Annotated in this window: 49 protein-coding genes, 1 pseudogene and 1 CRISPR repeat array (2 of these 51 cut by a window edge); of the genes and pseudogenes, 31 read left to right on the top strand and 19 right to left on the bottom strand. The window is 65.1% G+C overall.

Annotated features, from left to right (window positions below; all coding sequences use genetic code 11):
* The 6 genes from csb2 (U5S82_12475) to cas2 form a co-directional block, all read left to right on the top strand.
* Nucleotides 1-598, top strand: partial view of a type I-U CRISPR-associated protein Csb2 gene (gene csb2 / locus U5S82_12475; protein MDZ7752458.1) — the 3' end only. 1,100 nt of this gene lie to the left of the window's left edge; only the last 598 of its 1,698 coding nucleotides appear in the window; its start codon lies beyond the left edge, outside the window; the stop codon is at nt 596-598.
* Nucleotides 595-3,531 (top strand): type I-U CRISPR-associated helicase/endonuclease Cas3, encoded by a 2,937-nt coding sequence (gene cas3u, locus U5S82_12470; GenBank protein ID MDZ7752457.1) that lies wholly within the window; start codon nt 595-597, stop codon nt 3,529-3,531. Before csb2 (U5S82_12475) ends, cas3u begins: the two co-directional genes overlap by 4 nt.
* Complete coding sequence (locus U5S82_12465; GenBank protein MDZ7752456.1) at nt 3,528-4,466, top strand: hypothetical protein; 939 nt, start codon at nt 3,528-3,530, stop codon at nt 4,464-4,466. Before cas3u ends, U5S82_12465 begins: the two co-directional genes overlap by 4 nt.
* Before the next feature lie 85 nt (nt 4,467-4,551).
* Complete coding sequence (csb2, locus tag U5S82_12460) at nt 4,552-5,412, top strand: type I-U CRISPR-associated protein Csb2 (protein ID MDZ7752455.1); 861 nt, start codon at nt 4,552-4,554, stop codon at nt 5,410-5,412.
* Nucleotides 5,413-5,704: 292 nt separating this feature from the next.
* Nucleotides 5,705-7,414 carry a CRISPR-associated endonuclease Cas1 gene (gene cas1, locus U5S82_12455; protein MDZ7752454.1) on the top strand — a complete coding sequence of 570 codons (1,710 nt, stop codon included), beginning with the start codon at nt 5,705-5,707 and terminating at the stop codon, nt 7,412-7,414.
* Between the two features lie 6 nt (nt 7,415-7,420).
* Entirely contained in the window at nt 7,421-7,711 is a 291-nt protein-coding gene (gene cas2, locus U5S82_12450) for a CRISPR-associated endonuclease Cas2 (GenBank protein MDZ7752453.1), read from the top strand.
* A 225-nt stretch (nt 7,712-7,936) separates the two neighbouring features.
* Nucleotides 7,937-11,087: direct repeats of the CRISPR family, unit length 36 nt; unit sequence GTTATCCGCGGCATTCAGCCGCGGCCTCATTGAAGC.
* A gap of 570 nt (nt 11,088-11,657) precedes the next feature.
* Here cas2 and U5S82_12445 read toward each other — a convergent pair.
* Nucleotides 11,658-13,211: a Fic family protein gene (locus tag U5S82_12445; GenBank protein MDZ7752452.1), complete on the bottom strand. Its 1,554-nt coding sequence runs from the start codon at nt 13,209-13,211 to the stop codon at nt 11,658-11,660.
* 139 nt (nt 13,212-13,350) lie between these two features.
* On the opposite strand from U5S82_12445, the gene U5S82_12440 reads away from it, so the two are divergent.
* Complete coding sequence (locus U5S82_12440) at nt 13,351-13,485, top strand: hypothetical protein (GenBank protein ID MDZ7752451.1); 135 nt, start codon at nt 13,351-13,353, stop codon at nt 13,483-13,485.
* Between the two features lie 886 nt (nt 13,486-14,371).
* Here the strand turns inward: U5S82_12440 and mazF are convergent.
* From mazF to U5S82_12405, 7 genes and pseudogenes are all read right to left on the bottom strand, one after another.
* On the bottom strand, nt 14,372-14,725 hold the full coding sequence (mazF, locus tag U5S82_12435; protein ID MDZ7752450.1) for an endoribonuclease MazF: 354 nt from the start codon (nt 14,723-14,725) through the stop codon (nt 14,372-14,374).
* A complete protein-coding gene (locus U5S82_12430; protein ID MDZ7752449.1) occupies nt 14,725-14,973 on the bottom strand; it encodes an AbrB/MazE/SpoVT family DNA-binding domain-containing protein in 249 nt (82 codons plus the stop codon). The genes mazF and U5S82_12430 overlap by 1 nt, the downstream gene beginning before the upstream one ends.
* Nucleotides 14,974-15,056: 83 nt before the next feature.
* Nucleotides 15,057-15,230, bottom strand: a pseudogene (locus U5S82_12425) (site-specific integrase).
* Nucleotides 15,231-15,719: 489 nt separating this feature from the next.
* Nucleotides 15,720-15,908 carry a DUF2892 domain-containing protein gene (locus U5S82_12420; protein MDZ7752448.1) on the bottom strand — a complete coding sequence of 63 codons (189 nt, stop codon included), beginning with the start codon at nt 15,906-15,908 and terminating at the stop codon, nt 15,720-15,722.
* Between the two features lie 70 nt (nt 15,909-15,978).
* Nucleotides 15,979-16,635 carry a Crp/Fnr family transcriptional regulator gene (locus U5S82_12415; protein MDZ7752447.1) on the bottom strand — a complete coding sequence of 219 codons (657 nt, stop codon included), beginning with the start codon at nt 16,633-16,635 and terminating at the stop codon, nt 15,979-15,981.
* A 263-nt stretch (nt 16,636-16,898) separates the two neighbouring features.
* Nucleotides 16,899-17,312 (bottom strand): putative toxin-antitoxin system toxin component, PIN family, encoded by a 414-nt coding sequence (locus tag U5S82_12410; GenBank protein MDZ7752446.1) that lies wholly within the window; start codon nt 17,310-17,312, stop codon nt 16,899-16,901.
* Nucleotides 17,296-17,601 (bottom strand): type II toxin-antitoxin system prevent-host-death family antitoxin, encoded by a 306-nt coding sequence (locus U5S82_12405; protein MDZ7752445.1) that lies wholly within the window; start codon nt 17,599-17,601, stop codon nt 17,296-17,298. The genes U5S82_12410 and U5S82_12405 overlap by 17 nt, the downstream gene beginning before the upstream one ends.
* 200 nt (nt 17,602-17,801) lie before the next feature.
* On the opposite strand from U5S82_12405, the gene U5S82_12400 reads away from it, so the two are divergent.
* Complete coding sequence (locus U5S82_12400; protein ID MDZ7752444.1) at nt 17,802-19,109, top strand: NAD(P)/FAD-dependent oxidoreductase; 1,308 nt, start codon at nt 17,802-17,804, stop codon at nt 19,107-19,109.
* 110 nt (nt 19,110-19,219) lie between these two features.
* Here the strand turns inward: U5S82_12400 and U5S82_12395 are convergent, their stop codons facing one another.
* Entirely contained in the window at nt 19,220-19,843 is a 624-nt protein-coding gene (locus U5S82_12395) for an endonuclease (GenBank protein ID MDZ7752443.1), read from the bottom strand.
* A 510-nt stretch (nt 19,844-20,353) separates the two neighbouring features.
* On the opposite strand from U5S82_12395, the gene U5S82_12390 reads away from it, so the two are divergent.
* From U5S82_12390 to U5S82_12350, 9 genes are all read left to right on the top strand, one after another.
* The gene (locus tag U5S82_12390; protein ID MDZ7752442.1) at nt 20,354-21,349 is read left to right on the top strand and encodes an IS110 family transposase; all 996 of its coding nucleotides are present in this window, start codon (nt 20,354-20,356) and stop codon (nt 21,347-21,349) included.
* Nucleotides 21,350-21,515: 166 nt separating this feature from the next.
* Entirely contained in the window at nt 21,516-21,677 is a 162-nt protein-coding gene (locus U5S82_12385; protein ID MDZ7752441.1) for a 2OG-Fe(II) oxygenase, read from the top strand.
* Nucleotides 21,674-22,324: a DNA oxidative demethylase AlkB gene (gene alkB / locus U5S82_12380; protein MDZ7752440.1), complete on the top strand. Its 651-nt coding sequence runs from the start codon at nt 21,674-21,676 to the stop codon at nt 22,322-22,324. The genes U5S82_12385 and alkB overlap by 4 nt, the downstream gene beginning before the upstream one ends.
* A 158-nt stretch (nt 22,325-22,482) precedes the next feature.
* On the top strand, nt 22,483-24,426 hold the full coding sequence (locus tag U5S82_12375; protein MDZ7752439.1) for a bifunctional metallophosphatase/5'-nucleotidase: 1,944 nt from the start codon (nt 22,483-22,485) through the stop codon (nt 24,424-24,426).
* Nucleotides 24,427-24,694: 268 nt separating this feature from the next.
* Complete coding sequence (locus U5S82_12370; protein MDZ7752438.1) at nt 24,695-26,536, top strand: carbamoyltransferase; 1,842 nt, start codon at nt 24,695-24,697, stop codon at nt 26,534-26,536.
* A gap of 20 nt (nt 26,537-26,556) precedes the next feature.
* Nucleotides 26,557-26,970: an SxtJ family membrane protein gene (locus tag U5S82_12365; protein MDZ7752437.1), complete on the top strand. Its 414-nt coding sequence runs from the start codon at nt 26,557-26,559 to the stop codon at nt 26,968-26,970.
* Nucleotides 26,970-27,122 (top strand): DUF5989 family protein, encoded by a 153-nt coding sequence (locus U5S82_12360; GenBank protein MDZ7752436.1) that lies wholly within the window; start codon nt 26,970-26,972, stop codon nt 27,120-27,122. The genes U5S82_12365 and U5S82_12360 overlap by 1 nt, the downstream gene beginning before the upstream one ends.
* Before the next feature lie 193 nt (nt 27,123-27,315).
* Complete coding sequence (locus tag U5S82_12355) at nt 27,316-27,867, top strand: sigma-70 family RNA polymerase sigma factor (GenBank protein MDZ7752435.1); 552 nt, start codon at nt 27,316-27,318, stop codon at nt 27,865-27,867.
* 7 nt (nt 27,868-27,874) lie between these two features.
* Nucleotides 27,875-28,291 (top strand): response regulator, encoded by a 417-nt coding sequence (locus U5S82_12350; protein MDZ7752434.1) that lies wholly within the window; start codon nt 27,875-27,877, stop codon nt 28,289-28,291.
* 36 nt (nt 28,292-28,327) lie between these two features.
* Here the strand turns inward: U5S82_12350 and U5S82_12345 are convergent, their stop codons facing one another.
* Nucleotides 28,328-29,170 carry a transglutaminase-like domain-containing protein gene (locus tag U5S82_12345; protein MDZ7752433.1) on the bottom strand — a complete coding sequence of 281 codons (843 nt, stop codon included), beginning with the start codon at nt 29,168-29,170 and terminating at the stop codon, nt 28,328-28,330.
* 135 nt (nt 29,171-29,305) lie between these two features.
* Between U5S82_12345 and rmuC the strand changes: the two genes are divergently transcribed.
* Nucleotides 29,306-30,745: a DNA recombination protein RmuC gene (gene rmuC / locus U5S82_12340; protein MDZ7752432.1), complete on the top strand. Its 1,440-nt coding sequence runs from the start codon at nt 29,306-29,308 to the stop codon at nt 30,743-30,745.
* 59 nt (nt 30,746-30,804) lie between these two features.
* On the opposite strand, the gene U5S82_12335 is transcribed toward rmuC, so the two are convergent.
* Complete coding sequence (locus U5S82_12335; GenBank protein ID MDZ7752431.1) at nt 30,805-32,208, bottom strand: DegQ family serine endoprotease; 1,404 nt, start codon at nt 32,206-32,208, stop codon at nt 30,805-30,807.
* Between the two features lie 95 nt (nt 32,209-32,303).
* Nucleotides 32,304-33,251, bottom strand: a complete 948-nt coding sequence (locus tag U5S82_12330) for a DnaJ C-terminal domain-containing protein (GenBank protein MDZ7752430.1) — start codon at nt 33,249-33,251, stop codon at nt 32,304-32,306.
* A 217-nt stretch (nt 33,252-33,468) separates the two neighbouring features.
* Here U5S82_12330 and U5S82_12325 point away from each other — a divergent pair, with 217 nt between their 5' ends.
* On the top strand, nt 33,469-33,834 hold the full coding sequence (locus tag U5S82_12325; protein ID MDZ7752429.1) for a sulfur globule family protein: 366 nt from the start codon (nt 33,469-33,471) through the stop codon (nt 33,832-33,834).
* Between the two features lie 349 nt (nt 33,835-34,183).
* On the opposite strand, the gene U5S82_12320 is transcribed toward U5S82_12325, so the two are convergent.
* Nucleotides 34,184-35,056 (bottom strand): NAD(P)-dependent oxidoreductase, encoded by an 873-nt coding sequence (locus U5S82_12320; GenBank protein MDZ7752428.1) that lies wholly within the window; start codon nt 35,054-35,056, stop codon nt 34,184-34,186.
* Between the two features lie 238 nt (nt 35,057-35,294).
* On the opposite strand from U5S82_12320, the gene U5S82_12315 reads away from it, so the two are divergent.
* The 4 genes from U5S82_12315 (at nt 35,295) to U5S82_12300 (ending at nt 40,067) form a co-directional block, all read left to right on the top strand.
* Entirely contained in the window at nt 35,295-35,549 is a 255-nt protein-coding gene (locus U5S82_12315) for a DUF4212 domain-containing protein (protein MDZ7752427.1), read from the top strand.
* Nucleotides 35,550-35,559: 10 nt separating this feature from the next.
* Nucleotides 35,560-37,341, top strand: a complete 1,782-nt coding sequence (locus tag U5S82_12310) for a sodium:solute symporter family protein (GenBank protein ID MDZ7752426.1) — start codon at nt 35,560-35,562, stop codon at nt 37,339-37,341.
* A gap of 165 nt (nt 37,342-37,506) precedes the next feature.
* Nucleotides 37,507-39,375 carry a putative nucleotidyltransferase substrate binding domain-containing protein gene (locus tag U5S82_12305; GenBank protein MDZ7752425.1) on the top strand — a complete coding sequence of 623 codons (1,869 nt, stop codon included), beginning with the start codon at nt 37,507-37,509 and terminating at the stop codon, nt 39,373-39,375.
* Between the two features lie 2 nt (nt 39,376-39,377).
* Entirely contained in the window at nt 39,378-40,067 is a 690-nt protein-coding gene (locus U5S82_12300; GenBank protein MDZ7752424.1) for an exonuclease domain-containing protein, read from the top strand.
* 329 nt (nt 40,068-40,396) lie between these two features.
* Here U5S82_12300 and U5S82_12295 read toward each other — a convergent pair whose 3' ends face one another.
* A complete protein-coding gene (locus tag U5S82_12295; GenBank protein ID MDZ7752423.1) occupies nt 40,397-40,840 on the bottom strand; it encodes a CYTH domain-containing protein in 444 nt (147 codons plus the stop codon).
* 73 nt (nt 40,841-40,913) lie between these two features.
* Here U5S82_12295 and xseA point away from each other — a divergent pair, with 73 nt between their 5' ends.
* Nucleotides 40,914-42,278: an exodeoxyribonuclease VII large subunit gene (gene xseA / locus U5S82_12290; protein ID MDZ7752422.1), complete on the top strand. Its 1,365-nt coding sequence runs from the start codon at nt 40,914-40,916 to the stop codon at nt 42,276-42,278.
* Nucleotides 42,279-42,802: 524 nt separating this feature from the next.
* Here the strand turns inward: xseA and U5S82_12285 are convergent.
* Genes U5S82_12285 through pyrC form a run of 4 tightly spaced genes read right to left on the bottom strand, consistent with a single transcriptional unit; the run spans nt 42,803 to nt 46,207 of the window.
* The gene (locus tag U5S82_12285; protein MDZ7752421.1) at nt 42,803-43,570 is read right to left on the bottom strand and encodes a YdcF family protein; all 768 of its coding nucleotides are present in this window, start codon (nt 43,568-43,570) and stop codon (nt 42,803-42,805) included.
* Between the two features lie 21 nt (nt 43,571-43,591).
* On the bottom strand, nt 43,592-44,533 hold the full coding sequence (lipA, locus tag U5S82_12280; GenBank protein ID MDZ7752420.1) for a lipoyl synthase: 942 nt from the start codon (nt 44,531-44,533) through the stop codon (nt 43,592-43,594).
* The gene (gene rnt, locus U5S82_12275) at nt 44,530-45,177 is read right to left on the bottom strand and encodes a ribonuclease T (GenBank protein MDZ7752419.1); all 648 of its coding nucleotides are present in this window, start codon (nt 45,175-45,177) and stop codon (nt 44,530-44,532) included. The genes lipA and rnt overlap by 4 nt, the downstream gene beginning before the upstream one ends.
* A complete protein-coding gene (pyrC, locus tag U5S82_12270) occupies nt 45,161-46,207 on the bottom strand; it encodes a dihydroorotase (protein MDZ7752418.1) in 1,047 nt (348 codons plus the stop codon). Before pyrC ends, rnt begins: the two co-directional genes overlap by 17 nt.
* A gap of 211 nt (nt 46,208-46,418) precedes the next feature.
* Between pyrC and U5S82_12265 the strand changes: the two genes are divergently transcribed.
* The 7 genes from U5S82_12265 (at nt 46,419) to U5S82_12235 (ending at nt 57,286) form a co-directional block, all read left to right on the top strand.
* Entirely contained in the window at nt 46,419-46,742 is a 324-nt protein-coding gene (locus tag U5S82_12265) for a sulfur globule family protein (protein MDZ7752417.1), read from the top strand.
* Nucleotides 46,743-46,922: 180 nt separating this feature from the next.
* The gene (locus U5S82_12260; protein ID MDZ7752416.1) at nt 46,923-47,504 is read left to right on the top strand and encodes a hypothetical protein; all 582 of its coding nucleotides are present in this window, start codon (nt 46,923-46,925) and stop codon (nt 47,502-47,504) included.
* Between the two features lie 472 nt (nt 47,505-47,976).
* Nucleotides 47,977-50,634 carry a pyruvate dehydrogenase (acetyl-transferring), homodimeric type gene (gene aceE, locus U5S82_12255; protein ID MDZ7752415.1) on the top strand — a complete coding sequence of 886 codons (2,658 nt, stop codon included), beginning with the start codon at nt 47,977-47,979 and terminating at the stop codon, nt 50,632-50,634.
* 30 nt (nt 50,635-50,664) lie between these two features.
* The gene (locus tag U5S82_12250) at nt 50,665-52,029 is read left to right on the top strand and encodes a dihydrolipoyllysine-residue acetyltransferase (GenBank protein ID MDZ7752414.1); all 1,365 of its coding nucleotides are present in this window, start codon (nt 50,665-50,667) and stop codon (nt 52,027-52,029) included.
* A 166-nt stretch (nt 52,030-52,195) separates the two neighbouring features.
* Nucleotides 52,196-53,956 (top strand): dihydrolipoyl dehydrogenase, encoded by a 1,761-nt coding sequence (lpdA, locus tag U5S82_12245; GenBank protein ID MDZ7752413.1) that lies wholly within the window; start codon nt 52,196-52,198, stop codon nt 53,954-53,956.
* A gap of 20 nt (nt 53,957-53,976) precedes the next feature.
* Nucleotides 53,977-54,765, top strand: a complete 789-nt coding sequence (locus U5S82_12240; protein MDZ7752412.1) for an alpha/beta fold hydrolase — start codon at nt 53,977-53,979, stop codon at nt 54,763-54,765.
* Between the two features lie 130 nt (nt 54,766-54,895).
* Nucleotides 54,896-57,286, top strand: coding sequence for a cyclic nucleotide-binding domain-containing protein (locus U5S82_12235; GenBank protein ID MDZ7752411.1), 2,391 nt, complete (start codon nt 54,896-54,898; stop codon nt 57,284-57,286).
* 26 nt (nt 57,287-57,312) lie between these two features.
* Here U5S82_12235 and U5S82_12230 read toward each other — a convergent pair whose 3' ends face one another.
* Nucleotides 57,313-57,348 carry the 3' end of a phosphate-starvation-inducible PsiE family protein gene (locus tag U5S82_12230; GenBank protein MDZ7752410.1) on the bottom strand. Its footprint extends 387 nt past the window's final position, so only the last 36 of its 423 coding nucleotides appear in the window; its start codon lies beyond the right edge, outside the window; its stop codon occupies nt 57,313-57,315.

Genomic DNA, 57,348 nt, shown 5'->3' with positions numbered 1-57,348 from the left:
GGATGGCCTGCTCCGCGGTGTAGCAATCATACTGCCGCGCCATCTCGGGCTGGAGGAAAAGAAAGCCACCTACCAGGCCCTGCGTGATTGGGAGGAGACCGCACGTGCCGACGCGGACGAAAGTGATGCACCGTTGCTGCATTTGCGACTTGGCACGCTCGGAATAATCGCGTTGCGGCGAGTAGATTACTTTTCACACCTCCAGGCGTTGCGTCCGGATACCTGGTGCCGCCGCTCCCGGAAGTGGGCATCTGTGAGCCCTGTCGCGTTGGACCGCAATCCTGGCGACCTACGAAGCCGCGATCCAGATAAACAATCAAGTGCCGTTCGTGCCGCCGAGCAAAGTGTCCGCGAGGCCTGCGGCCGCATTGGGCTACCGGACCCCGTCCGAGTGGACGTGTTGCCGTTCGCCCCGTGGGCAGGTGTGTACAAAGCGAAGCATTTCGCACCCTTCCCTCGGGGCGTGGGGAAGACCTTGCGCGTACTCACACATGTGTACGTGGAATTCCCAGAGCCAGTGCGTGGGCCGGTGATCCTCGGTGCAGGCCGCTTTCTCGGCCTTGGCCTTTGCAAACCGCTGGCGAGCGATGACGAATGACAGACTTACACCATCAAGATTTTGACACCTTCTTTCGGGCGGTTTATGGCTACCCGCCATTCCCGTGGCAGTCCAGACTAGCCCGTCAAGTGCTTGACGAGGGGCGGTTTCCCGACCGTCTTGATCTGCCAACCGGCAGTGGCAAGACAGCGGCAATCGATGTCGCCGTATTCGCTCTGGCGGCGGACCTCGCGGCCGGCCGACAACGCCTGCCTTGCCGAATCGCCTTCGTAGTGGATCGGCGCACCGTGGCGGATCAATCCTTCGCGCGGGCGATCAAGCTCGCTAACGTACTCGCTGACAGCAAACCGGATTCAGTCGTCCGGCGCGTGGCTGATCAGTTGATCCGCCTCGCGGGCACCCACGAGCCGCTACACGTTGCCCTGTTGCGTGGCGCCGTCCAGCGCGACGACACTTGGGCAGCCAACCCTGCACAACCGACCGTGTTGATTTCTACCGTCGATCAAGTCGGTTCACGCTTGTTCTTCCGAGGCTATGGTGTCAGCGAGGGAATGCGTCCGGTACATGCCGGACTGCTGGGTAACGACATATTGTTTATGCTGGACGAGGTGCACCTGGCACGCCCGTTCTGCGATACGCTGCGAATGCTGGAGCGCTATCACGCCGACCGGATAGGCTCCCGACTACCAAGGCGCTTCCAGTTGGTAGAGCTATCCGCAACGCACCACGAGGACGGTGCGAAGCCGTTCAGGCTGGATGCCGCCGACCTAAACAATGGGGTCCTTCGCCGCCGCCTCGTAGCGCGAAAGCCGACCAACCTTAAGATGGTCAAGGTCAGCGGCGGCGAGTCGCGCCGGCTGACTGTTCTGGCCGAGCAAATGGCTGCCGCCGCGGTGGACGCCATTCAGCCGGGCAATGCCGTTGGCGTGGTCGTAAACCGAGTGCAAGCTGCCCGACTCATTTACGCCGACCTCACGGCACGCGGTCTGGCTGCGAACACTTGGCTGTTGACGAGCCGCATGCGCCCGTTGGATCGCCAAGAATTGGAGAAAAAGCTCCAAGCCCGACTTACAACTGGTCGCAGCCGCGACGCCACCCTGGACGCCGTGGTGCTGGTCTCCACCCAATGCATTGAGGCAGGCGCCGACTTCGACTTCGATATTCTTCTCACCGAGTGCGCCAGCCTCGACGCCCTGCGCCAACGCTTCGGGCGCCTGAACCGGGCCGGCGACCTGGACAACGCCGCGGGCACCATATTCGCACGGAGCGATATCGACGGGGACGACCCGATCTACGGAACAGCCGCAGCCGCGACTTGGAACTACCTTTGCTCTCTTCAGCAGGTCGACTTTGGCTCCGAGGGGCTGACGCTGCCTAAGCGCAACGATCTGGTGCGGCTTCTGACCCCCGTAACTACTTCCCCTATTCTGTTGCCCGCGCACTTGGACGCTTGGAGCCAGACTGCACCAGTCCCCTATCCCGACCCAGACGTCGCCCTCTGGCTACACGGCCCCCGGGAATCGTCGGCCGAAGTAAGGGTCGTTTGGCGAGCAGATCTGGAAGAAACAGAGTTGGAAGTCGCAGCACGCGAGAACGCCAATGGAGAAAAGGATACACCGATCTCCAGGGCGCTCGCAGAGCGCCTCGACGCCTGCCCGCCTCTAACGTCGGAGAGTCTAGCCGTCCCCGTATGGGCTGCGAAGGGGTGGCTGCTCGGTACCGATCCGGATTCCGATGCGGCTCTTGCGGACGTAGAGAGGCACACACCCGAAGCGACGAAAGCCGAGCAGCCTCATGGGCGCCCTGCACTGGTTATACGCAACGGAGAAGCCCAGGCAATCCGTTCGACAGTAATCAAAGCCTGGGATACCGTGATCGTTCCGATTGATTACGGCGGAATCCGTTCCGGCAACTGGGATCCCGGTGCAGCGGAGCCGGTTACAGACCTCGCAGACGCCGCTCACTTGCAGCAACGCGGACGCGCTGTACTCCGTCTGGACAGTCGGCTCTGGCCAGGCAGCGAACCGCCTGTTCCCATAGAGGGTGACGCGGAGCAGGACACCGACGATCGGGGGCAAATCCGGCGTTTCCTTGCCGAACACGCCGGCAACGTGGTAGCGGAAACCGGAATCCGGGACATCCGCGCCGATGCGATTCGCATATTGCTCGAAGAATTGGCGCAACGCGACGGTCCGCGACTAATCCGCGTCAAAGGCCACCAAATCGGAGACAGCTGGGTGTTAATCTCACGCCGGATTATTAAATCGGCGAACCCCGTGACGGGACTTGTCAGTCCTGACTTGGCATTGGATGGCGACGAGCTGTCCCTCATCGGCAAGGCCGCCCCGCTACGCAAACATCTTGCCGGCGTCGGCCGACTAGCCGAGGGATTTGCGCGTCGTTGCGGCCTACCGGAGCCCTTGGTGCAGGATCTGCGCCTCGCTGGCCAGTTGCACGACCTCGGCAAGCACGACTCGCGCTTCCAATGCCTGCTACACGGTGGGAGCGAATACCGCGCCCTGACCGCACCTGAGGCGCTGGCCAAATCAGCCGTGAGCGGTCGTAATCGCCGCCAGGAGGCCGAAGCCCGACGCCGCGCAGATTACCCCGTCGGCACCCGGCATGAACTGATCTCCCTCGCGTTGTTGCAGGACGCCGAACACGTGCGCGCCAAGGCAAATGACTGGGACCTAGTGCTGTACTTGGTCGCGTCACATCACGGCCACTGCCGACCCTTGGCGCCCGTGGAGCCTGAGTCGGTTGGCGAACCAGTTCAAATCAAAATTGAATTGGACGGGGCCGCACTCAGTGCGTCGACTGACCATGGCCTCGCCGCCCTTGACTCGGGGGTTAGCGACCGCTTCTTCATCCTGACTGAGCGTTACGGAAGCCACGGACTGGCCTGGGTTGAAGCCATCCTGCGTCTCGCTGACCACCGACGCAGCGAGCAGGAGGAAAGAGGAAACCTATGAACACATTGGTATTGCCTGGACTGGACGGAACCAACCCGTTAGGGTTTCTGGCTGCAATGGGCGCGCTGCGAGTTTTGAGTGAACAGTCTGGCGAAGCCCCGCGGTTAACTTGGCGGCAAGACGGAACCTGGATACCGCAATTGTGCAGTTTGCTCAACCGTGAAGAGCTTCTGGATTTCCTGGAAGCTGATGCAACTATTTGCTGGCCCCACGATGCAACATTAGACCTGCGGTATCCGAAGCACAAGGACAAACCTGAAAGGCTCGCGTGGGACCTGAAACCACCACCGCCCCGCTTCCGTGCCTACCTCCAGCAGCTGCTTGATGAAGACTCAGCCAAGGGAAGACGAGCGGCGCAGTACGCCGCAGCGTTCGCGGCCGAGGGTGTAGTCGATAACAACGGGGCCACAAAGCCTTTTCCATTGCATTTCACTGCCGGGCAACAGGAATTTCTTCACATGGCAGCAACTCTCGCTGGATATGACGGAAAGGGAGTTACCAGGGAGGACCTTGCAGAAGCGCTGTTTGGACCGTGGACCTACTCCCGGCCGATGCCAGTGCTCGGATGGGACTCGACCGTGACTCGGGACTACGCCCTCCGTGCCAGCAATCCTTCGACCGACAAGAAGCTCGGCGTACCCGGTGCCGATTGGCTCGCTTTTCGCGGCTTGGCCGTACTACGCAGCTTCGCTGTGGGTACAAGGCTGGTAACCACTGGCTGTTATGGCGGTTGGAAAAACGGTGGCTTCCGCTGGCCCCTATGGACGCGGGATTGCACCATACGCACTGCCGAGGTTCTGATGAACCTGCCGGGCTTGCCCGATATGAGGGCGCGCGAGCGAGTGGCTCGTGGCATTGGCTGCGTCCTGCAATCGCGTATCCACCGCTCCGATCAGGGAGGCTATGGCAATTTCGCACCAAGCGAAGTCTTATAGTGAATCCAGCATACCGGCTCTGACAAACATCGGATAAGAATCAATCGCAGAAGCGGCGTCTCCAACCATTACGCACAAATAAGAGATGAATACCACTCAGCCAAGCGATGACGGCCATACCAATATTCCAGGATGCGAGCCTTGTGTGAGTATCCTCCTCATGAGTGGCCACCGGGCCGATTGCCTGCAGCTACCAAGCAGGTCCCCGCCTGATTGGACGAACCACAAGGCAGCCTTTCCTATGTTCACCACCGCCCGCTTCTTGTTGGTCGGAAAGCCGCTGCCGCGCGTAGAGGACAGTCTCCGTATCGGTGAGTTGCTGCGCTGGGCTGTGATGAGTGCCTTCGGTAAGGACGAGGCCGGGCGCTACTCTGCACCTCCCATCTTTTCCGGCCACGATCTGCCCCAAGGCAATCGGCATCAACACGCATTCTATCTGCCCTATGACAGCAGCGGCCATGGCTACCTGAATCGTGCGGTGATCCACGTTCCGGCTGGGTTCTCTGGAGACCAACGCCTCATCATCGGGAGGTTGCGTAAGATCTGGCAGCGGGACGGTGGTAAATGGCGCTTGATCCTGGAAGGTATTGGTGGAGTTGGGGTCGGTGGTTCCCTGGTAGAGCCAAGCCGAGAATGGACCTCGGTTACGCCCTATCTGCACCCCTGGCACGCCAAGAACGGCTTCACCGTAGAGGACCAGATTCGGCGAGAATGCGGGGAGCGAGGGTTCCCCAAACCCCTACGAATCGAGCGCCTGCCGTCAATCTCTATTGGTGGCCGTGACCGCTACCCGCTTCACTTCCACCGCATCCGCGCCCGACGTGGCCTCAGCCAACCCGATCGACACGGCAGCTTCTGGCAGATCGAGTTTTCAGAACCAATAGGCGGCCCGCTCGCACTCGGCTTCGGCTGTCACTTTGGCTTGGGAATGTTTGTACCGCAATGAACACGCCAGGAGCGAAGCCGATATTCCGTTTGGACAGCTCTTGTCGTGTATTAGAACGGCATTACACCCCAGGGAAAATTCCTCACGGCTCGTCGCATCGCCCATTCAGAGCACTTTCTTGTTTCGTGCCATGCGTCCTTTCCAGCGCCACGACACGAAGAGCATCCGGGCCATACCCGGCGGCGATTGTCGAGCTTCGCCGGTCACGGCCGCGCGAGCAGCCGTTAGCGCGATGGCGATGACCCGAGTAACCTCTGCACGGGTGAACGCGGGCTAACGGAATACGTCCACCATGACCGACCAGCAACCTGAACTGCCCTTCAGCTTCCCGGAGTTGTCCGAAGACCTGCCGCTGCTGCCGGCGCGCATGGTCAACGAGTACGAATACTGCCCGCGCCTGGCCTATCTGGAATGGGTCCAGGGGGAATGGGCGGACTCCGCCGATACGGTGGAAGGGCGATACCGGCATCGCCGGGTGGACAAGCCTGGCGGCAAGCTGCCGGACCCTGGGGAGGCCGAGGAATACGAGACCTTCCATGCCAAGTCCATTACCCTGTCCTCCCGCAAGATCGGGCTCATCGCCAAGCTGGACCTGGTGGAGGGCGAGGGGGAAGAAGTGGTACCCGTGGACTACAAGCGGGGCAAGCGCCCCCACGTCGCCAAGGGTGCCTACGAACCCGAGCGGGTGCAGCTTTGCGTGCAGGGCCTCATTCTCGAGGAGCATGGTTACCATTGCGACCATGGCATCCTCTACTTCGTCGAGTCGAAGGAACGGGTAACCGTCGAATTCGACGAGGAGTTGCGCAATCGTACCCGCTCGGCCGTCAACGGATTGCGTCTGGTGGCTGTCGGAGGGCGCATGCCGGTGCCCTTGGAAGACAGCCCCAAGTGTCCGCGTTGCTCGCTGGTGGGGATCTGCCTGCCGGACGAGGTCAACTATCTGCGGCGAACCGAAACACCCCCTCGCCCCCTTGCCGTGGGGCGGGACGAGGCCCTGCCACTGTATGTCCAGGCCAACAAGGCGGCGGTGCGCAAGAAGGGTGAGACCCTGGAAGTCTCCGTCGATGACAAACCGGCGGCTCATGTGCGATTGATCGACATCTCCCAGGTGGTCCTCATGGGCAACGTCTATCTCACGACGCCCACCCTCCACGAGCTCATGCGCAGGGATATCCCCGTCACCTGGCACAGCTATGGCGGCTGGTTCCTCGGCCACTCCATCGGCAACGGTCACAAAAACGTGGAGTTGCGCACCGCTCAGTATCGGGAGAGCTTCGACGAGAAAGTCTGCCTGCATCTGGCGAAGGGCTGGGTACGGGCTAAGATCCAGAACAGCCGCACCCTGCTGCGCCGCAACTGGCGCCTCGACGAGAAGCCGGAACGGCTGCTCAGAGACCTCAAGCACCTTTCGGAAGAGGCCCTGCGCTGCCGCAATCTTGAGGAGCTGCTCGGCATCGAGGGCAGCGCCGCGGCAAAGTACTTCGGTGCTTTCCGAAACCTTTTGAAGGCCGAGACCCCGGAGGCCACCTTCGCCTTCGACTTCACCCAGCGCAACCGGCGCCCGCCCCGCGACCCCGTCAATGCACTGTTGTCCTATGCCTATTCGCTGCTGTCCCGCACCTGGGCGGTTACCCTCGGAGCCGTGGGCTTCGACCCCTTTCGCGGCTTCTATCATCAGCCCAGATATGGCCGCCCTGCCCTCGCCCTGGACATGATGGAACCCTTCAGACCCCTGCTCGCCGACTCCAGCGTCATCCAGGCCATCAATAATGGCGAGGTGCGGCCATCGGATTTCGTCACCGCCGCAGGCGCCGTGAACCTCACCCCGGATGGCCGCAAGCGTTTCATCACCGCGTACGAGCGTCGCCTAAGCCAGGAGATCACCCATCCGATCTTCGGCTACCGGCTCAGTTACCGGCGGCTGCTGGAACTCCAGGGCCGGTTGCTTGGCCGCTACCTGCTCGGCGACCTCGACGACAATCCCAATTTCACGACCCGGTGACCGGCCATGGACGAACACCTCTACATCGTTTCCTATGACATCGCCGATCCCCGGCGCTGGCGCGCGGTCTTCAAGACCATGAAGGGCTACGGCGAATGGCTCCAACTGTCCGTTTTCCAGTGTCGCCTGTCCCGGCGCCGCCATGCGGACCTCATCGCCATGCTCGACCAGATCATCCACCATGACGCCGACCACGTGTTGCTGGTGGACATCGGAGTGGCCGACAAGGTCGAACCGCGGGTCACCAGCCTGGGAAAGGACTTCAATCTGGTGGAAAGAGTACCTACCATAGTCTGAAGCGGTTGCCGGCGACGCCGGGCTCCGCCTGGGTGCCGCGAGCGGTCCGGTGGCACCGAAAACCCCGGGGACCGCTCGCAGCCCGGATGCTCTTTAACAAACAATCAATTACATAAACCATTTCCAGCCCCACATGAGAATGGCATGATGACCATTGGCCAGAAACCCGCACCGCTCGCAAGACCCGCCGGCAGGCCCCGCCGGCCCTTGGTTCGGGGAGGGGCGGTTATCCGCGGCATTCAGCCGCGGCCTCATTGAAGCATCTTATGTCTCCTCCCGCGAAGCAAGTATTGCGGCGTTATCCGCGGCATTCAGCCGCGGCCTCATTGAAGCTTAAGGAGGGTCAGCAAGATCTTCGGCGGTTCGTAGTTATCCGCGGCATTCAGCCGCGGCCTCATTGAAGCATACCGTCAACGCGTGGCCCATCTCTGTCGTACAGGGTTATCCGCGGCATTCAGCCGCGGCCTCATTGAAGCGGCAACCTCCGGGGGTGATTCGCGGCGGGATGCCGCAAGTTATCCGCGGCATTCAGCCGCGGCCTCATTGAAGCGATGGCGATCCGGCGGAGTTTGTTGCTGTCGGCGATGTTATCCGCGGCATTCAGCCGCGGCCTCATTGAAGCACCGAGGCCAAGCAGGCCTGGCTATTCGACAAGTACGTTATCCGCGGCATTCAGCCGCGGCCTCATTGAAGCGTGTACCTGGTGACGCCCGTGGTGGTGTGGCAGACCAGTTATCCGCGGCATTCAGCCGCGGCCTCATTGAAGCCTGCGTAGTCTGTCGCCCTGAAGGCCCGTTCTTCCATGTTATCCGCGGCATTCAGCCGCGGCCTCATTGAAGCTGCGGCGAGACCTCAAGCGCCGTCTGCATACCCTGGGTTATCCGCGGCATTCAGCCGCGGCCTCATTGAAGCCTAGTGTAGGTGAGTTGGGAGCCAGGGCCACCACGTGGTTATCCGCGGCATTCAGCCGCGGCCTCATTGAAGCATGAAAAATCTTCAAGAGGAGAACCTACTACCCGATGTTATCCGCGGCATTCAGCCGCGGCCTCATTGAAGCTCGGCGGCGACCCGGCGGACGGGAACACCTGGCACCGTTATCCGCGGCATTCAGCCGCGGCCTCATTGAAGCTCTGTAAAGACCGCCGTCATATCCCTTACAGGCATCGTTATCCGCGGCATTCAGCCGCGGCCTCATTGAAGCGCAGTAGTCCTCGTCCACGTCGTCGGGCAGGTGGAGTTATCCGCGGCATTCAGCCGCGGCCTCATTGAAGCAAGGACCGCCACGTAGCCTACGGGAACACCAAGTACGTTATCCGCGGCATTCAGCCGCGGCCTCATTGAAGCAAGCGCTACAGGTCCGGCATGTTGCTGTCCATGCTCTGGTTATCCGCGGCATTCAGCCGCGGCCTCATTGAAGCCGCAATGTCCACGTCGAGCACGGTCACGCCGTTACCGGTTATCCGCGGCATTCAGCCGCGGCCTCATTGAAGCGTCACCTGCTCCGCCCTGGCGAATCTCGCCTCGCAGTTATCCGCGGCATTCAGCCGCGGCCTCATTGAAGCTAAGCCCGTGCGACCCCTGACCACCCGTGCCCGTGCGTTATCCGCGGCATTCAGCCGCGGCCTCATTGAAGCTAAGCCCGTGCGACCCCTGACCACCCGTGCCCGTGCGTTATCCGCGGCATTCAGCCGCGGCCTCATTGAAGCCGCCTGTGTCCACTGGTGCCGCTTCCAGGGTCTGCGTTATCCGCGGCATTCAGCCGCGGCCTCATTGAAGCATCTTGCGTCACAGTGGTCCTCAGGGCCTCCTCGCTGTTATCCGCGGCATTCAGCCGCGGCCTCATTGAAGCATGGTGTCTCCTGTAGGTGGCCTCATTTGTCTGGCGTTATCCGCGGCATTCAGCCGCGGCCTCATTGAAGCCGAATGACAGGAAGTGGTTCCAGCCTCACGCCGAAGGTTATCCGCGGCATTCAGCCGCGGCCTCATTGAAGCTTGGTATTCAGGCCCTCGGTGTGCGGGAGGTAGACCGTTATCCGCGGCATTCAGCCGCGGCCTCATTGAAGCGATTTGCAGGCTGCGGCTCAGACCCTCGGCCCGCTTGTTATCCGCGGCATTCAGCCGCGGCCTCATTGAAGCCTGTCGATGACGCCCACCTCCTCGCCCGCGGCCAGGTTATCCGCGGCATTCAGCCGCGGCCTCATTGAAGCATTTTGCGCGGCGGTGGAACTGTACCCTTCCGGCGCGTTATCCGCGGCATTCAGCCGCGGCCTCATTGAAGCGGGAACTCAAACACGCCGCTGATTGCGACGATGCCGAGTTATCCGCGGCATTCAGCCGCGGCCTCATTGAAGCGTTGCCTTGACCTTGAGCCAGTACGCCCAGGCCTCGTTATCCGCGGCATTCAGCCGCGGCCTCATTGAAGCCCGCTGTAGCCGTCCTGGCATGGGTTGTGTGCTGGGTTATCCGCGGCATTCAGCCGCGGCCTCATTGAAGCCGCGATGGATTGCAGGCCCAGATACGCGGCCTCGGCCGTTATCCGCGGCATTCAGCCGCGGCCTCATTGAAGCCGTATCTGGAGGAGCGAGCAGACGCCGAATATACGCGTTATCCGCGGCATTCAGCCGCGGCCTCATTGAAGCCTGGCCATTACTGGTGTCGTTCCGGTGGACATGCCGGGTTATCCGCGGCATTCAGCCGCGGCCTCATTGAAGCGGCAACAGACCGTGCGAGCGCAAACACCATTCTCGGGTTATCCGCGGCATTCAGCCGCGGCCTCATTGAAGCCACCTCGATCCACTTCACCTGGTCGTAGGCCACGCCCTGTTATCCGCGGCATTCAGCCGCGGCCTCATTGAAGCCGCGGAAAACTTGCAATCTGCGCAAGGTCCTGAGTGGTTATCCGCGGCTTTCAGCCGCGGCCTCATTGAAGCGATGCCGCCGACGTCCCGCCCCACCTGCGCCCCGGCGTTATCCGCGGCTTTCAGCCGCGGCCTAATTGAAGCTGGTTCTTGCTGCGGTAGGCCTTCACCCACAAGCTGGGTTATCCGCGGCTTTCAGCCGCGGCCTCATTGAAGCATGGGCCCCGCCTACGCCGCCGGCGAGGCCAACACCGTTATCCGCGGCTTTCAGCCGCGAAACAACACGGCCTCATTGAAGCGGGTGCGGCTCCGTGCCCCCCGGCCCATTCGTTTCCAGTTATCCGCGGCTTTCAGCCGCGGCCTCATTGAAGCACCACATCCGCCAGCTTGCCCGCGGGCTTGGTCTTGGTTATCCGCGGCTTTCAGCCGCGGCCTCACTGAAGCTGTTTGCGGCCGGGGCGGTATCCCTCATCCACCAGCCCGTTATCCGCGGCATTCAGCCGTGGCCTGAGTACGGGCACTCATGAATGCAGGCAGTCATGGCGCGAGCTTTCTTATCCGTAGGCTGCCAAGAGCCGCCGACCTACGGGCCGGGCCTCCCCACGGCGAGATGGACGGTGGCAGCTGCGCGTGCTCGGCGCCTGTGGGGCGAAACCGTCGGATGCCGGTGGCAGCCAGTCTGCGGGCTTACTTTTGCCCCGATGAAGAGAGATGAGGACTTGATCTGCGAATGGCGTGGAATGCGCACTTGATTGTCAGGGGAAAACGAGAAATAGTGTGCGGGCACGTGCTCTGCACGGCCCGGGGTGCGATACCGGGGTCGACGGCCAAGTCAATTACACCCGGTATCGCACCTGTCTCAACGGCCCCTCTTCATCTACCCGATTCCGGCACTCTTGTCACCGGTTGCTCGCGGCCGCCCGCCAGCCGGCTCAGCGACTGGTTGGCCTGGCAATCAATCCTTCGCCAGATATGCGCGGGTTTTTACAGCCAGCTACAGCGACTGATTGGCCTGGCAATACGAGCCATCGGGGCGCGGCGAGATCCGGATATAGCCGGAATATTTGCGGGCTTGAGAACCACTTTGCCTATCGTGGCCGTTTCGCTGTGGCCTGGCCCTGAAGTCTTGTCTCGACCAAACCGGCCAGAAACTCCGCGAACGGCCGAATGTCTTGCCTCACGCTCGCTTCTTCAAGCGCCGCCATGTAGACATCGCGTCGCTCAAGGGGAATGACGGTCCATGGATAGCCGCCCGAGGCAAGCATGACATTCATCAAAAACCTTCCCATACGCCCATTGCCGTCCAAATAGGGATGGATGTAGACGAACACGAAGTGGCCAAGAACGACCCGAACGGCGGGCTCTGCTTCTCCGGCCAGCAACTCGAAAAAATCGGGCATCATTTCGCGGACGGCTTCACGCCGGGGCGGCACGTGCCTTGAACGCCGTATATAGACCTGTTCGTTGCGGTATCCGGCGAGGTCGGCTGGGCGAACCAGAGCGGCGGTGACACTCGGCGCAAACATATCTCGATACCACGTGCCGTGATCCTGGTCGGCGACAGTCCCTGCGTTCTTGCCCTCCAGCACGCTCTCCACACTGTCATGCACGGCACGATAAGCCTGCCAGTAGCCGCGCGCGGCGAGGGCATCAAGGTGCGCGCGATCACCGGCATACCCGTCAGGGTTCCAGTTGCCGCTGCGTACGCGCTCGATCAGCTCGGCACTGACCCGGTATCCCTCGATTGACAGGGAGTGGTAAGCATCGGTGACATAGATTTCTTCCACGTCCTTTAGATAATCTCCTGGCCTTCCCGGCAGACCCGGGGCCACAGGAAAGCGCTCAATAACCGCTACCCGCATGGTTTCCCACATGAGGCGCAAGCGGTTCACACAGGGCGAGACCTCGCGTGGAGCCGGCAGCGTGGTCGCTGCCGCTTCAAAAGGATCGTCCACACGGATGGTATAACCGGCAGCCTGCATGGTCTTGACGATCTCCTCGGCCATACGGTCGCGTCCGATGTTTCGCAGGGCACCGGCGAGACGACCGGCTATCGTGCTGTGTCCGCCATCAAGCAGCGGACGGAGAAGATCAGAGGCATCGTCGACCATGGCAAGGGCGGCGCGCGCTTCGGTCGCATGCCGGCGGTAAAAACCGGGCGTACTGGACACCAGTGCCGCCGAAACTGCGTAGAGCCGTAGACCGTCGAGTTCAACGATCTCCTCTGGGTCGGGCATAGCGACCCGGACATCGAGCACCGATGTATTGTGAGGCAGCTTCGTTACCTTGTTGCCCCCTTTTGGGGTCCGAACGAGGAGCTGGCCGGGAACCGTCCGGTTTCCCGTATGGAGCAGAAGGGACTGTTCAGGCGACAGACACCAGGCGCCACCGAAGCGCTCCCGAAGATAGGCGGCACTGAAGCCCCAGAAGTAGGCATACCAAGCGGTACTCTCCCCGGCAGGTTCATCCGGGCGGGCCGGTATGTACCATCCCTTCATGACCTCCTGCAGAAAGCCGCCCTTGAGCAGGCGTTCACGATGAACACGGGAAAGCCCGGCCGACCGGATCGCAACGGCACCCTCCTTCTGGAGAGCCTTGAGGACCTCAAGCGATTCGGCAAGCTTCTCGGAGGGGGTGGCCATCTGTTTTCCTCGTTGCTCGGTTATTCTGTGTCGTGTTTGCAAGGTTTTCCTGCTGCACGCTTACTAGGTTATTATGTTGTACCGAGATTAGGTTATTCTGTCGATATAAAGGCAGGCCGGTCCGAAAGGGAAGCAGGGCATGAGCGACAAGACCATCGATGCCTGTGCCCGCGCCGTGCGGCGCATTGCAGCCTACTCGATGGGCTTGCGCCTGAGCGAGACGCTGGCGCAGGAAGACGATAGTTATCCGTGGCATTCAGCCTTGGCTCCATAGCAACCATTCGCCCGCAAGCGGGCTCTTACGGGCAGGCCACGTTATCGGCGGCATTCAGCCGTGGCCTGAGTACGGGCACTCATGAATGCAGGCAGTCATGGCGCGAGCTTTCTTATCCGTAGGCTGCCAAGAGCAGCCGACCTACGGGCCGAGCCTCCCCACGGCGAGATGGACGGTGGCAGCTGCGCGTGCTCGGCGCCTGTGGGGCGAAACCGTCGGATGCCGGTGGCAGCCAGTCTGCGGGCTTACTTTTGCCCCGATGAAGAGAGATGAGGACTTGATCTGCGAATGGCGTGGAATGCGCACTTGATTGTCAGGGGAAAACGAGAAATAGTGTGCGGGCTCATGCTCTGCACGGCCCGGAGTGCGATACCGGGCTCGACGGCCAAGTCAATTACACCCGGTATCGCACCTGTCTCAACGGCCCCTCTTCATCCACCCGATTCCGGCACTCTTGTCACCGGTTGCTTGCCGCCGCCCGCCTGCCGGCTCAGCGACTGATTGGCCTGGCAATCAATCCTTCGCCAGATATGCGGGTTTTTACAGCCATCTACACCGCCATCTCGATGCATTCTCCGACATGATTTATCTGGCTGTCGGGAACCTTGATTTGCCTGAGCAAATCCCGGCACGGTTTTGGACACTGTGAAAACGTTCATGAGACCCACCAGGTCAGGCAATACGAGCAATCGGGGCTTTGCGAGATCCGGATATAGCCAAAGATTTTTCAAGGGTCAGCATTACTGGTCTGTCGAGTCGGCCGAGCAGGGCTACCGGATGGAGTACCGGCTGGCCGATTACCCGATGCTCTCATGGGCCAGGGCCGATGCAGCGAACTGGCTCCAGTCGGAGGATTGATTGGATAGGGGGCGGTGGAAGCCGCCCCTTAAGCAATCGTGGAACCAATCAGCGCCAGGGTCTTACGTCGAATCTTAAAAAGCTCCTCTGAGGTGACGTTCCCTTTCTTGGTCGCTTTTCTCGCTCTCCAGTCAAGGCTTTTTATTTGGTCCGCGAGCGCTACCCCTTGTCTGCTGGCGGATATCTCGACCTCGAATGGATAGCCTTTGATTTGCGTTGTCATCGGGCAACAGAGCATCAGGCTTGTTTTTCCATTGTAGGACGCCGGAGATAAAACCACTACAGGACGCCGGCCGGCTTGTTCATGCCCGACTCTCGGATCGAGATGGAGCCATACAATATCGCCGGTGTCGGGGATATACGCCTTCCTTGGCCTGGCCATTACAACGTTTCCTTCCCGGCCGGGGGACCAAAGTCGATTTCGGCATGAAGATTGTCTGAAGTGATCCCCGAAATGAGCACATCGAGATCGAAATCTTTCTCGGGCTCGGGAACGGGCTCAATGACAACACGACCATCTTCTTCTCGAACGTCAACCGTTGCGTCTACACGTAGCTTGGCCGCCTGCATAATGGCCACGGGAATACGGATCGAGGCACTGTTTCCCCACTTCTTTATTGTCACTTTCATCTCGGCAGACCTCATCTCAAGTCGTCGCTCTACCCGAAGAATAAATGAACGCCCAGAGTGTAGCAACAATGTCGATACGTCCATTATCCGAGCTTCTGCGCCAAGTCCCCCGCTCGCCGGTGGTAGTACCTGGCCAACATTCGGAGATCCCGCTGGCCGGTGACCGCGGCTAAGTCGATAACGTTCGGGAGCCACTCGGCTAATCTGCTGGTGGCCTCGTGCCTCAGATCGCGGAAATGCAGATCCTCGATGCCAGCCGCGGCGCAGACTGCGGGCAGCCATTCGCGACGATACCGCTTTCGCCTTCGAAACCACCCTTGGCGGCAGCACCATGACTGACACGCTGCTCGACGCCATAGCGGCCGGCGTGCCTGTCAGCAGCAGCGCCCCGACATCCGGCGCCTGCTGCACGTGATCAACGGCGGAATACGGACGCTGGACAGGAATATGCCTGACTGGGCCAAGCCGGTCGCAGCAGTTTGATTGTCGGGATAAATCCCGACCTACATTCGTGCCAAAGGAATGGGCGGTAGGGGGGATTGTGTAGGTCGGGCTGTAGGTCGGACTTCAGTCCGACACCCAACGCTGGCGGGTGATTCCGGCCCGGCCCGTCGTGTGCCCCGCGGGGTTTAATGTCGGGATGAATCCCGACGTCCATTCGTGCCGAAGGAACAGGCGGTGGTGGTGTATCTATAATACAGGCGGGAACGCCGGGCGCAATGGCAGAATGGCGCCCGGCGCGACGCTTATTTCGCCTTGCAGGTATTGATGCCGAAAATCGCGTAAGGCGGGCACCAGCCGACGATGGCCGTCAGCAGTGGCACGATGCCGATCCAGCCCCAGGGAGTTTGGGGACCAACGAACACCAGTGCGATCAGCACAATACCCACAACGGCGCGTATGATGCGTTCTGAATTTCCAACGTTCTGTTGCATGAGATTGACTCCGGTTGTGTTATTTCGAGTGCCAGTTTCCACGCAAGTTCCGACAGAGTCAGTGACTTGATCACACAGACTTGATCAGTGATTGCAATTGTCGCCGGTCGCGGATTTCCAGCCGGCCGCGTTCCAGGCGTATCCAACCGCGCGATTCAAAACTTTTCAGATGCCTTGACACAACTTCGCGTGCCGAACCGATTTCCAGCGCAAGTTGCTGGTGCGTGATACTAAGCCGGCCGTTGTCATCGGCCTGGGCGAGCAGAATCGCGGCGAGGCGGGAGTTGATATCGCTGAAGTTGATCTGCTCCATGCGGGCGATGACATCCGCCAGCCGCCGGCCCATATTGCCGAACACGAAATTACGGAAGTGCTGCGATTCTCCCAGCGCGGTTGCGAAGCCATTGCGACCGATCAGCAGCGCGGTGACGGGGGATTCGGTAATCCCGTCAGCGGGATAGTTTTCGTTGCCGAGCAGGCCGACGGTGGTCAGCACGCAGGAGTCGCCGGGGCCGACATGATAAAGCACGATTTCGCGCCCGTTCGGCGCGACGAGTACCACCTTGATACGGCCGGCGGCGACCAGCACATAGCGCTCGCAGGGCGCGCCGCGGTGAAAAACAAGCTGATCGGCGGGCAAGGTGACTTCCTGCGCCTCGCCGAGCAGGGTCTGGATATGCGGGTCGCGGCTGGCGAAGAGTTGCGGAAAGCATTGTCTGCTGTCCATCGCTTATCCCGCCAGGGAACGCCGATCGCAAGTATAGGCGCGACCCTGTGAGTGGCTTTCTTCGTCGGTCATGATTCCCAGATTACCCTATTCCGGATATTCCCTGGGAATCTGGCCCGTCCGCAGAATTCGTGGGTGTAGTAGATAAGAATTTTGCTCTCGCCAAGAACGCCAAGAAATCAGCGGTTTCTTCCAGCCGATGAACGATGCGGATGATCCCGTGCTTCATGAGGGCCTCGTCGTTGTAAGCAAGTACCCGAGTCTCATGTCGGCGAGTCGCAAAAATGCATCCGCTGCAGAAACTGCGCCGGGCTCAGTACCTCGACGCCGCAGTCAGGTGGGAAGTGCCGGGAGTTGCCGATAACCACGGGGCAGCCGGCGGCCACGGCCACGCCAATGAAGGGCGCATCATCCGCGTCCGGAAGCCCCGCGGCATCCACCGGCGCCGGCGGCATGGCGAGGGAGAGCGCGGCCATGTCATCGAGAAGTTCGTCGACGGCAGCAGTATCAAAGCCGAAGCGGGGGCGTGCCAGGACGAGCCGGTACTCCTCCAGAATGGCCCGGCCGACCACGGGCTGGATGGCCTGAGCCCTGATCTTATCCACTATTCGCGCCGGTTTACCCGTCGGGCTGATGAGCGCGGCGACAAGAACATTGGTGTCAATCACCACCCGCATCACGGTCCCGCCATTCCCTGCGTGCCTGCGTGATCTCGGCATCGATCTCCTCCATGGTCATCCCGTCCAGCCCCTGCGCCATCGCTTGCCGCCGCATCTTCCGCACAGTCGCGGCGAAGCGTTCGCCGCGGATGGCGCGCAGCGTATCCTCCAACTCCTCCGGGCGAGTATTGACCAGCAGGGCGAAGGGCTTGCCGTTGCGGGTCACGACGACGTCCTCTCCGGCCTCCAGCTTCTTCCATACCTTGGCCGACTCAGCCCTGAGTTCGCGGGCGGTGACAAAGTCCATGGCTATCTCCTGTACACCAAATAACACACAAGATAGTACCATTTCCTGTCCAACTCAATTGGTACCGTATGATTACCTGCGTCCATTTGCGTGGGTTGCGGCTATCATGGGCTCCCAACTTTAGCCGCCTTGACTCGTATTCCTCCTCGCCCGACCGTAGCCGATATGTGGCCGATATACCGAATGATGGCGAAACTCCCATGAAGGACAACCATCGCATCGTTGTGGTGGGCGGCGGCGCCGGGGGGCTGGAACTGGCGACCCGGTTGGGGAAGAAGCTTGGGAAACGCGGGCGCGCCGATATCACGCTGGTGGACGCCAACCGGACCCATGTCTGGAAGCCCCTGCTGCACGAGGTGGCCGCGGGCACTTTCGACTCCTACGAGAATCAGCTCGAATACCTGGCCCAGGGGGCGAAGAGCAATTTCCAGTTCCGCCTCGGGCGAATGGAGGGGCTGGACCGGAAGAAGAAGGAAATCCACGTCGCGCCCACCTACAGTGCCGAGGGCCATGAGATCATCCCCCGCCGTACCTTCGGCTACGACACCCTGGTCATCGCGGTGGGCAGCGTGAGCAACGATTTCGGCATCCCGGGGGTGGATGAGCATTGCCTGCTTCTGGATACCAAGGCCCAGGCCGAGCGGTTCCAGACCCGGCTGCTGGAATCCTATATCCATGCCCATGCCCAGAAGCAGCCCCTGGGGCTCAGCCAACTCGACGTGGTGATCGCCGGCGGCGGGGCGACCGGCATCGAGCTGGCCGCCCAGTTGCACAAGGTCTCGCGTTTGTTCCGGGCCTACGGGCTGGACAGCATCACGCCGAACGCCATCCAGATCAGCATCGTCGAGGCGGCCGAGCGCATCCTGCCCGGACTACCCGAGCGTCTGTCCGAGGCCACCGGCGCCGAACTGAGCCGGCTGGGAATCGATATCATCACCGGGCAGCGGGTGACCGAGGTCACGGAGCGGGGGGTGCGCACCGATGGCGGCCGGTTCATCCCGGCGGCCATCAAGGTGTGGGCAGCCGGCATCAAGGCGCCGGACTTTCTCCACGATATCGACGGCCTGGAAACCACCCGCAGCAACCAGCTCGTGGTGCGCCCCACCCTACAGACGACGCGTGATGACGACATATTGGCCTTCGGCGACTGTGCCGCCTGCCCCTGGCCGGAAAAGGACAGCCTGGTGCCGCCCCGGGCCCAGGCCGCCCACCAGCAGGCCTCACATCTGTACCGCGCCCTGCGCAAGCGGCTCAAGGGCAGGCCCCTGCCGGCATATCGTTATCGCGACTACGGCTCGCTGGTGTCCCTGGGGCATTACAGCACGGTGGGCAACCTGATGGGGGGCCTGGGCGGTGCGGTGATGGTGGAGGGCTTCATCGCCAGGATGGTGTATCTGTCCCTGTACAAGATGCACCAACTGGCCCTGTTCGGTTTCTATCGCACCCTGATGCTGAGCATCTCCCACCTGTTCCGGGCCAGCGTCCACCCGGAGATCAAGCTGCACTGACGGGACACCGGGGTGCCCCAGGGGCACCCCATGGCCGCGTCCCAAGCTCCGCATCGCCATGCTGGCGCAACCCTTCGGTACCCGGCGGTTGACGGGAGCACCCGACGGGCTCATTCATTCCCTTCGATGAACGGGTTGGCCTGGCCCTGCAGGGCCTCGATCAGGCGGTTGCGGCGGTGCTCCATGGCGTCGGGGGGATCGTGACGGTGCCACTCCTCGAGCAGGCGGCGCTGGCGTTTGTACAGGGGCAGGCCGTAGCGGTGCTCCATATAGAGCATGGCGCGGGCGATGTCGCCGCGCACGGCGGGGCGGGGCTCCACCCGGCGGGGCCCGGAGTCCACCTCGAAGTCGCAGCCGCGGCGCAGGTGGCGCTCGCCGTCGATGATGCCGAAGGCCTGGGCGCCGCGGGCCTCGTTGATGTCCCGCAGGGCAGGATAGAGGTTGTGCATGTCCGTCTCGATGCGGTTGAACAACCGGCTGGTGCGCCGGCACCGGTCGCGGTTGCCGCACCCCAGGTGGCGGGTGGCCCAGGACATGGGGAACACGTGCTCGATATTCACGCGGCGGTCGAAGGGCTTGAAGGGTTCGCCGCAGTAGAGGGTGGTGCCGCCGTCGGGGTAGAGGTTGCGCCAGAATATGGGGATGTTGTCCAGGTAGCTTTTCTCCGCCCCCTGGACACCGGGTCCGAGCAGAACCACCAGCACGGCCACCAGCAACCGCTTGTTGATTCTCATGAGTCCTCCCTTTCTCTCGACTGCGCCGCCGTTTGCGTGAAGCGGGCATGATACCCCAGGGGATGGGTGGGGCGATGTCGGGCTGAAGCCGGGTGTCGGGCTGAAGCCCGACCTACAGCCCGACCGACCGATACACCACCACCGCCTGGTCCTCCGGCACGGATGTAGGTCGGGATTCATCCCGACATTTGGCCTTGCTCCATGCACCCTACGCCGGGCCGGAATCCCCGCCGACGGGCTGTCGGGCTGAAGCCCGACCTTGTATGTTGGAGTTATCTGGCATGTTAGGTTTTTTGCCAGACACCGGGGAAGCCGTCCCGACCTGGAGGCAGGAAGTTTCTGACCTCGCGCGTAGATGGGCTCCCCGCCTCATTGCCGATTTCGAGGAGTATCGGGAAGCCAGCCTGGCTGGACTTCGTATCACAAGGTCGAACCGGCAAGAAATGCGAGGTCGGGGAACCGGTGATCAGTGTGACGCAACCGACCCCAGAAGGGAAAGGAGGAACAACGATGAGCGTTTATATCGGCATTGATGTCGCCGCACGCTCCTTCGACTTGCTCTGCCGTCGTGACGGCAAGAACAGTAAGGTCTACACCTTCCCACAGACTGCCCAAGGTCACGCCCAGGCGATCCGCAAGCTGCAGGCGCTGCAACCGGCGGGCATCGTGCTGGAGGCCACTGGCATCTACTACCTGGACCTCGCGCTGGCCCTGCACGAGGCCGGGCTGCCGGTGTCCGTGATCAACCCGCGCAGCTTCCGGCATTTCGCCGAAATTACGCTGCGCGGCAGTAAGACCGACCCGCTCGACACCGCCCTGTTGGCCGAATACGCCGAACGCATGACGCCTAGGCGCTGGACCCCGCCGCCATCGACCTATCGGGCCCTACGCGACTTCGGCCGGCATCTCAACCGCCTAATGGACGCGCGGACCCAGGCCAAGAACCACCTGCACGCCCTGAAGGCGCAACGGGGCACGCCAGCCCTGCTGATCGAGGATGCCGAGGAAAGCATCGCTCAACTGGACCAACGCATCGAACGGGTGCAACAAGCGGCCCAGGACTTGATCCAGCAGACCCCCGAGCTGGCGCAACATCAGGCCCATCTCTGTGCCGCCACCGGCCTCGCGGCAGCCAGCAGCCTGGCTCTGCTGGCCGAGCTATCCACACTGCCCAGGGACCTGAAGGCCAAACAAGTCGCTCGTCATGCTGGGCTGGACGTGCGCCTGCATGAGTCGGGCTCTAGCGTCCATCGACCCGGGCGCCTAGCCAAGACCGGCAATGCCTACCTGCGTAGCGCCCTGTACATGCCAGCGATGGTGGCGATCGTGCATGACCCGTATGCCAAGGCGTTCTATAACGCTCTGGTGGCCCGGGGCAAAAAGCGGATCCAAGCCTTGTGCGCCGTCATGCGCAAGTACCTCACCGGAATCTGGGCCTGCATGCAGCATGATCAGCCTTTCGACTCCTCCAAGCTGTTTAGCGATCAGCATCTCCAAACCGCTTGACAGGAAACGGAGTATCTACAGCGCGACCTGCAGGCCGACCTGCAGCGCACGGGGATCCTGGGGCTGGGATTTGGCGGTAGAATGGGCGATCTTCGGGACACGCGATTCTGTTTATTCACCCATGACCTGCATCCGCCTGCATGCGCCCTCCGCCGAAACCCTGAGCATGGATATGAGCATGGGCATGGAGATGGGCCCCGTACGTTACCGTGACGGCGGTGCCGGCAGCAGTGGCCGTTATCACCGGTTGCATACTCGGCATGGTGTCAGCCGTCTGCACGCCGGCGCACGCTACAGCCCGGGCGTGATGTTCCACGACGCGGCATGAGCCACACGCCGGACCTGTTCGCCGCATCTGCCAGCGGTGCGGAAACCCTGGCCCCGGGGGCCTTGCGGCTGCAAGGCTTTGCCCTCGGGCACGAGACGGCGCTGCGCGCGGCCATCGATACCGTGACCGCGGCCGCGCCCTGGCGTCACATGGAAACGCCGGGCGGGCGGACCATGTCGGTGGCCATGACCAACTGCGGCCCACTGGGCTGGGTCAGCGACCGCCGCGGCTACCGCTACGACCCACGCGATCCGCTAACGGGCGAGCCCTGGCCGGCTATGCCCGCCGCCGTCCGCGAACTGGCCGCAACCGCGGCCAGGGATGCGGGCTTCGCCGGTTTCGAGCCGGATGCCTGCCTGATCAACCGCTACGATCCTGGCGCACGGCTATCGTTGCACCAGGACAAGAATGAGCGCGATTTCCGCGCGCCCATCGTGTCGGTGTCGCTGGGTCTGCCGGCGGTCTTTCTGTTCGGCGGCGAACGCCGTGCCGACCGGCCACGGCGGCTGCCATTGTCCCACGGGGACGTGCTGGTCTGGGGCGGCCCGGCGCGGCTGCGCTATCACGGCGTGGCCGCATTGGCGGATGGAATGCACCCTTTCGCCGGCGCCAGCCGCATCAACCTCACCCTCCGCCGCGCCGGATAGCAACACCCTACGGCAGTATCACGCCGGGCTCGAGCGGAATCAGCGACATCGCCCCGGCCGGGTTGTCAACGAAAGTTCACGCTGCCGTCGCGCAACTGCAAGGCCCGCCGCCTAGCCTACCTCCCTCATTCCATTTCAGCCCCGGGGAGGGTAAATCCATGAAAGGTACCGTGAGCATGTTGGCCGTTGCCGCCATTGTCGGCGTTCCGGGCCTGGCCCATGGCGGCGTGGTCAGCGACAACGCCAGCCTGGGCAGTCTCTTGAGCGAACTCCAGCCTCCCCTGCGCGTGCGCGAGTGCATCCGTAACTACCGCAGCAGCCTCCAGATCCTGCACAGCTCGGACAACGAATCGTCCTTCCAGGACCCCAACACCCTGGAAGAGAAGGCCCTCAACTACTCTGCCGTGGTGAAGGGCCTGAAGCAGGTCTCCCGCCGGGAGTGCATCCCCACTCTGCACCTGACGGCCGGCGACCACACCATACCGGGACCGTTCCATCGGGCCTCCGAAGAAGCCTTCGGCGCGCCGGGTCTGGGGGACATCATGATGTTCAACGCCATGGGGCTTGCCGCCAACGGCATGGGGAACCATGAGTTCGACGGTGGCATCGACGAGTTCGCCGTCATGCTGCGGGAAGCCGACTACCCCTTCGTCGCCGCCAACCTGGACTTCGGTAATGTGGAGCTGGACCCGGTCACACCGGCCATCCGCAGCGGGCGGGATGGCGGCAGTTGCCTCGCCAACCGTGGCAAGGTGGTCAAAAGTTGCGTGGTGGTGCGCGGCGGCCAGCGCATCGGCCTCATCGGCCGCGCGCCGGCGGATTTCTTCAATGTCATCGAGGATCCGGACACCACCCTACCCGGCCTCGATTTCGTCGGCGGCCGTGACCCCGCCACCAACCAGCCCCTGGTGTCCGCCGTGTCCCAGGTCCTGGAGCAGGTGGACCTGCTGGAAGGCCGGGGGGTGAACCGCATCATCCTGCTGGACCATGCCCAGGACTTCACGGGCGATCCCCTGTCGGCCGGCAGCCTGCGCGGCATCGACATCATCGTCGCCGCCGGTTCCACCGGTTTCATGGCCAGGCCCGTGGCCGAGGGCCCCTTCAATCTGCTGCGCCCCGAGGACTCCGCCGAGGCGGACTACCCCACCGTGCGGGTGGACAGCGAGGGCAACACGGTGCTGGTGGTCAACAGCGACCAGCAATTCCGCTACGTCGGCAACCTGTTCGTCACCTTCGACCGCCGTGGCCGCATCGCCGACTGGGGCGACTTCCGTAACGGGCCGGTGGCCACCACGGCGGCGGCCATCGATGAGTTGGAGCCCCTGGTGGGGGCGTCGGAGCTCACGCCAGACGCGATGGTGGCCAGCATCCTCGATGCCCTCAAGCAGACGACGCTGATCCGGGATGCCTTCTTCGTGGTGGGCACGACTGACTTCCCCCTCAATGGCCAGCGAGTAGACGTGCGCAGCCGCGAGACCAATCTCGGCAACCTGGCCGCCGACTCCACCATCTGGGGGGCCCAGCAGAACGGCTTCCCCACGGTGGACATGGCCCTCAAGAACGGCGGCGGCATCCGCGACACCATAGAGGGCCCCAGCATTATCCGCCTGGCCGTCCAGGCGGCCCTGGCCTTCGATAACACTCTGACGGTGCTGGAGATGAGCGGTGACCAGGTGCTGGCGGCGATGGAGAACTCGGTCAGCCGGGCCACCTTCACCGATGGCCGGTTCCCGCAGGTCGCGGGCATGGTGCTGGCCTTCGACACCACTTTTGCGCCCATCGAGGGCCAGGCCAGCGTCACCGTGCCCTCCCGGGTGCGTGGCCTGACCATCACCCGCCATGACGGCACGGTGGTGGAACTGGTGAGCGACGGCGCAGCAGACGCCACGGCCCTGGCGGAGATTTTCGTGCTGGCCACCAACAGCTTCACCGCCACCGGCGGCGACGGTTTCGCCGCCTTCGCCGCCGCCACGGTGGTAGGCGCCACCACCGTAGGGGAGCAGGCCATCCTCGAGGGCTATATCGTCGATGTCCTGGGGGGCAACGTCAGCCTGCCGGACGACCCGGCCAACCCCAATCGGGTGATTCGCCTGAGCGAGTAGGGAAGCGGGCTGTCGGGCTGAAGCCCGACCTACAGCCCGACCGACCGATACATCGCCACCGCCTGTTCCTGTGGCACGGATGTAGGCCGGGATTCATCCCGACATTTGGCCCCGCCGCATGTGCCCCGCGTCGGGTTGGAATTCCCACCACGGGCTGTCGGGCTGAAGCCCGACCTACAGCCCGACCTACAGCGCACGGGGGTCCTGGGGATTGAATTTGACGGTAGAATAGATATTTTTCGGGATACGCGATTCTGTTTATTCACCCATGACCACCGTCCTCGGCCTGTCGGCCTACTATCACGACAGCGCGGCGGCGCTGGTGGAGGACGGGGTCATCGTGGCGGCGGCCCAGGAGGAGCGGTTCTCGCGCCGCAAGCACGATGCCCGTTTCCCGGGTCAGGCCGTTCGCTTCTGCCTGGAGTCCCGGGGCATCCATCTCACGGATGTGAACCAAGTGGTGTTCTACGACAAGCCCCTGGTGAAGTTCGAGCGCCTGCTGGAGACCTACCTGGCCTATGCGCCGCGGGGCTTCCGGTCCTTCGTGGCCGCCATGCCGGTATGGCTGCAGGACAAGCTGTATCTCAAGAAGACCCTCAAGCGGGAACTCGCCGCCCTGGCCGGAGTGAAGGAGCAAGCCCTGCCGCCCCTGCTGTTCACGGAGCACCACCAGGCCCATGCCGCCTCGGCCTTCTATCCCAGCCCCTTCGAGAAGGCGGCGGTACTATGCCTGGACGGGGTGGGCGAATGGGCCACCACCAGCGCATGGCTGGGGGCGGGCCGGCGCCTCGAGGCCCTGTGGCAGATCGACTTCCCCCACTCCCTGGGCCTGCTCTACTCGGCCTTCACCTATTACACCGGCTTCCGGGTGAACTCCGGGGAGTACAAGCTCATGGGCCTCGCACCCTACGGTGAGCCCCGCTATGTGGACGTCATCCTGGAGCGGCTGCTGGACCTGAAGGCGGACGGCACCTTCCGCCTCAACATGGACTATTTCAACTATTGCACCGGCCTCACCATGACCAATGGCCGTTTTCATGACCTCTTCGGTGGCCCGCCCCGCACTCCGGAGACCCCAATCACCCGCCACCACATGGATATCGCGGCCTCCATCCAGAAGGTGACGGAAGAGGTGGTGTTGCGCCTCGGACGTACCCTGCGGGCCGAGACGGGCGCGGAGCACTTGTGCCTGGCGGGGGGCGTGGCCCTCAACTGCGTGGCCAATGGCGAGCTGCTGCGCGCCGGCGTGTTCGAGGACATCTGGGTCCAGCCGGCGGCGGGGGACGCCGGGGGCGCCCTGGGAGCGGCCCTGGTGGTCTGGCACGAGGTGCATGACGGCAGCCATCAACCCATAGCCGGGGACGCCATGGCCGGCGCCTACCTGGGGCCGCGCTTCTCCACCACCGAGGCCGCCCAGCGTCTGGAGGCCATGGGCGCGGTGGCCGAGGCCATAGACGATGCCGAGTTGCTGCCGCTGGTGGCCACCCTGCTGGCAGACGGCGCGGTGGTGGGGTGGTTCCAGGGCCCCATGGAGTTCGGCCCGCGGGCCCTGGGGGGGCGTTCCATCCTCGGCGATCCGCGCTCGCCGCGGATGCAGTCGGTGATGAACCTCAAGATCAAATACCGCGAGTCCTTCCGCCCCTTCGCTCCGGCGGTGCTGGCGGAGCGTGCCGGGGAGTGGTTCGAGCTGGACCGCGCGAGCCCCTACATGCTCTTCGTCGCCCCGGTGGCCGCAGCACGGCGCCTGCCTCCCGAAGAGGACGCCGCGGGCCTGTTCGGCATCGACAGGCTCAAGGTGCCCCGTTCCACCATCCCGGCCGTCACCCACGTGGATTTCTCGGCCCGGGTGCAGACGGTGCACGAGCACACCAACCCGCGCTTTTACCGGCTGCTCGAGGCCTTCGAGGCCCGTACCGGCTGCCCGGTGCTGGTGAATACCTCGTTCAACGTGCGGGGCGAACCCATCGTCGGCTCCCCGGAGGATGCCTACCGCTGCTTCATGCGTACGGAGATAGATTATCTGGTGGTGGAGGGCCTGCTGCTGGCCAAGACCGACCAGCCGCCCCTGGAAGGGGACGAGACATGGCGGGAGGAACTGGAGCCGGACTAGGAATCTGGGATAATCCCGCCATGGTCGCCCGCCCGCTCACAACCCCTCCCCCCACGCCTTCGGAACTGCGCGCCTTCGGCCTGCTCATGGCGGCCATGGTGGGCCTCGTCTTCGGCCTGCTCATCCCCTGGCTGTGGGGCCTCGCCTGGCCCCTGTGGCCGTGGCCGGTGGCCGCGGTGTTCGCCCTCGGCGCCCTGCTGGCGCCCCGGCGGCTGGCCCCCGTCCAGCGCCTGTGGCTGCGCATCGCCCATGCCCTGGGGTGGGTGAATACCCGCCTCGTCCTGGGCCTCGCATTCTCCCTGATACTCGTGCCGGTGGGCGTGGCCATGAGGCTCTTCCGGGACCCCATGGCGCGGCGCCTGGAGCCCGGCCGGACCAGCTACCGGCAACCCGGCCGGCAACCCGTCAAACAGAACCTGGAGCGCCCCTTCTGATGCTCGACCTGGTGCAGGACCTGTGGGCCTTCATGCGCGAGCGCAAGAAGTTCTGGCTGCTGCCCATCATCATCGTGCTGGTGCTGCTCGGCGCCCTGCTGGTGTTCGCCCAGGGCTCGGCGGTGGCGCCCTTCATCTATACCCTGTTCTGAAGCGGCGGGCATGATGCCGGTGTGAATGTCACGTTTCGTTACCTCCGCCGCCGCACATCGATGTAACGATTCGTTGTTATCCTTGCCTCTAAAAAATTAAATACCTAAATATATCAATGCGTTAATTAATGGCATGGCGATTGCTCTACTGAGAGTGACCGGCCCGTTGGGGGCCCGTGACCGGAGAACCGCCATGTCCACCTGTGCCGCCCAAATCGAGCAAGCCACCGCGCCCTTTCCCCCGGATGTCACCCGTGCCGAGTTCGAGACCCTGGTGGACACCTACTCCCGGGACCTGTTCCGTTACGCCCTGTGGCTGGCCCGCGACCGCGCGGTGGCCGAGGACGTGGTGCAGGAGACTCTGTTGCGGGCATGGCGGGCGCGTAGTTCCATCCGTGACTCCAAGGCCGTGAAGTCCTGGCTCATGACCATCGTGCGCCGCGAACACGCCCGCCTCTACGAGCGCTACCGCCCCGAGTTCAGCGACATGGAGGTCGAACGGGTGGCCGGCTTCGATGGCGACGACAAGAGCACCGAGGCCTTCGTGTTACGGCGCGCCCTGGAGACCCTCTCCCCCGAGTACCGCGAGCCCCTGGAACTGCAGGTGCTGGGCGGCCACAGCTGCGAGGAGATCGGCCGTATCATGGGGATCTCCCGCGGCGCCGTCATGACCCGGGTGTTCCGCGCCAAGCACAAGCTGCGGGAACTCCTGGAGTCGGATTACGGCCTCCAAACGGCCGCCTGAGGTCACCATGAATGAACACAATATCCTCATCGTGGATGACGACCTGTCCCTCAATGCCATCCTCGGCCTCCACCTGCAGGAAGCGGGCTACCGCATAGCCGGGGCTCGCACCTGTCGCGAGGCCCTGTACCTGTTGCAGGACCGGCCCTTCAGCGCCGCGTTGCTGGACTACTGCCTGCCGGACGGCACGGGCCTCGATGTGTTGCGGGCGGCGCGCGAGGCGGCACCCACCATGGGCGTCATCATGATCAGTGGAGTCCACGACGCCGCCGTGCGCCGGGCCGCCCTGGAGGGGGGCGCCATCGACCTGCTGCGCAAGCCCATCTCCCTCATGGAGCTGGACGCGGCCCTGGCACGGCTGGCGGAGGGGCTGTCCATGGCGGACGGCCCCCTGCCCAATTACCAGCCCCAGACCGCGGGCTGAGCCGCCCCCCAGAGTCACCGCCCCAGGGGCGTGCCTTCAGTGCACGTTGCCGGCGACGGCCCCCAACTCCACCATGCGCTCGCGAACGGCATCGCGGTCCCGTGGCTCGCCGGCGTGCTCCAGATAGCGCCGGTAGGCCTTCAAGGCACCGGCGGGATACTCCAGCCCCTCGTAGCACAGCGCCTGGTCACGGTAGATCTCGGCATCATCCGGTGCCAGCACCAGCAGCAGTTCCGACAGGGCCAGCAGGCGCGGATAGTCGTCGTTGTTGCGGTAGATGACCCGCAGATTGGAGGCCATGCGCAGCAGGATATCGCGCTTGGAGGCGGCGTTCAGCAGTTCGGGGATGGCGTGCCGGGCCTCCTGGCCGCCGCCGCCCAGGGCCGCCAGCCGCGCCTCGACGTCCTCCAGGGACAGGGACACCCCGCCGGAATAGGGATCCAGCAGCACCTCGCCCTCCTCCAGGGTGAGCTTCACCAGGAAATGGCCGGGGAAGGGCACGCCGTCGACCTCCAGCCCCGCGCGACGGGCCACCTCCATGTACACCACCGACAGGGTCACGGGGATCCCGGTGCGGCGTTCCAGCACATCGTTGAGGAAGCTGTTGCGGGGGTCATAATAATCGGCGTGGTTGCCGGCGAAACCCTGCTGCTCGAACAGATAGCGGTTGAGGGCGCGCAGGGCATCCAGGGGCGCGGCACCGGACCCGGCCAGCTCGTTCACCTCGCGGCCCATGCGGTCGAGGTCCGCCAGGTAGCGCCCGGCATCCAGCTCCGGGTACTCCAGGCTGGCAATGAGCAACGCCCCGGCCGCGAGGTCGAGCCCTTCTTCCCCACTGGAAACCAGGTTTCGCAGCTGTTCGGGTAATTGCTTGTTCATAGCGGTAGGCGTCAAGATTGGCCCCAAGGTCGGCAAGATACCGGCGAACGTCGATATTGACTATTAGATGGTGGTGACTCCCCTGATTCAACCGTCAAAACCCGTGACAATTCTCACCTGCGCGGTGACGCCCTGATGGATCTCCAGCACCCCCTCCTGCCCTGGCTGGCGGCGTTAGTGCCGCTGGCGCTGGTGGCGGCGCTGGTGGCGGCCTTGGCGGTGTTCCATGGCCGCGCCCGGCGTGACGCTCAGCGGGCGCTGGAACGCCTGGAGGCGTCCCTGGAGCAGGCCCGTGACCGGCAGCACGAGCAGGCCCATGCCCTGCGCGCCCTGGCCACCCAGATGGACCGCATGGACCAGCACCTGGCGGCCCACCGCGGCGAGCTCACGACGGCCCTGGAGCGCGGCTTCGGCGCCAATCGCGCGACCCAGATCAAGGCCCTGGGGCAACTGCAGAATCACCTCATCCGCCAGTTCGCGGCCCTCAACGACCAGGTGAAGAGCAGCCTGGCCGACTACGAGCAGCGGGCCGAACGCCGCGACAGCCACGGCCTCAAGGTCCTGCATGACAGCCTCAGCCGGGGCACCCGCGCCATGCAGGAGCAGGTGTCCGGGGCGGTCAAGGCCAGTGGCGAGGCGGTCAGCGAGCAGGTAGACCGCCTCACCCGCTCCACCGACGAGCGCCTGCGGGACATCAGCGGCCAGGTGGAGAAACGCCTCGCCGAGGGCTTCGAGAAGACCACCGCGGTATTCGCCGACGTGCAGCAGCGCCTCGCCCTCATCGACGAGGCCCAGAAGCGCATCACCGAACTCTCCAGCAACGTAGTGAGCCTCCAGGAGGTGCTGTCGGACAAGCGCTCCCGGGGCGCCATGGGGGAGGTCCAGCTGTCCGCCCTGGTCGGCAACGTGATGCCCGAGGGCAGCTACGCCCTCCAGCACACCCTGCCCAACAACCGGCGGGTGGACTGCATCCTGTTCCTGCCCGACCCCACCGGACACGTGGCAGTGGATTCGAAGTTCCCCCTGGAATCCTGGCAGCGCATGATGGACGAAACGGCCCCCGAGGCGGAGCGCCAGGCGGCCGGGCGCCAGTTCAAGCAGGACGTGAAACGCCACATCAAGGACATCGCCGAGCGCTACATCCTACCCACGGTGACGGCGGATGGCGCGGTGATGTTCATCCCCGCGGAGGCGGTGTTCGCCGAGATCCAGGCCCACCACCCCGACCTGGTGGAGCTGTCTTACCGCTCCCGGGTGTGGATGTGCTCCCCCACCACCATGATGGCGGTACTGAACACCGCGCGGGCGGTGCTCAAGGACGACGCCACCCGTCGCCAGGTGCATATCATCCAGGACCACCTGTCATGGCTGGGCCGCGACTTCGAGCGCTTCCGCAAGCGCATGGACAATCTCGCCCGCCACATCGGCCAGGCCCACAGCGACGTCAAGGACGTGCACATCTCGGCGGGCAAGATCGCGGAGCGCTTCGAGCGCATCGAGAAGGTGGAGCTGGAGGGCGCGGAGGAGGCCGCCGCCCTGCCCCGGGCGGCCCCGGGGAGCGGCGACGGGGCCTGACAGGGCGTCTCACCAGGCCAGTGCCGATTCGATAAAGAACAGATTGAATCGGCGTTCAGCTACCTCAGTACGATACGCAGGATCCTGCTGCCCCGCTGCAGGGTCAGGGAGAAGGTGTCGCCGCTACCGGCGAGTTCGCGCGCCATGGCCTTCAGCCCACCCACCCGCTGGCGGTTCACCGCCAGGATGATGTCCCCCGGCCGCAGCCCGGAGTTCCAGGCGGCGCCGTCCTGCTCCACCGCCAGCACGCCGACGCGCACCGCGTCACGGCCGTCGCCGCCGACGTCGACCTCGGCGAAGCGCGCGTCCGCCAGCCGCGGGTGCAACTGTGCGCCGGCCGTGCCTTCGGGCTCCGGGGCACGGGAGCGCATGGTGACGGTCATGGGGGCCCCGTCACGCAGGAACTCGATGGCCACCTCCTGGCCGAGGCGGGCCAGACCCACGGTGTTGCGTACATCGGAGGAATTGCTGACCCGGCGGCCGTTGACCGCGACGATGACGTCGCCGGGCCGCAGGCCGGCCTCGGCGCCGGGGGAGCCCGTGGCCACCTCGGTGATGACGGCGCCGTCGCGCGACTCCAGGCCGAAGGCCGTGGCCAGCTCCGGCGTGAGGTCCTGGGCGGTGACGCCGAGATAACCCCGGCGTACCTCGCCATACTCCACCAACTGGGCCATGATCTCCCGCGCCATGTTGGCGGGGATAGCGAAGCCGATCCCCACGTTGCCGCCCCCGGGGGCCAGGATGGCGGTGTTGATACCCACCAGTTCGCCCCGCAGGTTCACCAGGGCACCGCCGGAGTTGCCCGGGTTGATGGAGGCATCGGTCTGGATGAAGTCCTCGTAGCCCTCGATGCCCAGGCCGCTGCGCCCCATGGCGCTGACGATGCCCGAGGTCACCGTCTGGCCGAGGCCGAAGGGGCTGCCGATGGCCACCACGAAGTCCCCCACCCGCAGGTCATCGGAGTCCGCCAGGGGCAGGGCGGTGAGGCCTTCAGGCGGCACCCGCACTACGGCGATGTCGGTCTCGGGATCGTGGCCCACCAGTTCCGCCTGAAGGTTACGCCCGTCCTGCAGGGTCACGGTGATCTCGTCGGCGCGGTCGATGACATGGTGATTGGTGAGGATGTAGCCTTCGGCGGCATCCACCACCACCCCCGAGCCCAGGCTGTGGCGTTTCCTGGAGCGCTCCCGGGGGATGTCGAAGAAGCGCCGGAAGAAGGGGTCCTGCAACAGGGGGCTGAGCTCGCGACGCACCTCGGTGCGGGTGGATATGTTCACCACCGCCGGCACCGCGCGCTCCAGCATGGGCGCCAGGGAGGGCAGAGGCTCGCCATCCACCGCGGCGGGCAGGGCCGCCCCCACGGTGGAGGCGGTGACGAAGGCCAGCACCGCCAGCAGAGCCGGCAGCCGACGGGCCGGGCGCCGGGCGTGGTGGGGGCGGTTCTTTCCAGGGTGGTAGCGCATGGCGGGATTCATCGTCTCATCCTCGGTTCGTGTTCCTCGACTCATGTTTTGGGACTCATGTATTGGGACTCATGTGTTGGCGGCCACGGCCCGGATCAACGCCCGAGATGGGAGCGCGGATCGAAGGGGATCTCCCGCGCCATGCGCTCGTAGAGGGCACGGCCCCGCTCGTCGGCGGCGGGGGGCGTGACGATTGTCAGCACCAGGTACTGGTCCCCCGGCGGCTCGCCGGGCAGCCCCCGGCCCTTGAGGCGCATCTTCAGGCCGCTCTGGGAACCCGGACGGATCTTGAGGTCCACCTCTCCCCCGAGGGTGGGCACCTTGAGGGTGGCGCCGAGAGCCGCCTCCCAGGGGGCGACGGGGTAATCGAGGTAGATGTCGCGGCCCTCGGCGCGGTAATAGGGATGGCGTTGCAGGTCCACCTCCAGGTACAGGTCCCCGGGGCTGCCACCGCCAAGGCCGGGACCGCCCTGGCCACCGAGCCGGATCTGCCGGCCCTGGGTCACGCCCGGGGGTATCCTCACCTTGAGGGCACGAGTGCGGCTCACCACCTGCCCCCCCGGACCGATCTCCTGCACTTGCAGTTGCAGGGTGCGCACCGCGCCGTGGTAGGCATCCTCCAGGCTCACCAGTATCTTCGCCCGTTCGTCCTCGCCCGCCTGGGCGTAAACACCATCCCGCGGTCCGTGGGCCCCGCGGGGCGGGGCACCACCGAACAGGGTCTCGAAGAAATCGCTGAAGGAGGCGCCGTTGAACCCGGCCTGCCCGCCGCCCGCCTGGGTCCGGCGCTGCCACCCGGGTGGGGGACGAAAATCCTGACCGGACTGCCAGCCGCGGCCGAGCTGGTCGTAGGCGCGCCGCTTCTGGGGATCCTTCAACACCTCGTGGGCCTCGTTGACGGCCTTGAAGCGGGCCTCCGCATCGGCGGCCTTGCTGACATCCGGGTGGTACTTGCGGGCCAGCCGCCGGTAGGCGGCACGTATGTCGGCCGTGGAGGCACCGCGGTCCACGCCGAGGGTCTTGTAATAGTCTTTATATTCCATGGCGCATTTCTATCACGCGCTCCGCCTCAAGGTAAGCCGGCGCGTACACGTTTCGCACCCCGACCTGGGGATTCAGATCAACGGCAGAGTTGAATCACCTTACTAGCGGTGCGAAACTTGATTTGGATCGTCCACCCGCTCGTTCGGGGTCGCGGTGGGCGGTCGAACACGTCAGTCTGCTATCTGTTTTGCTGTTTATAAGACTAAGGAGAGATGTATGAAAGCACTCGCTAAAGCAGCCGCAGTCGCCACCATCCTCGGCGCCGCCGCTCTGCCTCTGCAGTCCGCCAATGCATGGTGGGGCGGCCCAGGTTACGGCGGCGGCCCCTGGAGTGGCTGGGGAGACGGCCTCGGTGACATGTTCGGAAGCGGCAACATGAGCTGGACCGGCAGCGGCCGGGGCTCTGGTCGCGGCTACGGTTATGGCGCCCCCTACTATGGCGGCTACGGTCCTTACGGTTATCCGGGCTATGGCGGCTACCCGGGCTATGGTGGCTACCCGGCCTACGGCGGCCACCCGGCCCCAGCCTACGGTGGCTATCCGGCCGCCCCCAGCGCCCCCCAGGGTTCCTCCAACCAGTAAAATAGATGCACCCAGGCGCGGCGCGCGTGACGTCACGCGCGCCGCGTTAACTCTCATGGCGATACGCGCCGCCCAAGATGATGAAATAAGAGCGCCTATCGCCATGTTCGTTCCCTCACCCCATCCCTGTACTCCGGGCATCCTGCCCTTCGCCCTGCGGGCCGCGCCAAGGCGCGTTCAAATCCGTTCCCGACGGATTTGTCCCAGAGGGAGAGGGGGAGTTCGTGCTTCGCGACTTTCACGTTAAACCCCGTCCACGACGACCCGCAAACCTATCCGCCCGCCCCTCATCCTCCGACCCCAAGCCCCCGAAATTGCCCCGGAGGCAAGACCAGCGGCCGGTCTGGACTCAAGTGGCGTCCACGCCGCCGGTAACACCCTCGTAAAGGGCCGAGTAATCCGCATCGCCAAAGCCCGCGGCGATGGTGTGTCCCACCACCGCGGCCACGCCGTCCAGCATGGCCGCATCCAGACCGGCGGCGGCCGCCTGTTCCGAGAACAGACGAATGTCCTTGGCCAGGTGGCGGGCCGAGAAGTTGGGATTGGCGTATTCGTGTTCCAGCATGCGCGGCAGCTTCTTGTCGAAGGTGGGCGCATAGAGGGCGCTGTCCCGCAGCAGGCCCATGAAGGTCTCGACTTCGATGCCCTCCCGCTGCACCAGGCCGAGGCTAAGGGAGAAAGCAGTGGTCAGGGAGGCGATGAGTTGGTTCAGAGCGAGCTTGATGGTGGCGGCCTGCCCCACCTCCCCCACGTGCACCGGCGCGCGACTGAGGACCTCGAACAGGGGCAGGCAGCGTTGGAACAGTTCAGCCGTGCCGCCGGCCATCACCAGCAGGGTACCCGCCGTCGCCTCGGGAATGCTGCCGAGCACCGGCGCCTCGAGGTATGACCCGCCCGCCGCCCTGACCCGTTCATCCAGGGCCCGGCTCTCGAGGGCGCCGATGGTGCCCATCTGGATCATCACGCGACCCGTCAGATGTCCCTCGTCGTGACCGTCCCACAGCACCGCCTCGATGGCCGTGGCATCCGCCAGAGCGAGGATGATGAAATCCCCGGCCTGCAACGCCTCCCCTGCATCCGCGGCCACCCTGCAGCCCGCCGCGGCCAGGGGCTGCGCCCGCCCCGGGGTGCGGTTGTATACCGTCACCCCGTGGCCCGTATCCACCAGCCGCCGCGCCATGGCGGCCCCCATCAATCCCATCCCCAGCACAGTGATACGCATGTCACCTCCCGACGCCGGTGCCCGCCGGCCCGTGTACGACCGCGGCAGTCCGCTCAAGCCACAAAAGCATATTATTAATAAGTAAAGGTAACATTTTGACAACCATGACAAAACTGGATTACAAAGCCCTACCGCCACGGGACCACGGGACACGACAACGACGGGCGTACCGAGGAACGAAGGATAGACTCAGGACAGCGCAAAAATCAGAACATCAGCCTTGAGGAGGGCACCGGCTATGAGTGATTCCGCGAAAGCTTATTGGAAGGCCAACATACGACTGGTCACGATCCTGCTGGTCATCTGGTTTGCCGTGTCTTATCTGTTCGGCATCATTCTCGTGGAGCCACTGAATGCCATACGCCTCGGCGGCGTCGGCCTCGGCTTCTGGTTCGCCCAGCAGGGCTCCATCTATACCTTCCTGGTGCTCATCTTCGTCTATGCCTGGCGCATGAACGCCCTCGATCGCAAGTTCGACCTGCACGAAGACTGAGGAGCCTCCCATGGAACTGCAGACCCTTATCTATCTGTTCGTGGGCGGCACCTTCGCCCTCTACATCGGCATCGCCATCTGGGCCCGGGCCGCTACCACCGGTGAGTTCTATGTCGCCGGCAAGGGCGTGAACCCCATCGCCAACGGCATGGCCACGGCGGCCGACTGGATGTCCGCCGCCTCCTTCATCTCCATGGCGGGGCTCATCGCCTTCAGTGGCTACGATGCCTCGGTCTACCTCATGGGGTGGACCGGCGGTTACGTGCTGCTGGCCATGCTGCTGGCCCCCTACCTGCGCAAGTTCGGCAAGTTCACGGTGCCCGAGTTCATCGGCGAGCGTTATTACTCCCAGACCGCCCGCCTGGTGGCGGTGCTGTGCCTCATCGTGGCCTCCGTCACTTACGTCATCGGCCAGATGAAGGGCGTGGGCGTGGCCTTCGGCCGCTTCCTCGAGGTGGAGTTCGAGGTGGGCGTCCTCATCGGCATGGCCATCGTGTTCATCTACGCGGTGCTGGGGGGCATGAAGGGCATCACCTACACCCAGATCGCCCAGTATTGCGTGCTCATCTTCGCCTACACCGTGCCGGCGGTGTTCATCTCCCTGCAGCTCACCGGCAACCCCATACCCCAGCTCGGGCTGGCCAGCACCATGGCCGACAGCAATACATTCATGCTGGACAAGCTGGACCAGGTGGTCACGGAGCTGGGCTTCGCCAAGTACACGGATCAGAAAGGGACATCGCTCAACATGGTGTTGTTGACCCTGTCCCTGATGATCGGCACCGCGGGTCTGCCCCATGTAATTATCCGCTTCTTCACCGTACCCAAGGTGCGGGACGCCCGCTTCTCCGCCGGCTGGGCCCTGGTGTTCATCGCCATCCTCTACACCACCGCCCCCGCGGTGGGCTCCATGGCCCGCCTGAACCTCATGGAGACGGTGCAGACGGGGCCGGTGGGCCAGCCCGAGGCCAACCTGGTCTACGAGAACCGGCCCGCATGGATGGCCACCTGGGAGACCACCGGCCTGCTCGCCTTCGAGGACAAGAACGGCGACGGCCGCATCCAATACTACAACGACGGCAACCCCGAGTTCGCGGCCATGGCGGAGGAGCAGTGGGGCTGGCAAGGCAACGAAATGATCAAGGTGGATCGGGACATCATGGTGCTGGCCAACCCGGAGATCGCCAACCTGCCCAACTGGGTCATCGCCCTGGTGGCGGCGGGCGGTCTGGCGGCCGCCCTGTCCACCGCCGCGGGTCTGCTGCTCGCCATCTCGTCGTCCATCTCCCATGATCTGCTCAAGGGCGTGTTCATGCCCAACATCTCGGAGCGAAACGAACTCAGAGCGGGCCGTATCGCCATGGCGGGCGCCATCATCGTGGCGGGCTATCTGGGCATGAATCCACCGGGCTTCGCGGCCCAGGTGGTAGCGCTGGCCTTCGGGCTGGCGGCATCGTCCATCTTCCCCGCCCTGATGATGGGGATCTTCAACAAGAAGATGAACAACGTCGGGGCGGTGGCGGGCATGCTCACGGGCCTGACCTCCACGGTGGTCTACATCTTCGTGTACAAGGGCTGGTTCTTCATTCCCGGCACCAACAACCTGCCCAACACCGCGGAGTACTGGCTGTTCGGCATCCAGCCGGAGTCCTTCGGCGCCGTCGGCGCCCTCATCAACTTCGCGGTGGCCATCGCCATATCCAAGGTCACCCAGGCACCGCCGGAGCACATCCAGCACCTGGTGGAGGACATCCGCGTACCCAGGGGCGCCGGCACCGCCACGGCCCACTGACGGCAGGCCCCGTTCCTGACCCTGAGGCCCCGCTCCGGCGGGGCTTTTTTTCACCGCAAAGGCGCGTACACGGTGTCAAGAACTGTTTTTTTTCCTATATTCTTTTCGCGCCTTTCGCGTATTTCGTAGTTAAATCTCCTTCTCCGCCCGTCCTTTATCGAAACAATGGAAATAGAACTCCTCGAGATACGCGACTTCCTGGCCCACCATCCCCCCTTCGATGCCCTGCCGGAAGGGGAGCTGGACGACCTGCCCCGTCATATGGAGGTCCGTTACCTAAGGCGCGGCGGGGATTTCCCGCCGACCGGGGCCGACGGCCGCTGGCTACACGTCGTGCGCAGCGGCGCCATAGAGCTGCGGGATGGCAATGGCCGCCTATGCGAGAAGCTGGGCGAAGGTTCCCTCTACAGCGGCGATTGCCAGCTCGCGGATGTGGACGGGCCCTGCCCGGGGGTGGCCGCCGAGGACGCGCTGCTGTACCTGCTGCCCTGCGAGCGGCTGGAGGCACTGCGCGCCCGTGTCCCCGAGTTCGACCGCCACTTCAGTGCCTCCGTCCGCGAACGCCTCCAGTTCGCCCTGCAACGCCAGCAGGGTGGCGTCGGCGGTGACCCGAGCTACATGATGGCGCCCGTGGAACGGTTGTTGAAGAAACAGCCCGTCACCGCGTCTGCCGGGGCCACCATACGCGAGGTGGCCCGACTCATGACCGAGGAGAAGGTGTCATCGGTGGTCATCATGGATGGCGGCGCCCTGGCCGGCATCGTCACCGACCGCGATATCCGCGCCCGCTGTGTGGCCGAAGGGTTGGACGCCGCACTACCCGTCACCGCCGTGATGACCCGTGAGCCCCACACCATCGAACATCAGTCGCCGGTGTCCGAGGCCTTGCTCACCATGACACGGTTGCGGGTCAACCATCTGCCGGTGGTGGAACGGGAGCGACTGGTGGGGGTGCTCACATCCAGCGATCTGGCCCACCATCAGAGCACCAGTTCGCCCTATATCGCCACCCAGGTCCGCAAGGCCGAGACCGTCGACGACCTGGTGGCGGCGTCCCGGCGCCTGCCGGAATTGATGGTCCAACTGGCGGCCTCCAGTGCCACAGCCCTGCATATCGGCGAGGCCGTTTCCACCATCACCGATGCCATCACCGGGCGTCTGCTGGAGATGGCGGAGCACGACCACGGCCCGCCGCCCGTTCCCTATGCCTGGCTGGCCGGTGGCTCCCAGGCGCGCCGCGAGCAGAGTTCCCACTCCGACCAGGACAATGCCCTGCTCCTCGCGGACGACTATCGCCCCGGGGAGCATGCCGGGTATTTCGAGGAGCTGGCACGCCGCGTCACCGCCGGCCTCGATGCCTGCGGTTTCTACTATTGCCCCGGGGACGCCATGGCCTCCAATCCCCAGTGGCGCCAGCCGGTGGCCAGCTGGCGGCGATACTTCGATAACTGGATCCATCGGCCCGAGCCCAAATCCCTGATGCTGGCCAGCATCTTCTTCGACCTGCGGGTGGTGCACGGCGACCGCGACCTGTTCGCCCCCCTGCACCAGCATGTCCTCGAGGAAACCCGCAAGAACCGCATCTTTATCGCCTACATGGTGTCCAACGCCCTGCACCACCGGCCGCCGCTCGGCTTCTTTCGCACCTTCGTGCTGGTGCACGACGGCGAGCACGACGACACCCTGGACATCAAGCACCGGGGCGTGGTGCCCATCACCGACATCGCCCGGGTCTACGCCCTCTCCGAGGGGCTGGCGGCGGTCAACACCACGGAACGCCTCGCCGCCGCCGGGCAGAGCGGCGCCCTCAGCAGCGAGGGTTGCGACAACCTCACGGACGCCCTGGAGTTCATCGCCAGCCTGCGTATCCAGCACCAGGCCCGGCAGATCCGCCGCGCCCAGCCCACGGACAACTTCATGGATCCCAAACGCCTGTCCACCCTGGAGCGGGACCACCTCAAGGATGCCTTCAAGGTCATCCAGTCCATCCAGGAGACTCTCGCCAATCGCTATCAGGCCGGCCGCTTCGGCTGATCATGGAGTTTTGGCCGTTCACCCGCGAGCGGGCCCGCAGGCGGGCCCTGGCGCGGCGGCCGGCCGCGCCGCTGGACGCATTGCTACGGGCGCCCCTGCCCCACCGCCGCACCCCGACCCACGGCGTGGAATTCGTCGCCCTCGACCTGGAGACCACGGGACTCGATGCCGCACGAGACCACATCCTGAGCGTCGGGCTGGTACACGTGGTCGGCAACGCCATCGTTCTGGGCACGGCGTTGCACCGGGTGGTGCGGCTGGCCGGTAGCGTGCCGGAGGCCTCGGCGGTGATTCATCGCATCACCGACGACCATGCCGCCGCCGGCAGCCCCATCGAAGAGATCATGCCCCGGGTACTGAAACACCTGCGGGGGCGGGTGATGCTGGTGCATCATGCCGCCGTCGAAAGCACCTTCCTCGACGCCGTTTGCCGGCGCCTCTACGGCGGGCGCTGCATCGTCCCCATCGTGGATACCGAACACCTGGCGCGGCGGCGCCTGGAGCGCCGGCACCATGCCTTCAAGGCCGGCGAGTTGCGCCTCGCCAACCTGCGGGAACGCTACGGCCTGCCCCGTTACCAGGCCCACAATGCCCTCAGCGACGCCCTGGCCACCGCCGAACTGTTCCTCGCGCTGGGCGCCGACATGGCCCCCAACGGCGGCCTGCGCCTCGGCGACGTGCTGACCCACTGACACCGGCATGACAAAAGCGAACATCAAAAGCGGCAACCACGAAAAACGCGAAGTGACGCGAAAAGGGAAACGGGAAACGGGAAACGGGAAACGGGAAACGGCGAAAAGCTTAACCGCGAAAGACGCGAAAGACACTAAACATGCTGATTACCCCGTGCGGGAATGGCGCGGGCACCATGGGGCCGAGGGTGCTGGAGGTCCAGACGGGCGTTCCGAATGTCGCCTTTTTATTTCGCGTCTTTCGCGTATTTCGTAGTTAATTTTCTTGGTTAATTTAAGAAAGCCGGAATGGCCGGCCGCAGGACATCACCAGTCCTTGAACGGATGGCTCACCAGGCAGACGTTGTAATAGCGGGGTCGTCAGACACCTCGTCACCCACCCAGGAGGGGCGCTCGAAGGCCTCGTCGGCAGATGCGAGTTCGATCTCGGCCACCACCAGGCCGGCGTTGTCGCCCGCGAACTCGTCCACCTCCCACAGGTGGCCACCATGGGGGACATGGTGGCGGGTCTTCTCGATGAGGGGCCGTTCGCACAGGCGCTCCAGTATCTCTTCGGCCTCGTCCAGGGGCAGCGGATATTCGTACTCCAGGCGGCTGACATCGAGGGTGGCGCTCTTGATGTTGAGGCGGGCGTCGTGGCCGGAGATGCGTACTCGCACCGAGGCCGTCTTCATTCCGGGCAGGTAGCCCTGGACGAGGCGTTTGCTGGACTCCACGGATGCCCGCCAGGAATCGTCCTGCAGCAGGAATTTGCGCTCGATCTCGCGGGGCATGGATGATGACCTCCGAGTGTGCATCCGGGATGCGGCTGATAGACTGGCGGGCATCTTACCATCGCGCTCCCCCATGACACCTCCCGGCAGACAAGGCACCGGCTACATCTACACCGTCAGCGCGCTCAACGCCGAGACCCGGGATCTACTGGAGAGTACCCTGGGTTCGGTGTGGGTACAGGGCGAGATCTCCAACCTTGCCACGCCTCGTTCGGGGCATCTCTATTTCACCCTTAAGGACACCTCCAGCCAGGTGCGTTGCGCCCTCTTCAAGGGCAACCGGGCAGGCCTCGCCGTGACGCCGGCCGACGGATTGCAGGTCATCGTCCACGGCCGGGTGAGCCTGTACGCCCCCCGGGGCGACTACCAGCTCATCGTCGACCACATGGACCCGGCCGGCGAGGGGGTGTTGCGCCAGGCCTTCGAACTGCTGAAGCGCAAGCTGGAGGCGGAAGGCCTGTTCGAGCCCCGTCACAAGCGGCCTCTGCCTGCCCTGCCCCTGCGCATCGGCGTCATCAGTTCGCCCACCGGGGCCGCCCTGCGAGACATCCTGAGCGTGTTGGAGCGGCGCTTTCCCGCCGTCCCGGTGCTGGTTTATCCCATACGCGTCCAGGGTGAGGCGGCGGCGGCCGATATCGTGGCGGCGTTGCGGACCGCCGACGAACGGCGGGACTGCGACGTGCTGATACTGGCCCGCGGCGGTGGCAGCCTGGAGGATCTCCAACCCTTCAACGAGGAGGCCGTGGCGCGGGCCATCTATGCCTGCACCCTGCCGGTGGTGAGCGGCGTGGGCCACCAGGTGGACTTCACCATCGCCGATTTCGTGGCGGACGTACGGGCCGAGACCCCATCCGCCGCCGCGGCGGCGGTGGTGCCCGATCAACGGGAATGGCGGGAACAACTGGACCGTCTCGCCGGCCGCCTGCGTTATCTGATGGCGACCCGCCTGGGCCACGAGGCACAACGTCTGAACTGGTTGTCCAGGCGCCTGCGCCACCCCCGTCAGGCCCTCCAGGAGACCCAGCAGCGGGCGGACACCCTGGCCATGCGCCTGGACAATGCGATGAGTCGTCAACTCGCCGCACGCAGCCAGCGGCTGGAGCGCCTCGAACATCGGTTAGGCTCCACCAGCCCGGCCAGCCGCGTGGCCCTCGCACGCCAGGACCAGATTCGCCTCACCCAGCGCCTCCACCAAGCCTGGCAGCGGGGAGCAGAACGCCGTCTCGCCCGCCTCACCCTGGCGGAACGATCGTTGGCGGGGCTCGACCCGGATGGGGTGCTGAGGCGCGGCTATGCCATCGTGAGCAGGATTTCCGACGGCCGGCTGGTGACCCGGGTAGCCATGGCGCCGGCGGGTACGGCCCTCAAGGCGCGGGTGGCCGACGGCGAATTCCATTGCGCCGTCACGCCCGTGCCCGCGGAGAATGGCGAGGACTGAACCGGCAGGGTGTGTCGCTCTGTGTCGGGATTCATCCCGACATTCAGGCCGGCCGCGCACACCCCGGGCCGGGGCGGTGCCAGCCGCGGGCTGTCGGACTGAAGTCCGACCTACAGCCCGACATACAGATACATCACCACCGCCTGTTCCATCGGCACGGATGTAGGTCGGTTGCTCTCGGCAACCGACATCCGCGCCCGCAAACCGCCGAGTTTCCGTCGACCGCCAGGAGCAGCCGACCTACGCCTCTGTCCTTCTCCCCAGGGGAAAGGGGAAAGGGGAAATGGGAAAAGATTACCACCCGTGCGTCCGCTCTGCTGACGCCGAAACGGTGGATCCGCTGCGCCTTTTCGAACTGCCCCTCCTCCCTGACCTTCTCCCTTTTCGCGTCATTTCGCGTCTTTCGCGGTTACGCTTTTTTGTAGGTCGGGATTCATCCCGACATTCAGGCCGGCCGCGCACACCCCGGGCCGGGGCGGTACCAGCCGCGGGCTGTCGGACTGAAGTCCGACCTACAGCCCGACCTACAGGTCGTATTTGATGCGGTACCACACCATGCCGAGGTACTCGTGGAGGGCCAGGGTGCTTGCCACCAGGGCCTTGCTGCTCGGTATCCAGTCCGTGGCCTTCATGTCCAGGGGCCCGATCAGGCCGGTGGGCGCGGCCCGGGGCTCCATGCCGGCGGCCTCGAAGCAGGCCATCGATCGGGGCATGTGGTAGGCGTGGGTCACCAGCAGGATCCGTGAGATCCCTTCATGCTCCAACACGGCCGCGCTGTAGACGGCGTTCTCCCAGGTATTGCGACTCTCCTCCTCCAGCCACACCACGGGCACGCGGAAATCGTCCACGGCCGCCTCCTTCATGAGGAAGGCCAGGGAGAAGTCGTCGTCGCCGCTCACCGAGCCGCCGCTGAGCAACAGGGGCAGGCCGGTGGCGCGGTTCAGGCGGATCCCGTAGCGCAGGCGCTCCAGGGTGGCGGTTCCCACGGTATCGCCGCCGTACTCCGCGGCCTCCTCGCGACGATCACCGGACAGCACAACGATGACCTCGGGCCGGTGGTCCTTCAGGGCTCCGGTGGTGAGGGGCGGATAACGGTCGAGGCCACTCATCAGCAGGTGGGCCACCGGCGGGCTGGTAAGGGCCACCAGGGCCGCCAGGGACAACCCTATGAGCAGGTTTCCGGCGCGGCGCCATGTCCGACGCAGCGCCAGCCCGAGGACCAGGCCGATGATTAGCCCGCCCGGCGGCAGCAGCCAGGCGGCCACAAACTTGGACAGCAGGAAACCATCCATGGGCTCAGGCGCGATCGGTTCTCAGGATATGTGCTCGCCCGCCGCCTGCTGATCGGCATGGTAGGAGGAGCGCACCAGGGGGCCGCTGGCCACATTGGCGAAGCCCAGCGCCCGGCCCGCCTCCGCCAGTTGGGCGAACTCTTCCGGCGGCACGTAACGACTCACCGGCAGGTGGTCGCGACTGGGCTGGAGGTACTGACCGATGGTCACCATATCGCAGCCATGGGAACGCAGATCCCCGAGGACCTGCTCCACCTCGGCGCGCTCCTCCCCCAGGCCCAGCATGATGCCGGACTTGGTGGGCAGCGACGGGCAGCGGGCCTTGAAATCCGCCAGCAGCTTGAGGGAGCCGGCGTAATCGGCCCCCGGCCGTGCTTCGCGATAGAGCCGCGGCACCGTCTCCAGGTTATGGTTGAACACGTCGGGCGGGGTGGCCACCAGCAGTTCCAGGGCGCGCGCCACGCGGCCCCGGAAGTCCGGTACCAGCACCTCCACTCGCACCGCGGGGGCGGCATCGCGAAGGGCGGCGATGCAGGCGGCGAAATGGCCCGCGCCACCGTCCCTCAGGTCGTCCCGGTCCACCGAGGTGATGACCACGTACTTGAGCCCCATGGCCACCACGGTCTCCGCCAGGTGTTGGGGCTCCGCGGTGTCGATGGGATCCGGCCGGCCGTGGGCCACGTCGCAGAAGGGACAGCGGCGGGTGCATACGTCCCCGAGGATCATGAAGGTGGCGGTGCCGTGCTGGAAGCACTCGCCGAGGTTGGGGCAGGCCGCCTCCTCGCACACCGTGTGCAACCCCTGGCGGCGCAACAGCCCCTTCAGCCTCTGCACCTCCGGGGCCAGGGGGGCCTTGACCCGGATCCACGCCGGCTTGCGCAACAGGGGGCCGGTGGTGGACGGTATCTTGACGGGGTTGCGCGATGTCTTGTCGGCACCCCGCAGTTTGCGCGGTGTGGTCATGGCTCGATTCCTATGTGGTGGTCCCAGAGGTTGACGATGGCGCAGAACAGGTCCGCCGTGCGCTCCGCATCGTAGATGGCCGAATGGGCGCTGCCGCTCTCCCATTCCATGCCCGCGGCCTGCACCGCCCGCGCCAGCACGGTCTGGCCGAAGGCCAGGCCGCCGAGGGTAGCGGTATCGAAGGACGAGAAGGGATGGAAGGGGTTGCGCTTGGTACTCGTGCGCTTGACCGCCTCGTTGATGAAGCCGAGGTCGAAGGCGGGATTGTGTCCGACCAGCACCGCCCGGCTGCAGCCGGCGGCCTTGATGGCGGCGCGGATGGGCTGGAACACGGTGCGCAGGGCTTCCGCCTCGGACACCGCGCCGCGAAAGGGATGATAGGGGTCGATACCGGTGAACTCCAAGGCCGCCTTTTCGATGTTGGCACCGGAGAACGGCTCCACGTGGCAGGCATGGGTGGCCTGGCGGCGCCACACGCCCTCCTCGTCCGGCCCCACGATCACCGCCGCCACCTCCAGCAGGGCGTCGGTGCGGGCGTTGAAGCCCCCGGTCTCCACGTCCACCACCACCGGCAGGAAGCCGCGAAAGCGACCCGCCACGACGCCCTTTCCGGCAACCGGCGCCGGACTATCCATCGTTTCCATGGACGAGACTCCAGTGCACTTCACCACCGGCGCGCAGGGGCACCACCTCATCCGTGCCACAGGTGATGGTGGCGGGCATCTTCCAGGGCCGCTTCACCAGCGTGACATGGTCAGCGTTGACGGGCAGGCCGTAGAAGGCGGGGCCGTGACGGCTGGCGAACCCTTCCAGTCGATCCAGGGCGCCGGCTTCGTCGAACACCTCGGCATAGAGTTCCAGCGCCGCCGGCGCCGAGAAGATACCGGCGCAACCGCAACCACCCTCCTTGGCGCCGCGCGGATGAGGCGCGCTGTCGGTGCCAAGGAAAAAGCGCGGATGACCGCTCACCGCCGCCTCCAGCAGGGCCTGGCGGTGGATCTCCCGCTTGAGTACCGGCAGGCAGTAATGGTGGGGGTTCATGCCCCCCTTGAACATGGCGTTGCGGTTCAACATGAGATGGTGGACGGTGATGGTGGCCGCCATCCTAACCGACGCCGCCTTGACGAAACCCACCGCATCCTTTGTGGTTACATGCTCCAGGACCACCTTCAGGGTGGGAAAGCGCTCCGTCAGGGGCTCCAGGACCTGGTCGATGAACACACGCTCGCGGTCGAAGATGTCCACCTCGTCGTTCACCACCTCGCCGTGCACCAGCAACGGCAGGCCCGACGCTGCCATGGCCTCGAGGGCGTCATAGGTGTTCTCCACCCGGGTGACACCGCTGTCCGAGTGGGTGGTGGCACCCGCCGGATAGTATTTGACCGCCTTGACGAAACCGCTGGCCCTGGCCTGCCGAATCTCCTCTGGCGACGTGTGGTCCGTCAGATAGAGGGTCATGAGGGGCTCGAACACCGTGTCGGCGGGCAGCGCCGCCAGGATGCGCTCCCGGTAGGCCGCGGCCAGCGCCGTGGTAGTCACCGGCGGCACCAGATTGGGCATGACGATGGCGCGCGCGAACTGCCGGGCCGTGGCCGCGACGAAGGCGGCCAGTCCCGGGCCATCGCGAAGATGCAGGTGCCAGTCGTCGGGCCGGATGATGGTGAGCGTCTTCATGGAACTCGTCCCGGCGTGGGACGCCCGCGGCGGGCGGATGAATGGGGGCGAAGGGCCGGCCCTCGGCAAAATAAGAGAATTTTATGCAGTATAAAATCTCTTACGTTGTAATATTCGTACGTAGTAATATACTAATCATCGTCAGGCAGCGATAGAACGCCGACACAACGAACCCTGAAGATTGAACAAGCACAAACGTGGAGATATCCAAATGCGCAACATAGCAAAAACCATCGCCGCTGTCGCCATTCTCGCCGCTTCCGCCGGTACCGCCCATGCATGGTGGGGCCCGGGCTACGGTGGTGGTCCCTGGAGCGGTTGGGGCGACGGCTTCGGCGACATGTTCGGCGACTTCAACATGAACTGGTCCGGCGGCGGCCGCGGCTGGGGTCGTGGCTACGGCTACGGCGCCCCCTACTACGGCGGCTATCCCGCCTACGGCTACCCCGGCTATGGCTATCCGGCCTACGGCCACCCCGTCGCCCCGGTCGCCCCGGTCGCCCCGGCTGCCCCCCAGGCCTCCGAGAGCAAGTAAGACCAGTAGCTCGCAGAACCGACGAGGGAATCGTCCGGCGTGCACAGGGAAGTGCCCACCTCGAGCCGATCCACCGAAGAGTGCTTCTCCAAGGACCCGGTCCTTGCAGAAACGCTTTTGCCCTGACCGGGCCAACGACGATTTCCGTCCCTCAAACCTTCGATATTAAGGAGTCGCCCCATGAAGACCATGACCGTAATCGCCGCCAGCCTGCTGGCCGCCGCCGTTTCCGCCCATGCCGAGAACACCAACCCTGAGCAGGCCGTGGCCATGCCCTACGGCGCGCCGTACGCCATGCCGGCCCCCGCCGCGCACTTCGCGGCCCATCAGGCCCGCATTCAGGCCATCCACGAGGAGCAGTTTGAGGCCCATCAGGCCGCCATGGAGCAGATGACGAAGATGCACGAAGAGATGGCCCGCATGCATCGGACCGCCTTCGAGGCGCCCGCTTTCGAGGCCCCCAGCTTCGAAGCCCCGGCCTTCGACGGCCCCATGACCCGCGCCGAGATGGATGCCCTGTTCGAGGAGCGCCGCCAGGAGATGGATGCCCGCTTCGCCGAGGCCGAAGAGGAGATGAAGGCCGCGCGCCCGGGCTACACCCTGGACCGCCCCGAGTTTCCGGTGGCCTTCGACAACGGCCGTTATGAGGAGCACCTGAAGCGTATCGCGGCCGACCGCAAGGCCGCCGAGGAGCGTATGGCCGAGATGCGCGCGGCCGTCGAGAAGGCCCGCGCCGAGCGCTACACCGGTCCGGTGCTGTAACGAGCCGATCGGCCGACGGCCGGGGGCTTCCCGGCCGGCGCGGCAACGCGGCAGCCGAGGCGCGGGGGCGAGAGCCCCCGCGCCTTTTTTCATTGCCATGGCGCCGGCCACGGAAGCCGAGGCCGGCCCGGCCCGGCCCGCGGTCGGCGCCTACTTCGGCGCCTACACCATCTAACGTGAAAGTCGCGAAGCACGATTCCCCTCTCCCTTTGGGAGAGGGATGGGGTGAGGGAACGAACAGGGCGATACGCGCTCCTCTTTCATCATCTTGGGCGGCGCGTATCGCCATGAGAGTTAGGTTAAACTAGCGGCCTTTTTAACGCCCGCCCCGGCAGCGGCTGGAGCCGCCGGCGGCGCGGGCAGCGCAGAGCATCGGCGGCGGTGGCGACGGGCCCGGCTGCGAAGGGATGTATGCAATCCCGCTCCCGCGCCGGTCAGGATTCCCAATAACGACGAACTCGACGAGAAACCCATGGTGGACGAAACCGATATTGACTCCCAGGAAACCCAGGAATGGCTCGACGCGCTGGACTCGGTGCTCGACGCCGACGGCCCGGAGCGCGCCCATTTTCTCCTCGAGAAGCTCATCGACAAGGCGCGGCGCTCCGGGGCCTACCTGCCCTACCGCGCCAACACCGCCTATGTGAACACCATCCCGGTGCACATGGAGGAACGCAACCCCGGCGACCAGGCCATCGAGCACCGCATCCGCTCGCTGATCCGCTGGAATGCCACCGCCATGGTGGTGCAGGCCAACCGTACCTCCTCGGAACTCGGCGGACACATCGCCAGCTTCGCCTCCGCGGCCACCCTGTTCGACGTCGGCTTCAACCACTTCTTCAGGGCGCCTTCCGATGCCCACGGCGGTGACCTGGTGTTTTTCCAGGGTCATTCGGCGCCCGGCATCTATGCCCGTGCCTACCTGGAGGGCCGCATCGACGAGAAAGACCTGGCCCGCTTCCGCCAGGAGGCCGAGGCCCCGGGTTTGTCCTCCTACCCTCACCCCTGGCTGATGCCTGACTTCTGGCAGTTCCCCACCGTGTCCATGGGCCTTGGCCCCATCACCGCCATCTATCAGGCCCGCTTCATGAAGTACCTCACGGACCGCGAGATCACGGACACCGGGGACCGCAAGGTGTGGGCCTTCATGGGGGACGGCGAGATGGACGAGCCCGAATCCCTGGGCGCCATCTCCCTGGCGGCCCGCGAGCGCCTGGACAACCTGGTGTTCGTGGTGAACTGCAACCTGCAGCGCCTGGATGGACCGGTGCGCGGCAACGGCAAGATCATCCAGGAGCTGGAGGCCGTGTTCCAAGGCGCCGGCTGGAACGTCATCAAGGTCATCTGGGGCTCCTACTGGGACCCGCTGCTGGCCCGCGACAAGGACGGCCTGCTGCGCCGGCGCATGGAGGAGGCGGTGGACGGCGAGTACCAGGCCTACAAGGCCAAGGGCGGCGCCTACACCCGCGAGCATTTTTTCGGCAAGTACCCCGAACTCAAGCAACTGGTCGCCAACATGACCGACGAGGATATCTGGCGCCTCAACCGCGGCGGCCACGACCCCTTCAAGGTCTACGCCGCCTATGCCGCCGCCGCCCGGACCGAGGGCAAACCCACGGTCATCCTCGCCAAGACGGTCAAGGGTTACGGCATGGGGGAGGCCGGCGAGGGCCAGAATATCACCCACCAGCAGAAGAAAATGGGCGAAGCGGCGCTGAAGGCCTTCCGCGACCGCTTCAACATTCCCGTCTCCGATGACCACATAGGCGAAGCCCCCTTCTACCGCCCCGATCCCGACAGCCAGGAGATCCGCTACCTGCAGGAGCGCCGCAAGGCCCTGGGTGGCTACCTGCCGGTACGCCGGAACAACGCCGATCCCCTGGAGATCCCCGAACTGTCCGCCTTCGAGAGCGTGACCAAGGGCAGCGGGGATCGCACCATGTCCACCACCATGGCCTTCGTGCGGCTGCTGACGGTGCTCACCCGGGACAAGAAGCTCGGCCGGCACCTGGTGCCCATCGTGCCCGACGAGTCCCGCACCTTCGGCATGGAAGGCATGTTCCGCCAGCTGGGTATCTATTCCTCCGTGGGTCAGCTCTATGATCCCCAGGACTCGGACCAGGTGATGTACTACCGGGAGGATCAACAGGGCCAAATCCTCCAGGAAGGCATCAACGAGGCCGGGGCCTTCTCCTCCTGGATGGCGGCGGGCACCGCCTATACCAATCACGGGATCAACATGATCCCCTTCTACATCTTCTATTCCATGTTCGGCTTCCAGCGCATCGGCGACCTCGCGTGGGCGGCCGGCGACATGCAGGTGCGGGGTTTTCTTCTCGGCGGCACCGCCGGGCGCACCACCCTGGCGGGCGAAGGCCTGCAGCACCAGGACGGCCACAGCCACCTGGCGGCCGCCACCATCCCCAACTGCATCGCCTACGATCCCACCTTCGGCTACGAGCTGGCGGTGATCATCCACGAGGGCCTGAAGCGCATGTACGAGCGCCAGGAGAATGTCTTCTACTACATCACGGTGATGAACGAGAGTTATCATCACCCGGCCATGCCCGAGGGCGTGGAGGAGGACATCATCAGGGGTCTTTACCTGCTGCAGAAGGGCAAGAGCCGCGCCAAGTATCGGGTGCAGCTCCTGGGCAGCGGCACCATCCTGCGGGAAGTCATGGCCGCGGCCGACATGCTGGAGGAGGACTTCGGCGTCACCGCAGACATCTGGAGTGCCACCAGCTTCACCGAGCTGCGCCGCGAGGGCCTGGACGCCCAGCGCTGGAACATGCTCCACCCCCGCAGCAAGCCGCAGGTCCCCTTCGTGACCCACCAGCTGGCGAAGCACAAGGGCCCCGTCATCGCCGCCACGGATTACACTCGTGCCTACGCCGATTCGGTGAGGAACTTCATCGATCGTCCCTACGTCACCCTGGGCACCGACGGCTTCGGCCGCAGTGACACCCGCAAGGCCCTGCGCTCCTTCTTCGAGGTGGACCGCCGCTATGTGGCGGTGGCCGCCCTGTGGGGGCTGGTGCAGGACGGCGAGCTCGACGCCGCCAAGGTGGACGAGGCCATCGAGAAGTACGGCCTCGACGCCGACAAGCCCAATCCCGTTTCCGTTTAAACCCCAACGAGTCCGGCAGGAGACCAAACAGTGGCGACCGCAAAAGAGGTGCTCGTACCCGACATCGGCGATTTCGAGAATGTCGAGGTCATCGAAGTGCTGGTCGCCCCCGGCGACCGGGTAAAGGCAGAAGATTCCCTGATCTCCCTGGAGAGCGACAAGGCCACCATGGAGATTCCGAGTCCCCATGGCGGCGTCGTCGAGTCGGTGAAGGTGAAGGTGGGGGACAAGGTCTCGGAAGGCGCCCTCATCGCCGTCATCGAGGCGGAGCAGGGACGTGCCGAGGCCGCCGGGGACGAAGACAAGGGCAGGGACGAAGGCGAACCTGAGGAAAAAACCCATAAGGACAAGACCAGGGCGGCCTCGGACGACGCCGAGGCCAGGAAGTCGAAGTCCTCGAGCGCCACCACCAGCGCCCCCGCGGGCAGCCCTGCCCCGGCCGCGCCGCCGGTGCCGGACCTCACGCCCCGGGAGGTCGCCGCGGCTCAGCGCGGCAAGGGCCACGCCAGCCCGGCCGTGCGCCACCTGGCCAACGAGCTCGGCGTCGACCTGGCTCAGGTGAGCGGCAGCGGCCGCAAGGGCCGAGTGCTCAAGGAGGACGTGCAGAAGTTCGTCAAGAACGTGATGACGCGCTCCGGCCCCACCGGCCCCGTGGGCCTGCAGATGGCGGACTTCTCGGACGTCGATTTCAGCGAGTGGGGGGAGGTGGACCACGAGCCCCTGTCCCGCATCAAGAAGCTTTCGGGCCCCAACCTCCACCGCAACTGGATCACCGTGCCCCACGTCACCCAGTTCGACGAGGCGGACATCACGGAGCTGGAGGACTTCCGCCAGGGCAAGAAGGACCAGCTCGCCAAGGAGGGGGTCAGGCTCACCCTGCTGTCCTTCCTCATCAAGGCGGCAGTGGTGGCCCTGAAGAAATTTCCCCACTTCAATTCGTCCCTGGCACCCAGCGGCGACGAACTGATCATCAAACGCTATTTCAACGTGGGGATCGCCGTGGACACCCCCGGCGGACTGGTGGTGCCGATCATCCGCAACGCCGATCAGAAGGGCCTGTTCCAGCTCGCCGCCGAACTCGGCGAAGCCAGCCAGAAGGCCCGGGACAGGAAGCTCGGCCCCAAGGACATGCAGGGCGGCACCTTCACCATCTCCAGCCTGGGGGGCATCGGCGGCACCTGGTTCACGCCCATCATCAACGCGCCGGAGGTCGCCATCCTCGGCATCTCCAAGGCCGAGATGAAGCCGGTATACGAGAACGGTGAGTTCGTGCCCCGGCTCGTGCTGCCCATCTCGCTGTCCTACGATCACCGTGTCATCGACGGCTCGGACGCCGCTCGCTTCACCACCGAGCTGCGCACCGTGCTCTCGGACATCCGGCACATGCTGCTGTAGTCCGTACTTAACTCTCATGGCGATACGCGCCACCCGAAATGAAGAAAGAGGAGCGCATATCGCCATGTTCGTTCCCTCACCCCATCCCTCTCCCAGAGGGAGAGGGGGAGATGGTGCTTCGCGACTTTCACGTTAATGCTCAAACAAACTGGGGAGATCGTCCCGCATGGGAAAGAACATTCAGGTAAAGATACCCGATATCGGCGACTTCGAAGGGGTCGAGGTCATAGAGGTCCTGGTAGCCCCCGGAGACGAGGTGGCGGCCGAGACCTCCCTCATCACCCTGGAGAGCGACAAGGCCTCCATGGAGATCCCCTCACCTCAGGCGGGGCGTGTGGCATCCATGGACGTCAAGGTGGGAGACAAGGTATCCGAGGGCGATGCCATCCTTACCCTCGAAGCCACTTCGGATGAGGACAAGGATAAGCAGGGAGACAAGACCAGGGACGAGGACGGCGGGGCGTCTTCCAAAGAAAAGCCGACAGGGGGATCCAAGCCGGCCACCGCCGGAGATGGCGACATCCACGCCGAGGTGCTGGTGCTGGGGGCCGGCCCCGGCGGCTATACGGCGGCCTTTCGCGCCGCCGATCTGGGCAAGCAGGTGGTGCTGGTGGAGCGTTACCCGGACCTCGGCGGCGTGTGCCTGAACGTGGGCTGCATCCCTTCCAAGGCCCTGCTCCATACCGCCGGCATCATCGATGCCGCCGCCGCCATGGCGTCCCATGGCGTGAGCTTCGGCCAGCCGCAGATCGACCTCGACCGGCTGCGGGGGTGGAAGGACAAGGTGGTGGGCAAGCTCACCGGCGGCCTCGCCCAGCTCGCCAAGCAACGCAAGGTGAAGGTGGTACAGGGCATGGGACGCTTCGACTCCGCCAACCGCCTCAAGGTGGCGGGCGAGGACGGCGAGCGCACCATCAGCTTCGACCACGCCATCGTGGCGGTGGGCTCACGGGTGGTCCAGATCCCCGGCATCCCCTACGACGACCCGCGGGTGATTGACTCCACCGGGGCCCTGGAACTGGCGGACATCCCCGACTCCCTGCTGGTGATCGGCGGCGGCATCATCGGCCTGGAGATGGCCACCGTGTACGCCGCCCTGGGCTCCCGCATCACGGTGGTGGAACTCACCAAGGGCCTCATGCCGGGCTGCGACCGGGACCTGGTGCGGCCCCTCCAGAAGGTCATCGGCAAACGCTACGAGGGCATATACACCGATACCAGGGTCACCGGTGTGGAGGCCCAGAAAAAGGGGCTCAAGGTGCATTTCGAAGGCCCCAAGGCGCCGGCCACCGCCACCTTCGATCGCGTGCTGGTGGCCGCCGGACGGCGTCCCAACGGCGACCGCGTGGGGGCGGAACAGGCCCACCTCTACGTGGACGAGCGGGGCTTCATCAAAGTAGACCGCCAGATGCGCACCAACGTGTCCAACATCTTCGCCATCGGTGACGTGGTGGGCCAACCCATGCTGGCCCACAAGGCCACCCACGAGGCCAAGGTGGCGGCGGAGGTGATCGCCGGCCACCGCGCCGTGTTCGACGCCCGCGCGGTGCCCTCGGTGGCCTACACCGACCCGGAAGTGGCGTGGATGGGGCCCACCGAGGAGGAACTCAAGGCGGAAGGCATCGAGTACGACAAGGGGGTATTCCCGTGGGCGGCCAGCGGGCGCTCCCTGGGGATGGGGCGCGACGAGGGCGTCACCAAGATCATGTTCGACAAGGAGAGCGGGCGCATCCTCGGGGCCGGCATGGTGGGGCCCCACGCCGGCGACCTGGTGGCGGAGGCGGTGCTGGCCCTGGAGATGGGCGCAGACGCCCAGGACATCGGCCTCACCGTCCATCCCCATCCCACCCTGTCCGAGACCTTCGCCTTCGCGGCGGAGATGGTGGACGGCAGCATCACCGACCTGCTGCCGCCGAAGAAGCGCTGAGGGCGGCTGCCCGAACCGCCATGGCCATAAAGTTGTACCACCGCAGCTACGGCGATGACGGCCCCGCCCTGGTGCTGCTGCACGGGGTGTTCGGCTCATCGGTCAACTGGCAGACCATCGCCAAGGCCCTGGCCGCAGATCGCCGGGTGGTGGCGGTGGACCTGCGCAACCACGGCCGCTCCCCCCATGCCTCGTCCATGACCTACGCCGATATGGTCGCGGATCTGTTGGAACTGTTCCGTAACCTCGACCTGGAGCGGCCCAGCGTCCTCGGCCACAGCATGGGCGGCAAGGTGGCCATGGCCCTGGCCCTGGACCGCGGCGCGGCGGTGGACCGCCTGGTGGTGGCGGACATGGCCCCGGTGGCCAACACCTTCCGGCCATCCGGGATCCTGGCGGCCCTGCGCGGCCTCGACCTGGCGGCCCTGAACTCCCGCGCCGACGCCGATGCCGCCCTGGCGGAGGCTATCCCCGAGCGCCGTATCCGCGCCTTCCTGCTGCAGAATCTGGTGCGCGACGACGACGGCTTCCGCTGGCGCGTCAACCTCGACGCCCTGGACCGCCACGACCGCGAGCTGGCGGACTTCCCGGCACCCTACCGCGATGCCACCTTCGCCGGACCGACCCTGTTCCTGCGGGGGGAGCACTCGGACTACGTGCTGCCGGAGCACGAGCAGGCCATCCACCGGCTCTTTCCCGCCGCCCGCATCCATACCCTGGAGGATACCGGCCACTGGCTCCACGCCGAGGCCCCGGAGCGCTTCGCCCACGTGGTGCAGGAATTCCTGAAGGGCCCCGCCACGGCGTGACGGCCCTCACAGCTCGTGGATTTTTTACCCACCGGGGCTAAACGCGCCGCTCATCGGACCGCCAACCCAATTGGAGGCCACTCCACGCCGCCGCCGGCGGCCATCATCCATCGGGTCTCCAGGAGCGGGCATGAACATCGACGATACCCTGCTGGAACGGCTGGTGCCCATGAACGCCCTGCCCCCCGGCCTTCGCACCCAGATACGGCAATCGGCGGCGCTGCTGGAACCCGCGGCCGGCGAACTCCTGTTCCACGAAGGCGACCGGGACCAGGCCCTTTATTACGTCATCCGCGGCGCCGTCGAACTGACCGGCGGGACAGATTTCCGGGAAACGGTAGAGGCCGGCGGAGAAGCGGCGCGCCACCCCTTGTCGCCCGAGCTGCCGCGCATCCGCTCGGCCAGGGCCATGGACAAAACCGCGGTCCTGCAAGTCAACCGCATACTGCTCGATACCTGCCTGTTCTGGGCCCAGGCCACCGGCGGTGACGACGACACCCCCGCCGCGGACTCCAATGACTGGCTCATTCGCCTCGCCGCCTCGGCCTTGTTCTCACGTGTGCCGCCGGAGAATATCCAGAAGGTGTTGACCCTGCTGGAACCGGTGCACTACCTGGCCGGCGACACCGTCGTCCGACAGGGTGAGATGGGAGATTACTACTACATCCTCCAACAGGGCCGCTGCGCCGTCTCCCGTCGCACCGCCGACGGCAGCCGGGAGATGCGGCTCGCGGAGCTGCGGCCGGGGGACTGCTTCGGCGAGGAGGCCCTCATCGCCGGCTCCCGGCGCAACGCCACCGTCACCATGGTCACCGACGGCGTGCTGCGGCGTCTGTCGAAGGGCCAGTTCACGGAACTCATCCGCAAACCCGTGGTGCGCGAACTGGACGCCGCCGCCGCCCGCGAGCTGGCCTCGCAACCGGACGTGCGCTGGCTCGATGTCCGGCTGCCGGAGGAACACGCCAAGACGGCCATTCGCGACAGCCTGAACATCCCCCTGGCACACCTGCGCTTGAAGATGTCCGAGCTGCAGCGTGGCCACCGCCATATCGTCTATTGCGATTCCGGCAGCCGCAGCGCGGTCGCCACCTTCCTGCTCATGGAGCACGGCTTCGAGGCCTACCATCTCGCCGGTGGCATCATGAACCGCGGGCATCGTGAGACCCGCGACCGCGAGCAGGTGCTGAACACCGCCCGCCAGGCCCAGCGGCGCCGGCTCGAACTGGCCCGCGCCAACCGTACCGTGGAGGAGGCGGCCCAGCGCTCCGCCCAGGCCGCCGGCATCGCCGAAGCGGCGGGGGAGGCCCTGAAGCATGGCCACGGCGAGCATAACGGCGCCAACCAGGCCCTCGAGGAGGCGCTGCATGCCGACCAGGAGCGCTTCCGCGCGGAGGCCCGACACACCGAGCAGACCCTGCGGGAGGCCCAGCAACGCCGCCTCGACCTGGCCGCCGACACCGCCATCCTGGAACGCCTGGCCGAAGAGGCCATCAGCGATGCCGAGAGCCGCGAAGAATCCCTACGCGCCGCCGCGGAGGAGCGCCTCAAGGCCGGCGAGGAACGTCTCGCGGCCATGTACCAGCGCGTATGCACCGAACTCGAACGGGTCCAGGAGGAACGCGCGCGTTTCGAATCCGAGGCCACGACACGCCGCGAAGAGCTGGTAGCCGCCGGGCGGCAGGCCGAATCCCGGTTGGCGGAGTTGGAACGCCAACGGGAACTCGCCGCCGCCGAGGTGAAGCGCAGCCACGCCGCCCTGGAACAACACGACCAGGACACGGCGGCGCACCGCCAAGGGCTGATGACCACGGAACTGGAACTCCGCCGCAGCAGTCACCAGAAGCTGGAGGACGAGCGCCGGCGGCTCGAGCAGGACTTCGCCGAAGTGGCGGCAGAACTCGAACAGCTGCAACGGCAGCGCCGGGAGGCGGCAGAGGCCCAACGTCTGGCCACGGAGGAGGCGGCACGGCTGGAGGCCCGGGATTCGGCCCCGTCATCCGCGGCCGAGGAGCCCACCGGGCCCCAGTCACCGGCGGCCCCTTCTCCGCTGGAGCAGGAACGCAGGACTCTCGAGGCCCGCACCGCCAAGGCCCGCGAGGCGTACGCCGCGGCCCAGGCCGAACTGGAGGCGCTGCTGGCCCGGGCCGCGGACACGCGGGCCACGGGCACCCTGGACCAGGCCATCGAGGAGCAGCGTCAGGTGGTGTCCCAGACCCGCGAGGAGGTGGACAGCGCGGAGACCACCGCGGAGCGGCTACGCATCACCCGCGAGATCATCGAGGCCGGCGATGCCCGCAGCGAGGCCATCGAGGACACCCTGCGCCGGCGTCTGGAGCGGGAACTCGAGGAATGGGTGGCGCGGGAATCCGAGAACGAGGATCGCAACCACAATGTCACCACGCGATTGTCGGAGGACCTTATCAAAGCCCAGAACGAGGCCTTGGAGGCCCTCAAGGCCGAGGAGGAGGCCACCGCCAACATGATGGACGAGGTCCGCAACCAGCTGGAGGGCCTGCGCTGAATCTACCGGGCCCCGGGGGCCCGGCGTCAGCCCTCTTCCTTACCGTAGGGGAAACGCACGTG

It is taken from the genome of Gammaproteobacteria bacterium (assembly GCA_034522055.1).
Lineage (GTDB): Bacteria > Pseudomonadota > Gammaproteobacteria > JAABTG01 > JAABTG01 > JAABTG01.
This window is presented reverse-complemented; position numbering and strand designations above follow the sequence as displayed.

What these genes read in the sequence shown, in the direction of transcription:
- U5S82_12430 (MDZ7752449.1), bottom strand. Translation starts at nt 14,973, where the DNA reads ATGAAAGTGACAATAAAGAAGTGGGGAAACAGTGCCTCGATCCGTATT.
- U5S82_12305 (MDZ7752425.1), top strand. Translation starts at nt 37,507, where the DNA reads ATGGAAATAGAACTCCTCGAGATACGCGACTTCCTGGCCCACCATCCC.
- rnt (MDZ7752419.1), bottom strand. Translation starts at nt 45,177, where the DNA reads ATGGAAACGATGGATAGTCCGGCGCCGGTTGCCGGAAAGGGCGTCGTG.
- U5S82_12335 (MDZ7752431.1), bottom strand. Translation starts at nt 32,208, where the DNA reads ATGCGCTACCACCCTGGAAAGAACCGCCCCCACCACGCCCGGCGCCCG.
- U5S82_12235 (MDZ7752411.1), top strand. Translation starts at nt 54,896, where the DNA reads ATGAACATCGACGATACCCTGCTGGAACGGCTGGTGCCCATGAACGCC.
- mazF (MDZ7752450.1), bottom strand. Translation starts at nt 14,725, where the DNA reads ATGGCCAGGCCAAGGAAGGCGTATATCCCCGACACCGGCGATATTGTA.
- lpdA (MDZ7752413.1), top strand. Translation starts at nt 52,196, where the DNA reads ATGGGAAAGAACATTCAGGTAAAGATACCCGATATCGGCGACTTCGAA.
- U5S82_12260 (MDZ7752416.1), top strand. Translation starts at nt 46,923, where the DNA reads ATGAAGACCATGACCGTAATCGCCGCCAGCCTGCTGGCCGCCGCCGTT.
- cas2 (MDZ7752453.1), top strand. Translation starts at nt 7,421, where the DNA reads ATGGACGAACACCTCTACATCGTTTCCTATGACATCGCCGATCCCCGG.
- U5S82_12395 (MDZ7752443.1), bottom strand. Translation starts at nt 19,843, where the DNA reads ATGAGAATCAACAAGCGGTTGCTGGTGGCCGTGCTGGTGGTTCTGCTC.
- U5S82_12410 (MDZ7752446.1), bottom strand. Translation starts at nt 17,312, where the DNA reads ATGCGGGTGGTGATTGACACCAATGTTCTTGTCGCCGCGCTCATCAGC.
- U5S82_12370 (MDZ7752438.1), top strand. Translation starts at nt 24,695, where the DNA reads ATGACCACCGTCCTCGGCCTGTCGGCCTACTATCACGACAGCGCGGCG.
- U5S82_12400 (MDZ7752444.1), top strand. Translation starts at nt 17,802, where the DNA reads ATGAAGGACAACCATCGCATCGTTGTGGTGGGCGGCGGCGCCGGGGGG.
- U5S82_12465 (MDZ7752456.1), top strand. Translation starts at nt 3,528, where the DNA reads ATGAACACATTGGTATTGCCTGGACTGGACGGAACCAACCCGTTAGGG.
- U5S82_12375 (MDZ7752439.1), top strand. Translation starts at nt 22,483, where the DNA reads ATGAAAGGTACCGTGAGCATGTTGGCCGTTGCCGCCATTGTCGGCGTT.
- U5S82_12315 (MDZ7752427.1), top strand. Translation starts at nt 35,295, where the DNA reads ATGAGTGATTCCGCGAAAGCTTATTGGAAGGCCAACATACGACTGGTC.
- cas3u (MDZ7752457.1), top strand. Translation starts at nt 595, where the DNA reads ATGACAGACTTACACCATCAAGATTTTGACACCTTCTTTCGGGCGGTT.
- U5S82_12360 (MDZ7752436.1), top strand. Translation starts at nt 26,970, where the DNA reads ATGCTCGACCTGGTGCAGGACCTGTGGGCCTTCATGCGCGAGCGCAAG.
- U5S82_12325 (MDZ7752429.1), top strand. Translation starts at nt 33,469, where the DNA reads ATGAAAGCACTCGCTAAAGCAGCCGCAGTCGCCACCATCCTCGGCGCC.
- U5S82_12330 (MDZ7752430.1), bottom strand. Translation starts at nt 33,251, where the DNA reads ATGGAATATAAAGACTATTACAAGACCCTCGGCGTGGACCGCGGTGCC.
- U5S82_12285 (MDZ7752421.1), bottom strand. Translation starts at nt 43,570, where the DNA reads ATGGATGGTTTCCTGCTGTCCAAGTTTGTGGCCGCCTGGCTGCTGCCG.
- pyrC (MDZ7752418.1), bottom strand. Translation starts at nt 46,207, where the DNA reads ATGAAGACGCTCACCATCATCCGGCCCGACGACTGGCACCTGCATCTT.
- xseA (MDZ7752422.1), top strand. Translation starts at nt 40,914, where the DNA reads ATGACACCTCCCGGCAGACAAGGCACCGGCTACATCTACACCGTCAGC.
- U5S82_12300 (MDZ7752424.1), top strand. Translation starts at nt 39,378, where the DNA reads ATGGAGTTTTGGCCGTTCACCCGCGAGCGGGCCCGCAGGCGGGCCCTG.
- U5S82_12295 (MDZ7752423.1), bottom strand. Translation starts at nt 40,840, where the DNA reads ATGCCCCGCGAGATCGAGCGCAAATTCCTGCTGCAGGACGATTCCTGG.
- lipA (MDZ7752420.1), bottom strand. Translation starts at nt 44,533, where the DNA reads ATGACCACACCGCGCAAACTGCGGGGTGCCGACAAGACATCGCGCAAC.
- U5S82_12365 (MDZ7752437.1), top strand. Translation starts at nt 26,557, where the DNA reads ATGGTCGCCCGCCCGCTCACAACCCCTCCCCCCACGCCTTCGGAACTG.
- csb2 (MDZ7752455.1), top strand. Translation starts at nt 4,552, where the DNA reads ATGAATACCACTCAGCCAAGCGATGACGGCCATACCAATATTCCAGGA.
- U5S82_12385 (MDZ7752441.1), top strand. Translation starts at nt 21,516, where the DNA reads ATGGATATGAGCATGGGCATGGAGATGGGCCCCGTACGTTACCGTGAC.
- U5S82_12440 (MDZ7752451.1), top strand. Translation starts at nt 13,351, where the DNA reads ATGAGCGACAAGACCATCGATGCCTGTGCCCGCGCCGTGCGGCGCATT.
- aceE (MDZ7752415.1), top strand. Translation starts at nt 47,977, where the DNA reads ATGGTGGACGAAACCGATATTGACTCCCAGGAAACCCAGGAATGGCTC.
- U5S82_12265 (MDZ7752417.1), top strand. Translation starts at nt 46,419, where the DNA reads ATGCGCAACATAGCAAAAACCATCGCCGCTGTCGCCATTCTCGCCGCT.
- U5S82_12415 (MDZ7752447.1), bottom strand. Translation starts at nt 16,635, where the DNA reads ATGGACAGCAGACAATGCTTTCCGCAACTCTTCGCCAGCCGCGACCCG.
- U5S82_12345 (MDZ7752433.1), bottom strand. Translation starts at nt 29,170, where the DNA reads ATGAACAAGCAATTACCCGAACAGCTGCGAAACCTGGTTTCCAGTGGG.
- U5S82_12445 (MDZ7752452.1), bottom strand. Translation starts at nt 13,211, where the DNA reads ATGGCCACCCCCTCCGAGAAGCTTGCCGAATCGCTTGAGGTCCTCAAG.
- alkB (MDZ7752440.1), top strand. Translation starts at nt 21,674, where the DNA reads ATGAGCCACACGCCGGACCTGTTCGCCGCATCTGCCAGCGGTGCGGAA.
- U5S82_12405 (MDZ7752445.1), bottom strand. Translation starts at nt 17,601, where the DNA reads ATGGACTTTGTCACCGCCCGCGAACTCAGGGCTGAGTCGGCCAAGGTA.
- U5S82_12420 (MDZ7752448.1), bottom strand. Translation starts at nt 15,908, where the DNA reads ATGCAACAGAACGTTGGAAATTCAGAACGCATCATACGCGCCGTTGTG.
- U5S82_12310 (MDZ7752426.1), top strand. Translation starts at nt 35,560, where the DNA reads ATGGAACTGCAGACCCTTATCTATCTGTTCGTGGGCGGCACCTTCGCC.
- cas1 (MDZ7752454.1), top strand. Translation starts at nt 5,705, where the DNA reads ATGACCGACCAGCAACCTGAACTGCCCTTCAGCTTCCCGGAGTTGTCC.
- U5S82_12390 (MDZ7752442.1), top strand. Translation starts at nt 20,354, where the DNA reads ATGAGCGTTTATATCGGCATTGATGTCGCCGCACGCTCCTTCGACTTG.
- U5S82_12320 (MDZ7752428.1), bottom strand. Translation starts at nt 35,056, where the DNA reads ATGCGTATCACTGTGCTGGGGATGGGATTGATGGGGGCCGCCATGGCG.
- rmuC (MDZ7752432.1), top strand. Translation starts at nt 29,306, where the DNA reads ATGGATCTCCAGCACCCCCTCCTGCCCTGGCTGGCGGCGTTAGTGCCG.
- U5S82_12355 (MDZ7752435.1), top strand. Translation starts at nt 27,316, where the DNA reads ATGTCCACCTGTGCCGCCCAAATCGAGCAAGCCACCGCGCCCTTTCCC.
- U5S82_12240 (MDZ7752412.1), top strand. Translation starts at nt 53,977, where the DNA reads ATGGCCATAAAGTTGTACCACCGCAGCTACGGCGATGACGGCCCCGCC.
- U5S82_12350 (MDZ7752434.1), top strand. Translation starts at nt 27,875, where the DNA reads ATGAATGAACACAATATCCTCATCGTGGATGACGACCTGTCCCTCAAT.